Annotated in this window: 48 protein-coding genes (1 of these 48 only partly in view); 23 read left to right on the forward strand and 25 right to left on the reverse strand. The window is 70.7% G+C overall.

Annotated elements, in window-relative coordinates:
• The coding region (locus tag ACFO0C_RS31570) for a putative bifunctional diguanylate cyclase/phosphodiesterase (RefSeq protein WP_378070365.1) at positions 1-925 on the forward strand (925 nt) is incomplete at its 5' end.
• On the opposite strand, the gene ACFO0C_RS31575 is transcribed toward ACFO0C_RS31570, so the two are convergent.
• The 5 genes from ACFO0C_RS31575 to ACFO0C_RS31595 form a co-directional block, all read right to left on the reverse strand.
• Positions 879-1,691: a hypothetical protein gene (locus tag ACFO0C_RS31575; RefSeq protein WP_378070366.1), complete on the reverse strand. Its 813-nt coding sequence runs from the start codon at positions 1,689-1,691 to the stop codon at positions 879-881. The genes ACFO0C_RS31570 and ACFO0C_RS31575 overlap by 47 nt on opposite strands.
• A gap of 112 nt (positions 1,692-1,803) precedes the next feature.
• Positions 1,804-2,049, reverse strand: a complete 246-nt coding sequence (locus ACFO0C_RS31580; protein WP_378070367.1) for a hypothetical protein — start codon at positions 2,047-2,049, stop codon at positions 1,804-1,806.
• A gap of 27 nt (positions 2,050-2,076) precedes the next feature.
• A complete protein-coding gene (locus ACFO0C_RS31585; protein ID WP_378070368.1) occupies positions 2,077-7,914 on the reverse strand; it encodes a toxin glutamine deamidase domain-containing protein in 5,838 nt (1,945 codons plus the stop codon).
• On the reverse strand, positions 7,911-8,240 hold the full coding sequence (locus ACFO0C_RS31590; RefSeq protein WP_378070369.1) for a hypothetical protein: 330 nt from the start codon (positions 8,238-8,240) through the stop codon (positions 7,911-7,913). Before ACFO0C_RS31590 ends, ACFO0C_RS31585 begins: the two co-directional genes overlap by 4 nt.
• Positions 8,230-8,658, reverse strand: a complete 429-nt coding sequence (locus tag ACFO0C_RS31595) for a YbaB/EbfC family nucleoid-associated protein (RefSeq protein ID WP_378070370.1) — start codon at positions 8,656-8,658, stop codon at positions 8,230-8,232. Before ACFO0C_RS31595 ends, ACFO0C_RS31590 begins: the two co-directional genes overlap by 11 nt.
• Before the next feature lie 132 nt (positions 8,659-8,790).
• On the opposite strand from ACFO0C_RS31595, the gene ACFO0C_RS31600 reads away from it, so the two are divergent.
• The 3 genes from ACFO0C_RS31600 to ACFO0C_RS31610 all read left to right on the forward strand — a co-directional run bounded on the left by ACFO0C_RS31600 (position 8,791) and on the right by ACFO0C_RS31610 (position 11,896).
• Positions 8,791-10,032 (forward strand): SUKH-3 domain-containing protein, encoded by a 1,242-nt coding sequence (locus ACFO0C_RS31600; protein ID WP_378070371.1) that lies wholly within the window; start codon positions 8,791-8,793, stop codon positions 10,030-10,032.
• A gap of 10 nt (positions 10,033-10,042) precedes the next feature.
• Positions 10,043-11,290 (forward strand): SUKH-3 domain-containing protein, encoded by a 1,248-nt coding sequence (locus tag ACFO0C_RS31605; protein WP_378070372.1) that lies wholly within the window; start codon positions 10,043-10,045, stop codon positions 11,288-11,290.
• Between the two features lie 93 nt (positions 11,291-11,383).
• Positions 11,384-11,896: a hypothetical protein gene (locus ACFO0C_RS31610; RefSeq protein WP_378070373.1), complete on the forward strand. Its 513-nt coding sequence runs from the start codon at positions 11,384-11,386 to the stop codon at positions 11,894-11,896.
• A gap of 53 nt (positions 11,897-11,949) precedes the next feature.
• Here ACFO0C_RS31610 and ACFO0C_RS31615 read toward each other — a convergent pair whose 3' ends face one another.
• Entirely contained in the window at positions 11,950-13,173 is a 1,224-nt protein-coding gene (locus ACFO0C_RS31615) for an MFS transporter (RefSeq protein WP_378070374.1), read from the reverse strand.
• On the reverse strand, positions 13,170-14,231 hold the full coding sequence (locus ACFO0C_RS31620) for an acyl-CoA dehydrogenase family protein (protein ID WP_378070375.1): 1,062 nt from the start codon (positions 14,229-14,231) through the stop codon (positions 13,170-13,172). Before ACFO0C_RS31620 ends, ACFO0C_RS31615 begins: the two co-directional genes overlap by 4 nt.
• 95 nt (positions 14,232-14,326) lie before the next feature.
• Here ACFO0C_RS31620 and ACFO0C_RS31625 point away from each other — a divergent pair, with 95 nt between their 5' ends.
• From ACFO0C_RS31625 to ACFO0C_RS31645, 5 genes are read left to right on the forward strand one after another with little or no spacing between them, the layout of a single operon-like run.
• Positions 14,327-15,967, forward strand: a complete 1,641-nt coding sequence (locus tag ACFO0C_RS31625; protein WP_378070376.1) for an ABC transporter substrate-binding protein — start codon at positions 14,327-14,329, stop codon at positions 15,965-15,967.
• A 2-nt stretch (positions 15,968-15,969) separates the two neighbouring features.
• Positions 15,970-16,908, forward strand: a complete 939-nt coding sequence (locus ACFO0C_RS31630) for an ABC transporter permease (protein ID WP_378070377.1) — start codon at positions 15,970-15,972, stop codon at positions 16,906-16,908.
• A complete protein-coding gene (locus tag ACFO0C_RS31635; protein ID WP_378070378.1) occupies positions 16,905-17,744 on the forward strand; it encodes an ABC transporter permease in 840 nt (279 codons plus the stop codon). Before ACFO0C_RS31630 ends, ACFO0C_RS31635 begins: the two co-directional genes overlap by 4 nt.
• Positions 17,741-19,339, forward strand: a complete 1,599-nt coding sequence (locus tag ACFO0C_RS31640) for a dipeptide ABC transporter ATP-binding protein (RefSeq protein ID WP_378070379.1) — start codon at positions 17,741-17,743, stop codon at positions 19,337-19,339. The genes ACFO0C_RS31635 and ACFO0C_RS31640 overlap by 4 nt, the downstream gene beginning before the upstream one ends.
• Positions 19,336-20,502 (forward strand): acyl-CoA dehydrogenase family protein, encoded by a 1,167-nt coding sequence (locus ACFO0C_RS31645; protein ID WP_378070380.1) that lies wholly within the window; start codon positions 19,336-19,338, stop codon positions 20,500-20,502. Before ACFO0C_RS31640 ends, ACFO0C_RS31645 begins: the two co-directional genes overlap by 4 nt.
• Here ACFO0C_RS31645 and ACFO0C_RS31650 read toward each other — a convergent pair.
• A complete protein-coding gene (locus ACFO0C_RS31650; RefSeq protein WP_378070381.1) occupies positions 20,472-21,521 on the reverse strand; it encodes an LLM class flavin-dependent oxidoreductase in 1,050 nt (349 codons plus the stop codon). The two genes, ACFO0C_RS31645 and ACFO0C_RS31650, sit on opposite strands and share 31 nt — an antisense overlap.
• 119 nt (positions 21,522-21,640) lie before the next feature.
• On the opposite strand from ACFO0C_RS31650, the gene ACFO0C_RS31655 reads away from it, so the two are divergent.
• From ACFO0C_RS31655 to ACFO0C_RS31705, 11 genes are read left to right on the forward strand one after another with little or no spacing between them, the layout of a single operon-like run.
• Positions 21,641-23,356: an ABC transporter substrate-binding protein gene (locus ACFO0C_RS31655; protein WP_378070382.1), complete on the forward strand. Its 1,716-nt coding sequence runs from the start codon at positions 21,641-21,643 to the stop codon at positions 23,354-23,356.
• Between the two features lie 6 nt (positions 23,357-23,362).
• The gene (locus ACFO0C_RS31660; protein ID WP_378070383.1) at positions 23,363-24,328 is read left to right on the forward strand and encodes an ABC transporter permease; all 966 of its coding nucleotides are present in this window, start codon (positions 23,363-23,365) and stop codon (positions 24,326-24,328) included.
• Entirely contained in the window at positions 24,325-25,137 is an 813-nt protein-coding gene (locus ACFO0C_RS31665; protein WP_378070384.1) for an ABC transporter permease, read from the forward strand. The genes ACFO0C_RS31660 and ACFO0C_RS31665 overlap by 4 nt, the downstream gene beginning before the upstream one ends.
• The gene (locus tag ACFO0C_RS31670) at positions 25,134-26,762 is read left to right on the forward strand and encodes a dipeptide ABC transporter ATP-binding protein (protein ID WP_378070385.1); all 1,629 of its coding nucleotides are present in this window, start codon (positions 25,134-25,136) and stop codon (positions 26,760-26,762) included. The genes ACFO0C_RS31665 and ACFO0C_RS31670 overlap by 4 nt, the downstream gene beginning before the upstream one ends.
• Positions 26,759-28,009: an LLM class flavin-dependent oxidoreductase gene (locus ACFO0C_RS31675; protein ID WP_378070386.1), complete on the forward strand. Its 1,251-nt coding sequence runs from the start codon at positions 26,759-26,761 to the stop codon at positions 28,007-28,009. The genes ACFO0C_RS31670 and ACFO0C_RS31675 overlap by 4 nt, the downstream gene beginning before the upstream one ends.
• The gene (locus tag ACFO0C_RS31680; protein ID WP_378070387.1) at positions 28,006-28,869 is read left to right on the forward strand and encodes an LLM class flavin-dependent oxidoreductase; all 864 of its coding nucleotides are present in this window, start codon (positions 28,006-28,008) and stop codon (positions 28,867-28,869) included. The genes ACFO0C_RS31675 and ACFO0C_RS31680 overlap by 4 nt, the downstream gene beginning before the upstream one ends.
• On the forward strand, positions 28,866-30,065 hold the full coding sequence (locus ACFO0C_RS31685) for an acyl-CoA dehydrogenase family protein (protein ID WP_378070388.1): 1,200 nt from the start codon (positions 28,866-28,868) through the stop codon (positions 30,063-30,065). Before ACFO0C_RS31680 ends, ACFO0C_RS31685 begins: the two co-directional genes overlap by 4 nt.
• A gap of 9 nt (positions 30,066-30,074) precedes the next feature.
• Positions 30,075-31,103, forward strand: a complete 1,029-nt coding sequence (locus tag ACFO0C_RS31690; protein WP_378070389.1) for an aldo/keto reductase — start codon at positions 30,075-30,077, stop codon at positions 31,101-31,103.
• Between the two features lie 11 nt (positions 31,104-31,114).
• Positions 31,115-32,149 (forward strand): aldo/keto reductase, encoded by a 1,035-nt coding sequence (locus ACFO0C_RS31695; RefSeq protein WP_378070390.1) that lies wholly within the window; start codon positions 31,115-31,117, stop codon positions 32,147-32,149.
• Positions 32,146-33,150, forward strand: a complete 1,005-nt coding sequence (locus ACFO0C_RS31700) for an LLM class flavin-dependent oxidoreductase (protein WP_378070391.1) — start codon at positions 32,146-32,148, stop codon at positions 33,148-33,150. Before ACFO0C_RS31695 ends, ACFO0C_RS31700 begins: the two co-directional genes overlap by 4 nt.
• Positions 33,147-34,478: an NtaA/DmoA family FMN-dependent monooxygenase gene (locus ACFO0C_RS31705; RefSeq protein ID WP_378070392.1), complete on the forward strand. Its 1,332-nt coding sequence runs from the start codon at positions 33,147-33,149 to the stop codon at positions 34,476-34,478. Before ACFO0C_RS31700 ends, ACFO0C_RS31705 begins: the two co-directional genes overlap by 4 nt.
• A gap of 16 nt (positions 34,479-34,494) precedes the next feature.
• On the opposite strand, the gene ACFO0C_RS31710 is transcribed toward ACFO0C_RS31705, so the two are convergent.
• The 16 genes from ACFO0C_RS31710 to ACFO0C_RS31785 form a co-directional block, all read right to left on the reverse strand.
• A complete protein-coding gene (locus ACFO0C_RS31710) occupies positions 34,495-35,454 on the reverse strand; it encodes an ABC transporter substrate-binding protein (protein ID WP_378070393.1) in 960 nt (319 codons plus the stop codon).
• Positions 35,448-36,047, reverse strand: a complete 600-nt coding sequence (locus ACFO0C_RS31715) for a GTP-binding protein (RefSeq protein WP_378070394.1) — start codon at positions 36,045-36,047, stop codon at positions 35,448-35,450. Before ACFO0C_RS31715 ends, ACFO0C_RS31710 begins: the two co-directional genes overlap by 7 nt.
• On the reverse strand, positions 36,031-36,447 hold the full coding sequence (locus tag ACFO0C_RS31720) for a DUF742 domain-containing protein (protein WP_378070395.1): 417 nt from the start codon (positions 36,445-36,447) through the stop codon (positions 36,031-36,033). The genes ACFO0C_RS31715 and ACFO0C_RS31720 overlap by 17 nt, the downstream gene beginning before the upstream one ends.
• Positions 36,444-36,869: a roadblock/LC7 domain-containing protein gene (locus ACFO0C_RS31725; RefSeq protein ID WP_109599425.1), complete on the reverse strand. Its 426-nt coding sequence runs from the start codon at positions 36,867-36,869 to the stop codon at positions 36,444-36,446. Before ACFO0C_RS31725 ends, ACFO0C_RS31720 begins: the two co-directional genes overlap by 4 nt.
• A gap of 47 nt (positions 36,870-36,916) precedes the next feature.
• Positions 36,917-39,331, reverse strand: a complete 2,415-nt coding sequence (locus ACFO0C_RS31730; RefSeq protein ID WP_378070396.1) for a sensor histidine kinase — start codon at positions 39,329-39,331, stop codon at positions 36,917-36,919.
• A gap of 269 nt (positions 39,332-39,600) precedes the next feature.
• On the reverse strand, positions 39,601-40,113 hold the full coding sequence (locus ACFO0C_RS31735; protein WP_378070397.1) for a sarcosine oxidase subunit gamma: 513 nt from the start codon (positions 40,111-40,113) through the stop codon (positions 39,601-39,603).
• Positions 40,103-42,859 (reverse strand): 2Fe-2S iron-sulfur cluster-binding protein, encoded by a 2,757-nt coding sequence (locus tag ACFO0C_RS31740; RefSeq protein ID WP_378070398.1) that lies wholly within the window; start codon positions 42,857-42,859, stop codon positions 40,103-40,105. The genes ACFO0C_RS31735 and ACFO0C_RS31740 overlap by 11 nt, the downstream gene beginning before the upstream one ends.
• Positions 42,856-43,098 carry a sarcosine oxidase subunit delta gene (locus ACFO0C_RS31745; RefSeq protein ID WP_360327279.1) on the reverse strand — a complete coding sequence of 81 codons (243 nt, stop codon included), beginning with the start codon at positions 43,096-43,098 and terminating at the stop codon, positions 42,856-42,858. The genes ACFO0C_RS31740 and ACFO0C_RS31745 overlap by 4 nt, the downstream gene beginning before the upstream one ends.
• Positions 43,099-43,114: 16 nt before the next feature.
• Positions 43,115-44,362 carry a sarcosine oxidase subunit beta family protein gene (locus ACFO0C_RS31750; RefSeq protein ID WP_378070399.1) on the reverse strand — a complete coding sequence of 416 codons (1,248 nt, stop codon included), beginning with the start codon at positions 44,360-44,362 and terminating at the stop codon, positions 43,115-43,117.
• Positions 44,347-45,312, reverse strand: coding sequence for an ABC transporter substrate-binding protein (locus ACFO0C_RS31755; protein WP_378070400.1), 966 nt, complete (start codon positions 45,310-45,312; stop codon positions 44,347-44,349). Before ACFO0C_RS31755 ends, ACFO0C_RS31750 begins: the two co-directional genes overlap by 16 nt.
• 2 nt (positions 45,313-45,314) lie before the next feature.
• Entirely contained in the window at positions 45,315-47,261 is a 1,947-nt protein-coding gene (locus ACFO0C_RS31760; protein WP_378070401.1) for an ABC transporter permease subunit, read from the reverse strand.
• Positions 47,261-48,298 carry a quaternary amine ABC transporter ATP-binding protein gene (locus tag ACFO0C_RS31765; RefSeq protein ID WP_378070402.1) on the reverse strand — a complete coding sequence of 346 codons (1,038 nt, stop codon included), beginning with the start codon at positions 48,296-48,298 and terminating at the stop codon, positions 47,261-47,263. The genes ACFO0C_RS31760 and ACFO0C_RS31765 overlap by 1 nt, the downstream gene beginning before the upstream one ends.
• Positions 48,299-48,317: 19 nt before the next feature.
• Entirely contained in the window at positions 48,318-49,745 is a 1,428-nt protein-coding gene (locus tag ACFO0C_RS31770; protein WP_378070403.1) for an aldehyde dehydrogenase family protein, read from the reverse strand.
• Positions 49,742-51,400 carry a choline dehydrogenase gene (betA, locus tag ACFO0C_RS31775; RefSeq protein ID WP_378070404.1) on the reverse strand — a complete coding sequence of 553 codons (1,659 nt, stop codon included), beginning with the start codon at positions 51,398-51,400 and terminating at the stop codon, positions 49,742-49,744. Before betA ends, ACFO0C_RS31770 begins: the two co-directional genes overlap by 4 nt.
• Entirely contained in the window at positions 51,397-51,738 is a 342-nt protein-coding gene (locus ACFO0C_RS31780; RefSeq protein WP_378070405.1) for a bifunctional 3-phenylpropionate/cinnamic acid dioxygenase ferredoxin subunit, read from the reverse strand. The genes betA and ACFO0C_RS31780 overlap by 4 nt, the downstream gene beginning before the upstream one ends.
• Positions 51,738-52,826, reverse strand: a complete 1,089-nt coding sequence (locus ACFO0C_RS31785) for an NAD(P)/FAD-dependent oxidoreductase (protein WP_378070406.1) — start codon at positions 52,824-52,826, stop codon at positions 51,738-51,740. Before ACFO0C_RS31785 ends, ACFO0C_RS31780 begins: the two co-directional genes overlap by 1 nt.
• Positions 52,827-53,014: 188 nt before the next feature.
• Here ACFO0C_RS31785 and ACFO0C_RS31790 point away from each other — a divergent pair, with 188 nt between their 5' ends.
• The 3 genes from ACFO0C_RS31790 to ACFO0C_RS31800 all read left to right on the forward strand — a co-directional run bounded on the left by ACFO0C_RS31790 (position 53,015) and on the right by ACFO0C_RS31800 (position 57,417).
• Positions 53,015-53,797, forward strand: a complete 783-nt coding sequence (locus ACFO0C_RS31790) for an IclR family transcriptional regulator (RefSeq protein WP_378070407.1) — start codon at positions 53,015-53,017, stop codon at positions 53,795-53,797.
• A 104-nt stretch (positions 53,798-53,901) separates the two neighbouring features.
• The gene (locus ACFO0C_RS31795) at positions 53,902-56,301 is read left to right on the forward strand and encodes a GcvT family protein (RefSeq protein WP_378070408.1); all 2,400 of its coding nucleotides are present in this window, start codon (positions 53,902-53,904) and stop codon (positions 56,299-56,301) included.
• A gap of 9 nt (positions 56,302-56,310) precedes the next feature.
• Positions 56,311-57,417: an aromatic ring-hydroxylating oxygenase subunit alpha gene (locus tag ACFO0C_RS31800; protein WP_378070409.1), complete on the forward strand. Its 1,107-nt coding sequence runs from the start codon at positions 56,311-56,313 to the stop codon at positions 57,415-57,417.
• Between the two features lie 110 nt (positions 57,418-57,527).
• On the opposite strand, the gene ACFO0C_RS31805 is transcribed toward ACFO0C_RS31800, so the two are convergent.
• A protein-coding gene (locus ACFO0C_RS31805) for a multicopper oxidase family protein (RefSeq protein ID WP_378070410.1) crosses the window boundary here: on the reverse strand, positions 57,528-57,671 show its 3' portion. Its footprint extends 1,377 nt past the window's final position; 144 of the gene's 1,521 nt are visible here — the last part of the coding sequence; its start codon lies off the right edge, out of view — the gene reads right to left on this strand; its stop codon occupies positions 57,528-57,530.

Below are 57,671 nucleotides of genomic sequence, written 5' to 3' on the forward strand. Positions count from 1 at the left end.
AACGCCGGCCGGCGGTCTCGACGGCCGCGCCTGCGCGGCCGAACTGATCCGCCGGGCCGACACCGCCCGCTACGCGGCCAAGGCCGCCGGAGGCCGGCTCGTCGAGTACACGCCGGAGCTGGACGAACGCGCCGAAGCCGCCGAACAGCTCGGCGCCGATCTGCGGCACAGCCTCGACGACGGCCACTTCCAGGTCTTCTACCAGCCGATCATCGACCTGCGCGACGAACGCACGGTCGCGGTCGAGGCACTGGTGCGGTGGACCCATCCGGTACGCGGCCCGGTCAGCCCCACCACGTTCATCCCCGTCGCCGAGGACAACGGCCTCATCGTCGAACTCGGCGAATGGATCATGCGAACCGCGTGCCGGCAGCTCGCCACCTGGCGTTCCACGCTCGGCGCCGACGCGCCGCTCTACATCAGCGTCAACGTGTCGCCGCGCCAGCTGAGCGAACCAGGCTTCCCCGCCGTGCTACTGGCGATCCTGGCCGAGACCGGCCTCGAACCGGCCGCCCTGCTGGTGGAGGTCACCGAGACCGCGATCTTCGGCGGCGGCACCGCCATCGAGGCCGTCGAGACCCTGCACCGGGCGGGCATCCGCATCGCCCTCGACGACTTCGGCACCGGCCACTCGTCACTCGGCCTGCTGCGTACCGTCCCGGTCGACGTTCTCAAGGTCGACAAGTCGTTCGTCGACGAGATCATCGAACCCGGGCGGCGGGCGGTCATCGTCGACGCCCTGATCCATGTCTGTACGGGTCTGGACCTGCGGGCGGTCGCGGAGGGTGTGGAAACCGCTGAACAGGCCGACTACCTGCGGAAACTCGGCTACCACTATGCGCAGGGCTACCATTTCGGGCGCCCGGCCCCGGACCCGATCACCCCGGCCCTCCCGGCATCCGCCGCCAGGGGAGCGGGTCGGTGACACGCCGCCACCACCATCGATCCGGCACGGGCCCGGTGGCCTGAGCGAGCGCCGCACCGCCGTCGTTGACCGTCGCGTCGATGAAACGGCGGTCGATCATCTCCAGCGCCGATGTGAATTCGGTGCCGGCCAGGTCGTCCCGCAGTTCCAGGGCCTCCCGGTAGGAGCCGGGCGGATACCACCCGTCCGGACACCAGCCCGCGGTGAGCCGGGCGACCAGCGCCTCCCAGGCCGCGAGCCGGTCCGGGCGCGGGCCCGTGCCGGTCAGGGCGTCGCTCAGTGGGGTCGGCATCCGATACTCGTGGATCACCTCCGGGATGGCCGTCACCGGAACCGTCGGAAGTAGACCCACCGGTGCCTCCACAGCGGTGATCCAGGTGACCGTCCGCTCCTGCTCGTCGAAGTCGCCGCCGCTGTCGAGGCGGGCACGGGTCCGATGTCCGTCCGGGCCGACCAGCCAGTATGCGCTCGGCCTCGACGTCACCGACTGATACGCGATCAGAGTGCCCAGCCGGGCGGCGAGCCAGGCAGCGGCCTCCTCCTCCGGCGGCGACACGGTGCCCGCGGCGAACCACATGTCCAGATGCAGGCGAAGATCCCCGGTCATCGGGGTGACGGTGCAGCTGATCGACCGGCCCCAGTCACGGTCCACCTGATCGATATCACCGACGTCAACAGCGGTCACCGGCAGCGACAACAGCTCGGCCAGGGCCGCCGCCAGCACCGAGCGGGCCACATCGTGGTGGACGAGAAAGAGGTATCCCATCGGACGTCCCTAATAGGCGTGTGCCGTCACCGGGACGGCGCCACCGCGCCGGTAGGCCTGCATGACTGGTCGGCCTCCCTTCTCCTGGGTCGGCGGGAGCCGAGACTCCGAGTCATTTCGGATAACGCGTGACTCGTGCTGCCTGGTCAGGTGTGGGCTGGCGGGGGTTCCTGACCCATGTCTCCCGGTCGCAGGCCGTGCAGTAGAGGTGGGCCTCGACGAACGTTCCGTCAACTTCGAGATAAGAGGCTTCGATGAGGCCTCCATCCTCATTGGGGCAGCTCACGATGGCATCCGGGTCGGTCAGCTTTGCGGAACTGACCATCAGCCATGCCACGAATTCCTTATTTGCGCTCATCGTCAATCCAAAATGACATGTTGTTGCTTACCCGATCTTCCTGTGCGCCCGGTTGGCGAAGTCGAACGCCAATTGGGTCTCCATCGATCCAGCCTCGGCGTGATAGCCATCCTCCCCGAGAAGGTCGACGCGAACTCTATACATCTCGTGGAATACCGTCTTGCATACCTCGTCCTCGCTGATGAATGCTTCCGGACCCATGCAGAAGCCGAACGGCCTGTTGCTGAATCCGGCTGCCGGCAGGTTCGGGATGTAGTCGATAGCCACGCCGTTGATCGTTACAGTCGTCTGCCTTCCCGCAGCGAACGCGTCCCGGATCTCGTTGAACTCCGGCGCGTTCAAGATTTCTCGGCACTCCAGTGCGATTTCCATTTCCGGCGCGGTGAGATTGCTGCCGTCGTCGAGATCAGGTTCGGATTCTGCAGCATCCGGCCGATCATGTCCGTCGGCTCCGGCAGGGTCGGAGCCTATGAACGGGCCGGCGTTTTCGGTCAGCGGGCTGACTTCGGCGTTGCCGTTCACTACCAGGGCGTCCATGCGGACCACGTCGCAGGCCACGTCCAGGCCGGAATGGGTCTGCATGGGGGACATCGCCACCCGGCGGGTCTGGGGGTCCAGGTAGAGGATGGTGCCGTTCTGGTTGACGGCTGCGAACGCGTGTGTCCGGCCCGCCTGGTCCTGGGTTTCGATGAATGCGAACGCGCCGTGACCCAGCGATGTCAGGTGGCTGCGGAGGCTGATCTCGGCCATCTTCACCTTGACGCGTGCGTCGTCGTTGTCGAGGCCGCTCGCGTCGGTCAAACCCTCGAAACGGCCGCCGACCGTGTTCTCGATGCGGGCGGTGACGCCGTTTTCGGCGCCGATCGGGCGGGACGGGTCGCCGTCGGAATAGCCGTCGAACGTCCGGGGTGCGGAGACCCTCGGACGGGCGTGCATGTACGTCTCGTACAACGACAGCACGTTGTCGCCGCAGTTGTTCGAGCGGGTCGGGTCGGCCTCGGGGCCGCCGTCGTTCTGCAGGCCGAACCATTCGCCGTCGCGCGGGTCGGCGTGCTGGACGATGTCGCCGTTCCCGTCGCGGGGCATCGCCCGTTCCAAGTCGGTCTGGTGCACCCTCAGCGGAGGCCGCAGACCGCCGCGCCGGTTGTACGGCCGTGTCCGGTCGGCTGACGGCGGATGATCATTTCCGGTCAGCGCTGATTTGTCGCCGGTCTCGACCGGGCCCGGCGCGAGGTCGCTGGCGCTGTCGTTGACCAGTTCCCAGTCGTTGCCGGTGAGTTCGACGACACCTGCCGGGCCATCCTTGTCGATGCTGCGCGCCCGGTCGCGAAGCGCGTCGGCCTCGTTCTGGAGACGGTTGGCGTCGATCTCGTTCGCGACCATGTCGATGAGATCGCCACGGCTGCTGACACTCCGCCGGAAGTCCGCCTCATCGGCCTTGTCTGCGGCCCGTTCGCGCAGGTCACGCACGGCCTCCTGCCGGTGGGCGTCGGCGAGACCCTGCCGCCGCTGCCGGTTCTCGTGGTGGTAGTCCTCCCGGGCCCGCGCGTCCGCCGTCTCCCGGCTCTCCACGACCGGCGCCGGCGCGGTCTCCGCCAGCTTGGCGTCGTTGCTCGGGTCGAGGACCGACAGCGGATCCTTGCTCGGCCCGTTCATGGAGACCGGATCAAGGACCGAGAGAGGATCAAAATCAGACAATGCCGGGGTACGGACGAAGTCGTCCACAGCCGGAGCCGGCGTCGGCGGCACCGCATCCGTGCGAACGGTCAACGCCTCCGGCCGGACATCGTTGAAGTCCGGCTCCACGGCGATCGACGGCTCCGGTGCAGGCGCCGGCTCCGTGGAAGGGTCCGGAGACAGTGTCGACTCCGGAAGTGGGGCAGGAGTGGGCGCCGGCTCTGGACGAGGTGTCGGCTCCGGGGAAGGTGCCGGGGCGGGAGTGGGCGCCGGCTCCGGAGAAGGGGCCGGGCCCGGAACGGGCGGGGGAGCGGGGGCCTGGTTGGGTGTCGGCTCCGGAGCCGGACTGGGCGCCGGTGCCGGCGGCGGAGCGGGCGCCGGACTCGGCGACGGCGATGGCGAGGGCGACGGCGATGGCGACGGCGATGGCGACGGCGACGGCGATGGCGATGGCGAGGGAGTCGGAGTAGGGGCCGGGGCAGGAGCCGGGGCTGGGCCCGGTGCCGGAGCAGGCGGTAGGGGCGGCGGCGGCAACGTTGCCTGCTGGATCGCCTGCTGTTGCTGCTGATAGGCGATGGGCGGCGGCGGAGGTGTCGACCTCCCGCTGTAGAACGGCGCCGGAGGCGTGTGGGGAACCGCCATCGGATTGCCCTCACCGTCGAGCATGAGGGCGTTCAGCGCGACGACATTGCCGTCGTTCCGGGTGCCGTCGTGGCCGTAGAGAGTCCGGTGCTGGGCGAGCGAGAAGTTCGACGAATCCGCGTACCGGCCGCTCTGCGGGTCGATGAACAGCACCGTCCCGTTGTGGTTGACGGCGTTCCAGGCGTGGGCGCTGCCGTCGCCCCACACGTTGATGACGATCGCCGTGGAACCGTGACCACCCAGCGCCAGCGTGTCGATGATCTGCTGGAACCCGTGATCGACAGTGGCCTTGACGACGGCGTCCGGCCGCTGGTCCTTGGTGTTGTCGCCGTAGTAGGGCGCCAGCTGGGTGAAGCCGCTCCCGGTGGCCTTCTCCGCCCGCAGGTGCCCCTCGAACTCACCGACGTGCTTGTCGATCTCACCGATGCCGTACGTGTCGACGGTCCTCGGCGCGGAAACCGTCGGACGGCCGTGCAGATAGGTTTCGAGGAACGACAGCGAGCAGTCGAGACAGTTGACCCCGCGGGTGGCGTCAGCGGCCGGCCCACCGTCGTTGACCAGCCGCAACCAGGGCTGACGTGGATCCGGGTTGCGTTCCGGCCGGAAGTTCGCGTCGCGGGGGATCGCTCGCTCCAGATCAGCCTGATGGATCTTGAGCGGTTCGCGGAGACCACCCTCCATCTTGTACGGCCGTGACGTCCGCGAGTTCACCCGGGTGCCACCCTGCCCCGGGATCGCCGACTGGTCGTTGCTCCAGATCGGCGCGCCGGACAGGACACCTTTGTCATAGTTCGACGGCAGGAAGTCACCGGTGTACTCGATGCTCCGCTGCCCGGCCAGGTATCGCTCCGGGTCGGCGACCAGCGCCGCCCGGTTCTGGAGAGCGACCTGCTGGGCGAGCCGATGCCCGTCCGCCTCCAGCCGGAAGGCGTCCCGCCGCCCGAAGTTCAGCATGAGCGCGGCCTTCGTCGCATTGCGCCGGGCGAGCGCCTCGGCCCGCTGGGCCTGGGCGACCGACGCGTCCAGGTCCCGCAGCTCACGGTGGTAGACCTTGTTGAGGTACGCCCACTTGTTCCGCCCCTGCTGAGCGAAATAGTCCTGCTCAGCGGCGTAGTCCTGACCCGTCCGCGGCGGCGGCGTGAACGAGAGCGGCGCGGTCCCGGCAAGCGCCGGTTCAGGCCGCCCGCCATCAGGCCGCCCGCCATCAGGCCGCCCGCCATCAGGCCGCCCGCCATCAGGCCGCCCGCCATCAGGCCGCCCGGCATCAGGCCGGTCTCCCCGCGGGTCGCCGCCGCCCGGCTGAACTGTGGGCCCGCCCCGTGCACCCGGTTGCGAGACGCCGGAGTCGGTCCGCCCGGGAGAACCGGGCGAGGTGCTTCCGGCACCAGGCGAGGCGCCGGTCGGTGAGGAGGTGCTGGTCGCCGGGCTGGTGCCGGCAGGAGAGGAGGTGCTGGTGCTGGTAGGGGAAGTGGTGCTGGTAGGGGAAGTGGTGCTGGTAGGGGAAGTGGTGCTGGTAGGGGAAGTGGTGCTGGTCGCCGGAGTGGTGGAGGCCGCCGGCCCGTTGCCGCGGTTGCCTCCGGTGTCGAGGGCCTGCGGCGAGGCCGGCGACGGCGTGCCGTTCGTGAGGTTGGGTGCCGGGCTCGGCGGACTGGCCGTCGTGGGACCTCCGCCGGCAAGCGACACGTTGGGGTTGGGCGAGTTGGCGGTCCCGAAAGAGGTGGAGGGCGACGGCCCAGACGAGCTGAACGGCCCGGACGAAGAAGGCGGTCCGGAAGAGGTAAGCGGTCCGGACGGAGAAAGTGGTCCAGACGTGGTTAGCGGTCCCGACGAGGTGAGTGGTCCGGACGAGGTGAGTGGTCCGGACGTGGTGAGTGGTCCGGACGTGGTGAGTGGTCCGGACGTGGTGAGTGGTCCGGACGTGGTGACGGGTCCGGCGGCGGCGACTGTGGGCGACCCGGCCGGCCCGTTCCCGGAGGGCGCGAAGGCCACCGGCGCGTTGGACTGCGCTGCCGGCGAAGCTCCGACGGGCGTGTTGACAGGCGCCGAGGAGGAGACACCAGTGCCGGCAGGCGCTTCGGCCGGCGGCGCGACCGACGACAGTGTCACATCACCGGCCGATGAGCTGGTGTGGTGGCCGGACCCCGCCGCAACCGCCGGCGTGGTGTCAGCACCCGCCGACGCCGCCGCACTCACCGAAGCATCGGACGACCCGGAGAAGCCGGAAGAGGCGACCGAGCCGGAGAAGCCGGAAGGCTCGGGGGAGCCGGACGAGGCGACAGAGCCGGAGAAGCCGGAAGGCGCAGGGGAGGCGGACGAGGCGACCGAGCCGGAGAAGCCTGATGAAGCGGTCGATCCAGAGAAGCCGGATGGATCAACCGAACCGGAGGACCCCGACGAGAAGGATGCAGCCGCGGACGACCCGCCGGAACCGGACCCTCCGTTCCCCACGGAACCCCCACCGGAGAGGCCCGGGAAGGCGGAGCTCCCACCCGTACCGGATGAGGAGGAAACCGCGCCCACCGACGAACCCGCCGCCGATCCGTCGATCTTGAGATTGTCGAGGCCCGCGCCGAAGTCGTTGAAGGCCTCGCGGGTGCCCCCGACCGCCGAGCCGGCGGCACCGGAGGTGCCGGCCTTGGCGAGATCCTCGAAGCTGGGGAGCTTGCCCCCGGCCGCGCTGCCGCCGAGCTCACCGAAGACCTCGCCGGCGGCGCCGCGGAACAGCCCACCCTTGCCGCCCCCGCCGATCATCGCGCCGTGCGCCGAGGCCCCACCGGCCGCGCCGGCGACCGTGGAGTTGCGCAGATCCTCCAGATCGAAGCCGTCGGAATGCCCGGCTCCGACCTGATATGCCTGGATGCCGAGGTTGGTGAGGAACTCCTCGCGGGCCTCCTCCTTGCCCTCCTTGAAGGCCTTCTTGCCGAGGTTCTGCAGGCCCTTCCTGGTGAGCAGGTCCTTGCCGGCGCGCTGCGCGGTCTCGGTGAGCGCCTTCTTGATCGCCTTACGGGACAGCTGCGCGATGAGCTTCTTGAAGATCTGCTGGATCGCCATCCGGGTGGCGGCGATGATGCCGCCGGCCGCGGGCGACGCCGCACCCAGCGTGAGCACGACGGTGATCCCCAGGCCGATCAGCTCACCGACGAAGATGCCCAGCTCGATCCACGCCTCGAGCTTCGCGGCCTCGATGTCCTGGCCGCACTCGGCGACGACCTTGCCCATCTCACCGGCGAACGCGGCGAGCGCGTTGAGGGGCGCCTCGTCACCCTCGGCGACGGCCTTCCATGCGGCGATGAAGGATTCGATCGTGGTGCCGCTGCCGCCGTACGCCGCGATGAACTGCCCGGCGGCGAGAGCGGCGTCCTCGCGGGGCGCCGCCAGGGACTGGTACAGCTCGTACCACTGGTCGGCGAGGTCCCAGGTGAGCTTCTCGTTGCCTTCCGGCCAGTCGAAGCCGACCACCCACTCCAGGGCGGAGTAGGCCCAGTCGGGCAGATCCCAGGGGGAGAAGTCGAGCGGATGCGGAATCGGGCTCGGCAGGATCGTCATGAGGCGTGGTAGGACCTGGTCACCGTGGCGGAGGCGCGGCTGTCGGCGGCCGTGTTGTCGTCGACGGACAGCACCGCGGCCTCGCCGAGACCCTCCACATAGGGGGCGACCGTGCCGAACGCCTCGACGAATTTCGCCACCAGCGGGCCGTAGTCCTTCTGGAACGCGGCACCGATCTCGTCGCGCCCCCACGGCTGATCCGCGCTGGCGGCGGCGATCTCGGCGACCGGGCCGTTCGTCATGCCCACCAGCTGCCCGCCGACCGAGGAGAGGTCACGGCCGGCCGCGGCGGCACGCGGCGCGTCCAGGTAGAGCTCACCGGTCACGGTCCTCACCCGCCTCGCGCATGATCCGGTCCTGGCGGGCCAGCAGGTTGCCGAAGTCGCCGTCACGCATGAACCCGGCGGCCGCCGAATCGGCCGGAAGATACTGCCCGACCATCGCCTGCACCTGCTCGCCGGTCTCCGCGGCGGCCTTCTCGACGGTACGCAGAATCGTGCGCGCCAGCTCGTCCGGGTCGGCCCGGCGATAGGCCTCACGGCTCAGTCGCAGGTCGATGAGCTGGCCCCGGGCGCCCACGGTGGCCCGGACCGTGCCGTCGGCCGACTCGGCGGTGACGGCCATCGTGGACAGACGTTCCTGGATGTCGTCCAGGCCCAAGCGCAGGCGCTGGTACTGCGACATGACGTCGTCGAACCGCGCGCGCAGAGCGTGGTTCACATCCCGATCGGCCTGTCTGCTCACGGCTGTCTCCCCGAGGACTCGCGAATTGACTGCAAGAACCTACCAGCCGGGGCCGGTTCCGGGGCCGCCGCCGAGTGACGGTTCCCGATGGCTCTAAGCTCGCAGTCCGGGGACCGGAGGGGGCGGGCCAGGATGATCACGCGGACCGAGGCGGAGCACATCGCCGTCGGCTGGGCCCATCGGCAGTCGATCCGGCGCGGCTATCCGTGCCGGCCGTCCGTCGACGAGCTGGCCCTCGGCTGGGCGGTCACGATGCTCCTGCCGGCGGAGGTGCGGACCGAGCCGGGCGCCGACGTGATCACCGTCATCGACCGGGAGACCGGCCGCCTCTCGCACTGGCCACCGGCGCCCGTCGCCGACCTGGACCGGCTCTACAACGAGCGGCGGGACACCGCCGTCGGCTCGTACCGGACGTCCGATCCGGTCGCCGAGTTGCGGCGTGAGGCGTACCGCCGGGTCAGCCCCGCTGTCGCCGCGCACCTCACCCTGGGAGGCCGGCTCTTCCGGGCCCGGGGGGCGAAGGGTGACCAGGAGCTGCGCCACCACCCGCTCGTCGCCGCCCGGCTCGCCGCGATCCCGCCGGGGCACACCGTCCGCGGAGCCGAGCGGCACGCCGAGCTGCTCCTGGTGTCGGACGTGCTGCAGGAGGCCGACCGGACCCGGGCGGCGGCCGGTCTCGTCCCGCTCACCGACGACGAGGCCCGCGTGCTGCTCGGCCAGGGCCGGTTCGAGACGTTCCACATCCGGGAGAGCGGCGACCGGCTCGGCGGTGAGCCCGCCACCCTCTGCGTGACCTGCGCCGACGTGCTCCTCGACCTGACCGTGGTCACCGACGCCGGCCGGGCCCGGCCGCGGGCCGGCAGTCTGACGTCCGGGACCGATCCGCAGCCCGGCCGCTTCCCCGAGGACGTGGCGTGGGAGCTGGCCGCCGGTGACTGGGGCCGCGAGCCGGAGTTGCGCGACCAGCGTGGCGCCCGGCTCGTCGAGCGGATCGAGGAGTCCCACGGGCGGGAGCACGCACTGTCCCGGTTCCCCGTCGCCGAGGCGGCGCTGCGCGAGTTCTTCGATGTCGCGCCCGGCCGCAACGGCCCCGGCGTGGCGCACCGGGTCCGCGGGTTCCACCTGGGCGGCGACGGGCTGGCCCACCTGGCCGACCCGCTGCACGAGCTGGGTGTGCTGGTCGGCGCCCGGATGTTCCCGATCGGCCGGGAGGGCTTCGACGAGGCGATCCTCGCGATCGACGAGCGGGGCCGGGTGTTCTCGCTGGACCAGGGCGGTGAGTGGTTCGTCGCCGGCAGCCTCGACGAGGCGATCGTCGCGCTGACCACGGGTCTGCCGGCTGCCCGGGTCCGCGACGACGGCACCTGGGAGTGAGGAGCTCACCATGATCACCCGTGCGGATGCGGAGGCCGTCGCGGCGGCGTGGGCCCGGTCGGAGTCCCTGACCAGGAAACGGGAGTACCAGCCGGTCGTCGACGAGTTCGACGAGGGATTCGCGGTGAAGACGGTCGCGGTCGGCCGGCTGTTCTCGCCGTCGGAGGTCGGCACCGGTGTGCGGGTGATCGACCGGGCCACCGGCCGGGTCTCCACCTGGCCGAACTGGCCGTCCGAGACGCTGCGGGAGGTCTACCGGGAGCAGCGGCCGGCGATCGTCGACCCACCCCGGACCGCCGACCCCGAGATCCCGTTGCGCCGCGAGATCCACCGGCGGACCGCCCCGGGCGTCGCCGCCCACGCCACCGTGCAGGGCCGGGTCTACACGGCCCACGGTGCGAAAGGTGATCAGAAACTGGAGCACCACCCGCTGGTGCTGGAGCGGCTGGCCGGCCAGGCCCCGCGGGAGACGGTCCGCGGCTGCGAACGGCACGCCGAGCTGATCGTCTGTTCGGACGCGCTGCACGACGTGGACCGGCGCCGCGCCCTCGACGGTCTCGCCCCGCTCACCCTCGACGAGGCACGTCAGGTCCTCGGCGAGTCGCTTTTCGAGACGTTCCAGATCCAGCCGCCCGGCGACGAGCTGGCCGGCCGGCCGAACGAGCCGTGCGAGAGCTGTGTCCACGTCCTCACCGAGCTGGCGCTGCTGCCGTGGGAGAGCACCGGCGCGCTGCATCCGGTCGTCGCGCCCGGGCGGCCGAGCCCCGACCCGTCCCGGTTCTCCGACGTGACGGCCTCGGAGTTGCTGCGTGCGGGCTGGCGGCCGGGGGCGGAGCCCGACATCCAGGCCGAGATGGCCGAGACCATGGCCGAGGACATCGTCGAGGTCAGTGGCCAGGAGTTCCGTCACGAGGCGTTCCCCGCGGTCTACCAGGCCTACGCCCACACCGGCATGCTGGTGATCACCCGCCGCGCGCCCGGCACCGACCAGCGGACCCAGGCGTTCGAGATCTGCCCCGACCGCGGCCGTCACTACGCCGACGTGCTCCACGAGTTCGGCCGGGTCATCGGTGCGCGACTGTTCCCCCTCGGCCGGCTCAACTACGAGTCGCTGCTCGCGATCGACGAGCACGGCCGCGTCTTCCACCTCGACCAGGCCGGCGAGTGGTTCGTCGCCGGCACCTATGTCGATGCGCTGGAGACCCTCATCCAGGGCCGGCGCACCTACCGGGTCCGCGACGACGGCACCTGGGGCTAGCCCACCGGCCTTCCCTCCGTCGCGCCCCGCGGCATGCACCTTAGGGCCGCGTGGACGATGGCCGTGGTGTCGGTGGCCGTCGATACTCTGCGAGTGGATCAGCCTGCCGGGACAGCGGCGAACCGCCGGATCGCCGTGACCCTCTTCGTTGCCGTGAACGCGCTGCTGGTGCTGCCCTGTCTGGTGGTCGTGCGCCCGTGGCAGCGGTTCGGTGTGCCGGTCACCGCAGCGGCCCTGATCGCCGGTGTCGGTCTGATCGGGTTGTTCTGTGCCCTGCTCTACCGCAGCGCCGAGAACCGGCCGGACTGGAACCACGCCCGGATCTCGACGACGCTGGCCGGCGAGGACACCGTCGTGGTGACGGTGACCTGTACCGATCTGATCCCGAGGGGCACGTTCCTGTCGTTCGCGCATGATGTCGGTGCCGCACTGGAACAGCCGGGCCGCGACGGGATCACGCTGCGGGCGGAACCCTTGGAGGGGCTGCTCGGCCGGGAGCACGTGCTGCACCTGGAGACGTCCTCGACCGCCCTGGAGGAGACGATGCGGATTCTGGTGGACGCTTTCCAGCGCAACGGCATCGCCCGCGTGGGCCCGGCCCGCTGACCCCGACCCGCCGCCTCTGCGGCCGGCCGGACGATGTCCACGGCCGCGACGGGTCAGGGTCCGCGCCCTTCTGGTGGTTGCCGGGCGGGGCGCCCGGTCGTCCACAGGGGGATCAGGGCCGCGGCGGCGAACAGTGTTCCGCCGCCGAGCAGGACCAGGAAACGCCAGTCGGCCAGCCAGACCGCGAGCAGCGGTACCCCGGCGCGGGCCAGGGCGATCGGCACCGTGGTCACCGCGATGATGCTGGCGAACCGGGCCACCCCGAAAGCGTCGGCGACGATCGACGGCCTGGCCACGACGCCGATGCCGTAACCGGCTCCGAACGCGGCGACGCACAGGAGCGCTGGCATGACGGCGGCGCCGGTCAGCGGCAGGGCGAGCAGTCCGAGCGCCTGGACGGCGAAGGCCACCGTCGTCACCTCGGCCATGCCGTACCGGCGGGCGAGCGGGGCCAGGGCCAGCCGGGACACCAGTTGCAGGGTGCCGACGGCGAGTGGCATCGACGCGGCGAGGGTGGGGGAGTAGCCGACGTCGCGGAAGTAGCTGACCATGATCAGCAGGAATGCGGTGACCGCGCCGGTCTGGACCACGAAGGCGAACGAGAGCAGCCAGAACCGTGCGCTGCGCAGGGCGTCGCCGACCGGCACACCGGCGTTGCGGGCGGTGTGGCCGGCATGTGCCCGCCGGTCCGGGACGGCCAGCAGGTGGATGGGTACGGCGATCACGGCGAGGCTGACCGCCAGTGCGGCCAGGGTGGCCCGCCAGCCGATCTGGGTCTCCAGCCAGCCGACCATCGGGTAGTAGAAGCTGGTCGCCAGGCCGGTGGCCATGGTCACGGCGACGATCGCGCCGTCGCGGTGCCGCGGTTCGGTGGCGAAGACCAGCACGGCGAAGGCCGCCTCATAGGTGGACAGGGCGAGTGCGACGCCGATGACGGCGAACCACAGATAAAGCTCGGCGAGGGTACGGGCCTGGGACCACCCGGCCACAGCTGAGGCTCCGAGGACCGAACCGCTCGTCATCAGGAGCCGGCCGCCCTGACGGTCGAGGATCCGGCCGATCGGGACGGCGGCGAGCGCTCCGGCGACGGTCGAGACGGTGGCGGCGCCGGTGATGGTGGTACGGGAGTGGCCCAGCTCCAGTGACATGGGGATGAGCAGAACGGTGAACGCCTGGATCATCGCCCCGTAGCCGACGGTCTGGGTGATCGCGAGGAGGACGACGAGCCGTCGCCGGCCGGCCGCAACGGACTGCTGGGTGGTGGCGGGCGCGGTCACGCGGTAGGAGCGGCGGAAGGAAGAGCGGCGAGGTGGGTCAGCTGCGCACGGCGTACATCCGTGCTCTGGCCCTGGACCAGGATGAACAGTGCCGATCGCGCATGCAGCTGCGCGGTGTCGTCGCCGGCCAGGCCGCGCCCCGCGCGGGCGACGACGAGTGCCCGGGTGAGGGTGGACAGGGCCTCGCCGCTGGCGACCTTGGTGGCGAGCCGTTCCTCCAGGCGGTGGGTGCCGCCGCCGGTCGCGGCCGCCTCGTCGGCCAGGGCGTAGGCGGTCTCCCGGATCCGGGCGACGCGCGGCCGCCAGGCGGTGGCGACGGCCCGCGCGAGCGGGTCGGGGTGTTCGCCGAGCTCCCGCAGGACCGTCTCGGCGAGCCCGAAGTGGTGGCCGCGCGCGTCGCTGGCGACGGCGAGGTCGTCGAACCGGGTCTGTTCGAGTGTGCGGCGGGAGATGACGAGTTCGTCGGGGACGAAGACGTCGTCGAGCTGGACGCGCTCGGTGCGGCTGCCGTCGAGGACGGCCAGGTGGAGCGGCGCGGCGGCGCGGGTGCGTTCGCCGATCTCGACGAGCGCGGTCACGACGGTCTCGGTGTCCTTCTCGACGCCGGCGACGGTCAGCACCTGGCTGAGGCCCCAGCCGCTGACCCAGGAGATCGTCCCGCTGAGGGTCCAGCCGCCGTCGGCGCGGGTGGCGGCGATGTAGCGGCGCGGATAGCCGCGGACGTCGCTGATCCCGGCGCCGAGCAGGATCTCGCCGGTCAGCACCTTGCGGGCGAGGGCGGGCAGCGGGGTGCCGGCGCGGTCGGCGAGCCGCCCGGTGAGCGGTGCGTGCTGGGCCCAGACGAGCCAGGTGTTGAAGCAGGCGCCGGCGATGATCTCGTGGATCCGGCGGTCGTCGTCGCGGCCCAGGCCCTGCCCGCCGAACTCGGCCGGGGCCAGGTGGTTGAGCAGGCCGAGCTCGCGGAGCTCGCCGATCCGCGCCGGGCCGACCCCCTCGCGCTCGGTCCGCAGGGCGTCCGGTCGCAGCACCTGCTCGGCGTAGTCCTCAACCCGGCTCACGAAGGTTGTCATGCGTAACCGCCCACTTCCGACCGTCCAATCAAAACCCACATCGGCTATTAATTCTATAGGCTGAGTATGATTTACTCCAGGGCATGAGCCCGACAAGACTTCGCACGCTGCTGGCCGTGGGCCTGACAGCGACCCTGTTGACGGCCGGTTGCGGCAACTCCGGCGGCACCCCGGCGGCGGCCTCCGGCGAGCCGGTCCACGGCGGCACCCTCACTTTCTACGACCCGATCCAGTACGCCGCATGGGTGCCCACCGCGTCGATCTGGTCCAACAGCAACGTCGCCGGCAACGTGGCCGAGCGCCTGATCTGGCAGGACCCGGCGACCGGCGACTTCAAGCCCTGGCTCGCGCAGTCCTGGGAGGTCAGCGACGACAAGCTCAGCTACACCTTCAAGCTGCGGTCCGGTGTCACCTTCAGCAACGGCGACCCGCTCGACGCCGAGACCGTGAAGCTCAACTTCGACCAGCACGGCCTGGGCGACGAGAAGCTGGGCATCCCGAAGGACTCGTTCTGGACCGACTACGCCGGCACCGAGGTCGTCGACGCGCAGACCGTCACGGTGAAGATCGCCAAGCCGAACGCCGCGTTCCTGCAGATCCTCTCCAACTACCGGGCCAGCTCGATCCTCGGCAAGCCGTTCCTGGCGCTCGACCTGGCCGGCCAGGGGCAGCTCACCAACTGGGTCGGCACCGGGCCGTTCACGGTGGAGAAGGTCGACGGCACCACCGGCGTCACACTCAAGCGGCGCGACGACTACAACTGGGCGCCCGAGGGCTCCGCGCACACCGGCAAGGCGTACCTGGAGCGGATCGTCTACAAGTCCGTTCCGGAAGCCGGCACCCGGGTCGGCGCGCTGCAGTCCGGCGAGGCGCAGATCTCCCGCAACATCGCCCCCTACGACGAGCAGACCATCGTCGACGGCGGCGGCAAGGTCGTCGGCATCTCGGTGCAGGGCGAGACCAACTCCCTGAAGATCCAGCAGGATACCAGCGGGCCGACGCAGGACCAGCAGGTGCGGCTGGCGCTCCAGGCCGCCACCGACCGGGCCGAGATCAACAGGACCGTGCTGTCGCCCAGTTACCCGATCCCGAGCAGCGCGCTGGTCAAGGGCACTCCGTTCCGTGGCGACGCGTCGGCGTACCTCACCTATGACCTGGCCAAGGCCACCTCGCTGCTGGAGGCGGCCGGATGGAAGGCCGGCGCCGACGGCGTCCGGGTGAAGGACGGCAAGCGGCTCGAGTTCGAGATCTGGGTCGCGCCCTACTACCAGGTCGCCCAGGCGGTGCTGGAGCTGCTGCAGGCGCAGTGGAAGAAGGCCGGCGTCGACCTCAGGATCCGTTCCGCGTCGCAGGCCGAGTACACCGCGAAGGAGGCGGCCGCGGCCAAGGGCACCGACGACGACTGGGCCTTCGAGCAGGGCCAGACCTCGACCGCCGAGGCCAACGTGCTGCGGGTCTCGCTCGGCGCCGCCCGCTACAACGCGCTGCGCTTCCTCAGCCCGGACCCGACGCTGGAGTCGCTGCTCGACGCGCAGGCGGTCTCCTTCGACCCGGCCGAGCGCAAGGCCGCCATCCAGAAGGTCGAGGACCGGATCTTCGAGCAGGCCTACCTCATCCCGCTGTACGACGAGACCCAGGTGTTCGGCCTGGCCCCGAGCGTGCACGGGTTCGCCACCGAGTCGACCGGCCGCACCTGGCTCTACGACACCTGGCTGGACGAGTAGTCGTGCGCCCCTACCTGATCAGGCGGCTGGGCCAGGCGCTGCTCGTTCTCCTGGCCGCCTACAGCCTCTCGTTCGTCCTGCTCAGCGCCCTGCCGGGGGATGCGATCAGCAACCGGATCGCGTCCCCCGACTCGGGGCTGACCGCCGAGTCGGGCGCGGTCCTGCTCCGTTACTACGGGCTGGACCAGCCACTGTGGGAGCAGTATCTGCGCGGCATTGCCCGGGCGGTCCAGGGTGACCTGGGCCTGTCGCTGCACACCGCTCAACCGGTCCAGGACCTGCTCGCCGACACCCTGCCGAGCACCCTGGAGCTGACCGGCCTGGCCCTGGTCGTCGGGGTGCTGCTGGCCGCGGCGATCGCGCTGCTGATCAACTACGGGCCGTCGGCGCGGCTGCGCGGCCTGTTCTCCGGTGTGCCGTCACTGTTCGCCTCGGTGCCCACCTTCGTGGTGGGCATCCTGGCCCTGCAGTACCTGTCGTTCAAGGCCGGACTGATCCCGTCGGTCGACGACGGCTCGCTGACGGCCCTGCTCGCGCCGGCGGTCACGCTCGGACTGGTGATCGCGGCGCCGCTGGCCCAGGTCTTCGCCGCCTCGATCCGCACCGTCCGGGCCCAGCCGTTCGTGCACGTGCTGCACGCCAAGGGCGCGGGGGAGGGCTTCATCTTCCGCAGGGACGTGTTCCGCAACTCGTCGCTGCCGGTGCTCACCCTGCTCGGCCTGGCGTTCGGGGAGCTGATCGCCGGCTCGGTGGTCACCGAGTCGGTGTTCGCCCGCGACGGCGTCGGCAACCTGGTCGTCGGCGCGGTCAACACCCAGGACCTGCCGGTGGTGCAGGGCGTGGTGCTGCTGTCCACCGCGACGTACGTGATCGTCAATCTGGCCGTCGACGTCGCCTACCCGTTCATCGACCCGCGAGTCCTGATGGGAGCGACCACATGACGCTGTTGGCGGATGCGGAAGTCAAGACGGCGCATGTGCGGCGGCCGAAACCGACCGTCGTCCTGGCGGTGACGGTGGTCGTGGTGGCCCTGCTCTGGGCGCTCGTCCCGGGCCTGTTCACCAGCCACGACCCGCTGGCCGTGCAGCCGGCGCTGCGGTTCCGGCCGCCGTCGGCCGATCACTGGTTCGGCACCGATCAGCTGGGCCGCGATCTCTACACCCGGGTGGTGTACGGCGCGCGCGCCTCCCTGACCGGAGCGGGAGTGGCCGTCGCGCTCGCGGTGCTGGTCGGCGCGGTGCTGGGCACGATCGCCGGCTGGTTCGGTGGCGTCACCGACAGCCTGATCGGCCGCTCGATCGACGTGGTGCTCTCCATCCCGGGTTTCCTGTTCGCGATCACCATCGTGGTCCTGCTGGGCTTCGGGATCCTCCAGGCCGCGGTCGCGGTCGGCCTCACGTCGTCGGCGACGTTCGCCCGGCTGATCCGTTCCGAGGTGCTCAAGGCCCGGTCCAGCAACTATGTCGAGGCGGCGATCACCAGCGGGGCGGGCACGTTCGCGATCCTGCGCCGGCACGTGCTGCCGAACTCGTTCACGGCCACGCTCGCCCTGATCACCGTTCAGTTCGGGATCGCCATCATCTGGATCGCGTCGCTGAGTTTCCTCGGCCTGGGCGCGCAACCGCCGCAGCCGGAGTGGGGCCTGCTGGTTTCCGACGGGCGCAACTACATCGCCAGCCGCGGCTGGCTCACCCTCTGGCCGGGCCTCACCGTCGTCGCCGTCGTGCTGGCCACCAACCACATCTCCCACCACCTGGGCCGAAGGAGAGCGGAATGACGCTGCTGGCCGTCGACGACCTGACCGTCGGGTACCGCGGGCCGCGCGGTCTCACCCCGGTCGTGCACCACGTGTCCGTCCAGGTCGAGCCGGGGCAGGTGCTCGCGCTCGTCGGCGAGTCCGGTTCCGGCAAGACCACCACCGGCCACGCGATCCTCGGACTGCTCCCGGCCAGCGGGGAGGTGATCGGCGGCCGGATCCGGTTCCGTGACCAGGAGCTGACCGAGCTGTCCGCCAAGGGCTGGCGGGACCTGCGCGGGCGGGCGGTCAGCCTGATCCCGCAGGACCCGGGCGTCTCCCTCGACCCGGTACGCCAGGTCGGCGCCCAGGTCGAGGACGTGCTGCTGCTGCACACCGATCTGGACGCCACGGCCCGCCGCAACCGGGTGCACGAGCTGTTCGAGCAGGTCGGGTTCACCGACGTGGAGCGGCGCTACCGGCAGTACCCGCACGAGCTGTCGGGCGGCATGCGTCAGCGGGTGCTGATCGCCGCGGCCATCGCCGCCGAACCGGACCTGATCATCGCGGACGAGCCGACCTCGGGGCTCGACGCGACCGTGCAGAAGCAGGTCCTCGACCTGATCGACGACCTGCGGGCGCGCACCGGCACGGCGGTGGTGCTGGTCACCCACGACCTGGGGGTGGCCGCCGACCGCTCGGACGTGATCGGGGTGATGCAGGACGGCCGTCTCGTCGAGGTCGGCCCCACCGCTGAGGTCATCGGGACGCCGCAGCATCCCTACACCAGGCAGCTGGTGGAGAGCGTGCCCTCCCGTGCCGCACTACCGAGAACCAACCGTGCGACCGGCGAGAAGGTGATCGAGGTGCGCGATCTGCGCAAGGTGTACGGCGGCCACGCCGCGGTGGAAGGCACCTCCTTCGAGGTACGTCAGGGCGAGACCTTCGCGATCGTCGGTGAGTCCGGCAGTGGCAAGTCGACGACGGCGCGGATCCTGACCGGCCTGACCCGCGCGACCTCGGGCAGTGTCGAGGTGCTCGGGACCGATGTGACCGGGCTGAGCCGCCGCGGTTTCCGGCCGTTGCGCCGGGACGTGCAGATCGTCTACCAGAACCCGTACTCGTCGTTCGACCCCCGTTTCGACGTCTTCGACGTGGTCGAGGAGCCGTTGCGGTCGTTCGCGCGGGAAAGGCTGCCGTGGAAGCGGCGGGCCGCCCACGAGGAGCGGGTGATCGCCGCGCTGGAGGCGGCCGCGTTGCCGGCCGACTTCGCGAAACGGCATCCCCGGGAGCTGTCCGGCGGCCAGCGGCAGCGGGTCGCCATCGCGAGGGCGCTGGTCCTGGAGCCGAAGGTGGTGATCCTGGACGAGCCGATCTCGGCGCTGGACGTCTCGGTCGCCGCGCAGATCCTGGCCCTCCTGAAACGCCTGCAGCAGGAGCGGGGCCTGACCTACGTGTTCATCTCGCACGACCTGGCGGTGGTGCGGGCCATCTCGGACCGGGTGGCGGTCATGAGCAACGGGCGCATCGTCGAACAGGGGCCGGTGGAGGACGTGTTCAGTGATCCGCAGGATGAGTACACGGTGCAGCTGCTCGACGCCATCGCCGGCCGTGACCTGCTGGTGGCCGCCCGATGAGCGCCGACCTGGCCGGGGTCCGGGCCGTCCTGGCCGAGCTGGCCGAGGGCGCGGGGGAGCGGGACCGCACCGGCGAGCACCCGTACGCGCTGATCCAGAAGCTGGCCGACGCCGGGTTCGGCCGGTTGCGGGTGCCGCGGGAGTTCGGCGGTTTCGACGTGACCCTGCCGGAGCTGTTCGAGCTGCTGGCCGAGGCCGGGCAGGCCGACTCGAACGTCCCGCAGATCTGGCGCGGCCACTTCACCACCACCGAGATCCTCCGGAAGGAGCACGATCAGGGGGTACGGGAGAAGTGGTTCCGGGCGATCGGCGAGGGCGCGGTCTTCGGCAACGCCCAGTCGGAGCCGTCGGCGCTGGCGGCGGAGGGCGCGGTCACCCGGGTCCGGACCGGTGCCGACGGCCGGCGGCTGGTCGACGGCACCAAGTTCTACTCGACCGGGGCGCGGTTCGCCGACTGGATCCGGGCCGCGGTCACCGACGACGACGGCAACCGCGGGTTCGTGGTGATCCCGGCCCGGCATCCCGGTGTCACGCACGTCGACGACTGGGACGGCATCGGCCAGCGGCAGACCGGCAGCGGCACGACGATCTTCACCGGTGTCCCGGTCGAGGAGCTCGGTGACGTCGGCCGCTACCGGGAGGCGCTGGCCGGGCTCGACTCGTTCGTCCAGATCGTGCACCTGGCCAACCTGGCCGGGATCGCCCGCAACCTGGTCGCCGAGACCGTGACCCTGGTCCGCGGCCGGACCCGGACCAGCCTGCACGGGCTGACCGGCAGCGCCGCCGAGGACCCGGAGGTGCTGGGTGTGATCGGCACGCTCCAGGCCCGGCGGCTGGTCGCGGACACCCTGCTGCGGCACGCGGCCGAACGCCTGGAGGCCGCGCACCACGACGGCGACTTCACCCGCGCCTACCAGGAGACCTCGGCCGCGCAGATCGCGTCGATCGAGGCGGTCCTGGACGCGGCGGCGATCGCCTTCGACGCCCTCGGGTCGTCGGCCGCCCGCAACACGGTGCACCTGGACCGGCACTGGCGCAACGCGCGCACGCTGGCCTCGCACAATCCGGTGATCTACAAGCCGCGGGTGGTCGGCGACTACCTGGTCAACGGCCGGGCGCCGGAGCCCGGATACTACCGGGGCCGGAGCAGTGGCAGCAGCTGATCGCCCTGCCGGCGGATCTCCGGCAGGTACGGGGTGTCCGACAGCACGAAGTGGGTGACGCCGAGACTCTGGTATCGCAGCAGTGACCGGGCGACGTCCTCGGCCGACCCGACGAGCCAGGTGGTGGCAGCGCCGCCACCACCGAATTTTCCGGGCGTGGTGTAGAGGTTCTCGTCCAGCACCTCGCCGCGGGCGGCCAGGTCGAGGAGCCGCTGCTGGCCGACCGCCTCCCGGCGCTGGAGGTCACGCGGCGAGCCCTGGGCCCGGGCCATCCCGGCGACCTTGGCCTCGGCGTCGGCCCACGCCTGCTCGGTGGTGTCGCGGACCAGCGTGGTGATCCGCAGCCCGAACTCCAGCGGCGCGTGCTCGCGGCCCAGCTCCTCGCTGAGCTTCCGCAGGCGCTCGATGCGCTCCTGCACGCCGTCCAGCGGCTCGCCCCAGAACAACTGCACGTCGGCCTCGGTGGCGGCGACCCGCTCGGCCGCCTCGGACGCCCCTCCGAAGTAGAGCCGTGGCGGCTTCGTGACCCGTGGCGTGACCGTCGAGCCGGTCACCTGGAAGTGCTCGCCGGTGAACGTGACGTCCTCCTCGGTCCACAGCCGCCGGACCAGCCGCAGGAACTCCCGCGTGCGCCCGTACCGGTCGGCCTGGTCCTTCTCGCTGTCGCCGTAGGCGCCCAGGTTGTCCTTGCCGGACACGATGTTGACCAGCACCCGGCCGCCGGAGAGATGTTGGAGGGTGGCGGCCGCGGACGCGAAGTTGGCCGGCCGCCAGTAGCCCGGCCGGATCGCGATGAGCGGCTGGAACGTGGTGGTCCGGGCGGCCAGCGCGGTGGCCACGGTGAACGTGTCGGGCCGCCCCCAGCCGGTGCCGAGCAGGGCGCCGCCCCAGCCGTGGTCCTCCAGCGCGCGGGCCTGCTCGGTCAGGGTGTCGAGGCTGTTGTGACCCTCGACGACATCGTCGCCGCGGTGTCCCGGTGTGACCTGATTGGGGATGTACCAGAGGTATTCGCTGCTCACGTACGGCCTCCCGGACCACTCATTGACGAACGGCTGTGCCTTGAGTCACCCTACATATCCTATAGGGCCTATAGGTATGTTGTAGATAGGTGCCGCGCTTCACACAAGGAGAGGCCCGCATGTCCGACCTCCGTACCGTCATCGAGAACGCCTCCCCCGCCCGCCGCCGGTGGCCCTGGATCGCCGGCGCCGCATCGGCCGCCGTCCTGCTCGCCGTCGGCGTCGGTTTCGCCGTCACCCGTGACAGCGATGGAAACGGCGCCGCCGCCGGCGACACCCCGGTGCGCGGCGGCACGCTCGAATTCGCGCTCATCGACTACCAGCGCAGCCCCGACCCGCAGTGGGGAACCAACTACGCCGAGTCGCTCATCGGCAACAACATCACCGACAAGCTGACCTGGCAGGACCCGCAGACCGGCGAGATCACCCCGTGGCTGGCCGAGTCGTGGACCTACAACACCGAGCTCACCGAGTTCACCTTCAAACTGCGTAAGGACGTGACGTTCAGCGACGGCGCGCCCTTCGACTCGGCCGCGGTCAAGGCCAACTTCGACCAGTACGTGCGGGGCGACGAGAAACTCGGCATCAACCCGAACGGGGCGACCCTGCTGTCCGGTTACATCGAGACGGCCACCCCGGACCCGTACACCGCGGTCGTCAGATTCGCCAAGCCGCTGGCCAGTTTCCTGCAGGCGTCGTCGTTCACGGCCAACGCGCAGCCCGGCTTCCTGTCGCCGGCGACACTGAAGCTGAGCGCCGAGGAGCGGTCCGACCCGAAGAAGATCATCGGGACCGGGCCGTTCGTCTACGAGTCGTGGCAGGAGCAGGTCAAGACAGTCCTGGTCAAGCGGCCCGGATACCACTGGTCGCCGCCGGCGCTGAAGCACGACGGCGAGGCCTATCTCGACAAGGTCGTCTTCAACACCATCCCGGAAGCCAGCGTACGGACCGGGTCGCTCGCCTCCGGCACCATCGACGCCACCCTCGACGTCGGCACCACCGACGAGGCACCGCTCAAGGCGCAGGGCTTCGAGATCATCAGCCGGGGCGTCTCCGGGACCGCGATCCTGTTCAACTTCAACACGTCTCTGTTCCCGACGAACGACATCGCGGTGCGCAAGGCGATCCAGCGGGGCTGGGACCGGTCGGCCGTCGAGAAGACGGTGCTGACCGACTCGTACTCGATCGCCACCTCGGTGCTGCACAGGTCGGTGTCCGGCTACGTCGACCACAGCGGCTCGGCTCTCCGGTTCGACCCGGACGGAGCGAAGAAGCTGCTCGACGACGCGGGCTGGGCGCCCGGCGCGGACGGCATCCGGGTCAAGGACGGCAAGCGTCTCGAGGTCAAGCTGCTCGGCATCAGCAACCTGGTGGTCAACAAGCCGGCCTACGAGTCGGTGCAGCAGGACCTCAAGAAGATCGGCGTCGACCTGCGACTGACCGTGGTGCCGATCCCGGACTACGCGGCCGCGATCGCCAAGGCCACGACCGACTGGAACGTCACCGCCAGCAACCGGTCCCGCAACGACCCGGCGGTGCTGAACCTCCAGTACAGCCCGAAGGTCGGCAACGTCACCTACCTGGCCGAGGCGTCCACCGGGATCGACGTGGCCGAGGTGACCGACACGCTCGGGAAGCTGGAGAGCACCCTCGACCCGGCCCGGCGCAAGGAGTACGCCAAGGCCGCCCAGGACCTGCTGATCGAGAAGTACGCGCTGGTCAACCCGATCTACAACCCGTCGCAGGTGATCGCGCACGCCCCGTACGTGCACGGGATCATCTTCGACGCGCAGTCCCGCAACCACTTCGTCGACGCCTGGAAGAACAAGGGGTAGCCGGTCGTGCTGCGCTACGCCTCGCTCAAGGTCGGCCGGGCCCTGTTCGTGGTCTGGGCCGCGTTCACGGTCACGTTCGTCCTGCTCTTCGTGCTGCCGGCCAACCCGGTGGACCTGCTGTTCGATCCGGCCGAGATCAACAGCATCCCCCAGGAGGTACGGGACCAGGTCGCCGCCAACTACGGATTCAACCAGCCGGTGATCCTCCAGTACCTGAACCGGCTCGGCCACGCCGCGGCCGGCGACTTCGGGAGCTCGGTGCAGTCCGGCCGGCCGGTGATCGAGGCGATCCTGGACGTGCTGCCCAGCACCCTGATCCTGGCGGCCGGGGCGCTCGCGCTGGCGCTGCTGCTCGCGTTCGTCATCGCCCTGGTGGCGACCTCGACCCGGCACGAGTGGCTGCGCAACCTGGTCGAGGCGCTGCCGGCCGGCGCTGTCTCGGTGCCGGTGTTCCTCTCCGGCATCCTGATCCTGCAGGTGTTCTCGTTCCAGCTGGGCTGGTTCCCCGCGTTCGGCGACGCGGGACCGTCCAGCCTGGTCCTACCGCTGATCACACTGGCCATCCCGGTCGCCGGGCCGATCGCGCAGCTGCTCGTGCGCAGTTTCGCCGGCGAGTTCCGGTCCGGTTACGTGACGACCAGCTGGGCCAAGGGCGCCACCCGCGGCGCGATCATCGTGGGTGACGTCTTCCGCAACGCCAGCCTGCCGGCGCTGACCATCGCCGGGATCACCTTCGGCAACCTGATCGCCGGGTCGGTGATCACCGAGACGGTCTTCGCCCGGCAGGGCATCGGCCGGATGACCCAGACCGCCATCAACACCCTCGACGTGCCGCTGGTGCAGGGCATCGTGGTGCTGGTCGCGGGCAGCTTCGCGCTGATCAACCTGGTCGTCGACCTGATCTACCCGCTGCTGGATCCGCGGCTGCGGGCCACCCTCGCCGCGCCGGTCCCGGTGGCGGTGGCGACATGAGGGGCCTGGAGGTCCTGCGCCGCCCGACCCTGGTGATCTCCTGGCTGATCGTCCTCACCGTGATCGGCTGGGCGGTCGTGCCCGACCTGTTCAGCTCCTACAGCCCGTACGACGGCGACAGCTCGGCCAGTTTCGCGCCGCCCAGTCCCGACCACTGGTTCGGCACCGATCGGCTGGGCCGTGACCTGTTCGCCCGCAGCGTCCACGGCGCCCGCACCACCCTGATCGCGACGCTGCTGGCGGTGCTCCTCGCGTTCGGCGCCGGCACCGTGATCGGCCTGGTCGCCGGGTTCTCCGGCGGCATCGTCGACACCGCGATCATGCGGGTCGTCGACGTGTTCCTGGCCATCCCGAGCCTGCTGCTGGCCATGGTGGTGGTGTCGGTCCTCGGCTACTCGACGAACAACATCGCCCTGGCCGTCGGAGTCTCCACGATCGCGTCGTTCGCCCGGGTGATGCGGTCGGAGGTGCTCGCCGTCGTCGGGCAGGACTACGTGCGGGCCGCCTACGGCGTCGGCGTCGGCCGGATCGCGGTGATGCTGCGCCACGTCGTGCCGAACTCGCTCAGCTCGGTGATCGCGCTGGCCGCCCTGGAGATCGGCTCGGCCGTGCTGGCGGTGGCGTCACTCGGCTTCCTCGGTTACGGCGCGCCACCGCCGGAGCCGGAGTGGGGACTGCTCGTCGCCGAGGGACGCGACTTCGTGGCCGTACACCCGTGGGCCTCGATCCTGCCCGGCCTCGCCCTGGCCGCCGTGGTGATCGCCGCCCACCGGATCAGCACCTCGTTCCGGAAGGAGCACGGCCGATGACCGATCCCCTTCTCCATATCACCGGCCTGACCGTCGACTACCGCACCGGCCGGCACTGGACACCGGCCGTCCGCGGCGCCGGGCTGCACGTCGAACCGGGCGAGTTCGTCTCGCTGGTGGGGGAGTCCGGCTCCGGCAAGACCACCCTCATCCAGGGGGCGCTCGGCCTGCTCCCGGCGGCGGCCCGGATCAGCGGCGGCTCGATCGAGTACTCCGGCGTCGACGTGACCGGCTGGAACGACCGGCGGATGGCGCTGGTCCGTGGCAACTACGTCGGTTTCATCCCGCAGGACCCGAACACCTCGCTCAACCCGGTCAAGCGGATCGGCCGCCAGGTCATCGAGGCGATCCGCTTCAACCGGCGGCCGGAGAAGCCCGACTTCCGCGAAGCGGCGCTGGACGCTCTGCGCACCGCCGGCCTGACGAACGCCGGACGGGTCTTCGAGCAGTACCCGCACGAGCTCAGCGGCGGCATGAAACAACGGGCCCTGATCGCGATCGCCCTGGCCGGCCAGCCGAAGATCATCGTCGCCGACGAGCCGACCAGCGCCCTCGACGTCACCGTGCAGAAGGTCATCCTCGACCACCTGGTGTCGCTGCGGGAGACCCTCGGCATCGGCATCCTGCTGGTCACCCACGACCTCGGCGTCGCCCTCGAACGCTCCGACCGGATCCTGGTCATGCAGGACGGCGTCATCGTCGAACACGGACCGGTCGCCCAGGTCCTGGAGAAACCCGAGGCGGCATACACCAGGCGGTTGCTCGATGCGGCGCCCTCCCGGCATGCCGGTCGTCTCAAACCCACCGCGGAGGTACGGCTACCCGCCCCCGAAGACGGCGAACCCGTCCTGGTCGCCGACAATCTCACGAAGACGTACCGGCTGCGGGGCCGCGGATCGTTGCGCGCCCTGGACGCGGCCGGGCTGACCGTCCGCCGGGGCACCACGCACGCCATCGTCGGCGAGTCCGGCGCCGGCAAGTCCACACTGGCCGCCATCCTCGCCGGGTTCACCGCCGCCGACGCCGGGACCGTGCACGCCGGCGACCGTGAGCTCACCGGCCTGAACCGCGCCCAGCTCCGTGAGCTGCGCCGCGACCTGCAGTTCGTCTTCCAGAACCCGTTCACCTCGCTGGACCCGAGGTTCACCGTCGAACGGATCGTCGCCGAACCGCTGCGGGCCTTCGGGCTGGCGCCGGGCCGGGCCGCCCGCACCGCCCGGGTGATCGAGCTGCTGCGGGCCGTCGCCCTGGACGACTCCTACCTGCACCGGCTGCCCGGCCAGCTCTCCGGCGGGCAGCGGCAGCGGGTCGCGATCGCCCGGGCGCTGGCCCTCACCCCGAAGATCCTGGTCCTCGACGAGGCGGTCAGCGCCCTCGACGTCTCGGTGCAGGCGCAGATCCTGCAACTGCTCGTCGACCTGCAGGCCGAGTACGGCCTCAGCTACGTCTTCGTGACCCACGACCTCGGGGTCGTCCGCCTGATCGCCGACGACGTGACGGTGATGAAGGACGGCGTCGTCGTCGAGACCGGCCCGGCCGACCGGGTCCTCCGCGCCCCGGAGCACGACTACACCCGGCAGCTGCTGGCCGCAGTCCCGGGTATCGACATCAGGAGCCTGTCATGACCCGTCAGCTGCACATCAACGTCAACATCCTCAACGCGGGCGTCTTCGGCGGCTCGTGGCGGTTCCCCGGCACCGACGGGATCGCCAGCTACACCATCGACCACTACACGTCGATCGCCCGCAAGGCCGAGCAGGCCAAGCTCGACGCGGTGTTCCTCGCCGACGGGCCGTCGCTCGACCCGACCGTCCGGCACCGGCCCGGCAACAACCTCGAACCGACCACGGTGCTGGCCCGGATCGCGGCGCAGACCCAGCACATCGGGCTGATCGGGACGCTGTCGTCGTCGTACAACGACCCGGTCGAGGTGGCCCGCCGCCTCGGTGACCTCGACTTCGTCAGCGGCGGCCGGTTCGGCTGGAACGTGGTCACCACGGCCGGCCCGATCGCCGCCCGCAACTTCGGCCGCAGCACCGAGCCCGAGCACGGGCAGCGCTACCTGCGGGCGGCCGAGTTCACCGAGGCGGTCGTCGCCGCGTGGGCCGCCCGCACCGTGCACACCTCCCCGCAGGGCCGGCCGGTCGTCGTGCAGGCCGGCGGCTCCAGCGACGGGCGGCGGCTCGCCTCCCGGATCGGCGAGGTGATCTTCTCGGCCGACCAGGACGTCGAGCACGCCCGCGCGTTCCGGGCCGGGATCCGGGCCGGCGCCGCGGAGTTCGGCCGTGACCCGGAGGGCGTGGTCGTGCTGCCCGGCCTGTCGACCGTCGTCGGCAGCACCGAGGCCGAGGCGAAGGCCCGGCGCGAGCTGCTCGACGAGGTGCTGCCGATCGCGTACGCCCGCAACCGGCTCGCCGGCCAGCTCGGCTTCTCCCTCGACGGTCTCGCCGACGACGAGCCGATCCCCGACGAACTGCTCGTCGACCCGGACGAGGCCGGCGGCTCGCAGACGTTCTACCGGGTCGTCAAGGCGATCATCGACCGGGACCGGCCCACCCTCGGCCAGCTGCTGAAGAAGCTGTCCGGCGGCGGCGGGCACCGGATCGTCACCGGCACCCCGGAGCAGATCGCCGACGACATCGAGCACTGGTTCACCACCGGCGCCGCCGACGGCTTCAACGTGATGCCCGACGTGCTGCCGTCCGGCTTCGACGACTTCGCCGACCACGTCATCCCCGAGCTGCAGCGGCGCGGACTGTTCCGCACCGAGTACGACGGCACGACCCTGCGCGGCCACCTCGGCCTGGGCCTGCCCGCGGCGCCGGCCGTCTCCCGGCGACCCGTCCCGCAACTGGAGGTGATCGGCGCATGAGCCTCGCCGTCACTGTCACGATCGCCGTCGGCGACGATCCCGCCGTTCCGTCGCTGGCCGAGGCCGGTGTCATCGCCGACCTGGCCGCCCGGCTCGGGGTGGCCGCGCTGCGGCTGACCGACGCCGCGCTGGACCCGACCGTGGTCGCGGCCTATCTGGCCGGTCGCCACCCCGGCATCGGCTACCTGCCGGAGGTCCCCACCACCCATCAGGCGCCCTACAACGTGGCCCGCCGGATCCTGTCGCTCGACCGGGCCACCGCCGGGCGGATCGGCGTCGCCCTGCTGCCCGGTGACGGCGACGAGGTCAGCGACCAGAACCGCCCCACCGACGCGACCGACCCGGCGCGGCGCTGGGCCGAGTATGCCCACGTGCTGACCCGGCTGTGGGAGTCGTTCCCGCGGGAGGCGCTGATCGGCGACCAGGAGAACGCGATCGTCGCCGACGACACCCTGATCCGCCGGATCGACCACGAGGGCACCTTCTACCGGGTCGCCGGGCCGCTGGACGGTCCGTCGTCGGTGCAGGGCCGCCCGGTGATCGTCGCCGACCTGGGCACCCTCGACCTCGCGTCGGTCGCGACCTCCGCCGACGTGATCGTCACCGGCCGTCCCGGCGGCGTGGACCGGGGTGGTGCCGCCCTCTTCGGCCGGATCGCCGTCGGCGCGACGACCGACCCGGCGGCCCTGCGCGACTGGGCCGCCGATCACTCGCTCGACGGCATCGAACTGGTGCCCGACGGTGACGTGACAGCCGTGCTGCGCGCGATCGTGCCGCATCTGATCTCTCCGGCGGCCACGCCGCCACCGACGCTACGGGCCGCCCTGGGCCTGTCCGAGCCGCTGGCGGTGCTCGCATGACCGACCTCATCGCCCCCGCCACCTGGACCGTCGCCGGGATCAGGGCCGCCGCCCAGCCCATCCTGGAACGGCTCGCCGCCTCCGCCCGTACCCGCGAAGAAGATCGTGATTTCGCCTTCGGTGACGTCCGCGCCCTCGCCGAGCAGCGGATCACGCTGGTCGGGATCGCCGTCGAGGACGGCGGTGCCGGCGGCACGGTCCGCGACGTCGCCGACCTGATCGTGGCGATCGCCCGCGCCGACTCCAACGTCGCGCAGGCGCTGCGGTCCAGTTTCCTCACCGCCAACCGGGTTGCCGGGCGCCCGGACCTGCCGCAGCGCGAGCTGCTGCTGGAACGACTGCGGGCCGGTGACCTGTTCGCCGGCACCGCCAACGAGCGCACCGGCGGCGCGGGCGGCGCCGTCAACACCACGATCGAGCCGGACGGCGACGGTTTCGTCATCAACGGCGAGAAGTACTACTCGACCGGCGGGCTCTACGCGTCCTGGTTCTCGGCCAGTGCCAGGCACGCCGACGGGACGATCGTGCAGTTCACCGTGCCCGTCGACCGGGCCGGTGTGGAACGGCTCGACGACTTCGACGCGGTCGGGCAACGGCTCACCCAGAGCGGCACCACCCGCCTGGTGAACGTGCGGGTCACCGCCGACGAGGTGAGCCCGCGCGACAACGCCTCGCTCGACGTGCCCTGGCAGGGCGGGTTCGCGCAGCTCTACCTGGCCGCGGTGCAGGCCGGCGTGGCGGCCGCCGCCCTCGACGACGCGGTCCGGTTCGTCCGGGAGAAGGCGCGGCCGATCAAGCACAGTTCGGCGTCGAGGAGCACCGAGGACCCGTACGTCCGCCAGACCGTCGGGGAGATCGCCGCCCGGGCGCAGGCGGCCCGTGCGGCCGTGCTGTTCGCCGCGGAGGCCCTGCAGGAGGTCCGCGGCCTCACCGGAGCGGCGGCCCGGGCCGCCGGCGCGGCCGCCTCGGTGACCGTCGCGCAGACCGGCGTGATCGCCATCGAGAACGCGCTGCGTGCCGCCGAGCTGCTCTTCGACGTGGGCGGCGCCTCGATCACCGACCGGAGCCTCGGCTTCGACCGGCACTGGCGCAACGCCCGTACCGCCGCCAACCACAACCCGCGGCAGTGGAAGGCGGCCGTCGCCGGCGCCTACCACCTGACCGGCGAGGACCCGCCCACCACCGGACTGTTCTAGGAGCTCGTGATGACCATTCCCACCGACCGCGTCCTCGGCCGTACCGGGGTCCGCATCGGGCCCCTCACGCTCGGCACCATGAACTTCGGCCGCTGGCAGGAGGAGGACGAGAGCATCCGGATCATCCACGCGGCCCTCGACGCCGGGATCACCGCCGTCGACACCGCCGACGTGTACGCCCACGGCGTCTCCGAGGAGATCGTCGGCAAGGCCATCCGCGACCGCCGTGACGACGTCTTCCTGGCCACCAAGTTCCACGGCCAGGTCGGGGACAACCCGCAGCACGCCGGCAACTCGCGCCGCTGGATCGTCCAGGCCGTGGAGAACAGCCTGCGCCGCCTCGGCACCGACCACCTCGACCTCTACCAGGCGCACCGGCCGGACCCGCACACCGACCTGCTGGAGACCCTGCTGACCCTGAACGACCTGATCCGGCAGGGCAAGATCCGCTACTACGGCACGTCGGTGTTCCCGGCGCACCAGCTGGTCGAGGCGCACTGGCTGGCCGAGAAGCATCACCTGATCGCCCCGCACACCGAGCAGCTGCCGTACTCGCTGCTGGTCCGCGGCGTGGAGCGGGAGGTCCTCCCGGTGGTCCGCAAATACGGTGTCGGCGTGATCAGTTACGGACCGCTCGCCGCCGGCTGGCTGTCCGGGAAGTACCGGATCGGCGCCGGGCAGCCCGAGTCGGCCCGTGCCGACCTGATCCCCGGCCGCTTCGACGTCACCGCCGAGCGCAACCAGCGCAAACTCGCCGCCGCCGACGCCCTGGCCCGGCTGGCCGAGGAGAACGGGCTGACCCTGGTCGAACTGGCCGTCGGGTTCGCCCTCAACCACCCGGCGATCAGCAGCGTCATCATCGGCCCGCGCACCGCCGCGCACCTGGAGGCCTACCTGAAGGCCGCCACCGTCCACCTCGACAGCACCGTCCTCGACCGGATCGACGAGATCGTCGACCCGGGCACACAGTTCCTGGAACGCGACACCGGCCGGGACACCCCGTCCCTGCAGCCCGCCCAGCTCCGCCGTAACCACTGAGAGGCACCAGCATGTCCTACGGAACCTTCGAGACGACGTACGCCGCGGCACCCGGCCGTTACGACCGGATCCCGTACCGGCGCACCGGGAGCTCGGGACTCGACCTGTCGGCGTTCTCGTTCGGGCTGTGGCAGAAGTTCGGGAAGGACTACCCGTACGAGACCCAGCGCGAGATCATCCTGCACGCCTTCGATCTGGGCATCACCAGCTTCGACAACGCCGACCGGTACGGCCCCCCGCACCGCGCCGCGCAGAAGGTCTTCGGCCAGGTGCTGAAGAACGACCTCGCCCCCTACCGCGACGAGCTGATCCTGTCGACCAAGGCCGGCAACCCGATCGGCCCCAGCCCCTATCTCAAGGGCGGCTCCCGCAAGTCGCTGCTCGGCTCGCTCGACCACAGCCTGCGTGACCTGGGCACCGACTACGTCGACATCTTCTACCACCACCGCCCGGACGAGACCACACCGATCGACGAGACCGTCGGCGCCCTGGTCAGTGCGGTCCAGCAGGGCAAGGCGCTGTACGTCGGCATCTCCAACTACCCGACCGATCGGGCGCACGAGATCGCCGGGCTGCTGCGACAGGCCGGGGTCCCGCTGCTGATCCACCAGCCGCGCTACTCGATCTTCGACCGCCGCCCCGAGCAGAGTGGCCTGATCGACACGGCCGCGGCCGACGGGTTCGGGCTGATCGTCTACTCGCCGCTCGCGCAGGGCCTGCTCACCGACAAGTACCTGGACGGTGACGTGCCCGCCGGGGCGCGCGCCCAGAACAGCGCGTTCCTCAAGCCGGACGTCATCGACGAGGTGTACCGGCAGCGGGCCGCCGCCCTGAACAAGGTCGCCGCCGACCGCGGCCAGTCGCTGGCCCAGCTGGCTCTCCAGTGGGTGCTGCGCCGTCCCGAGGTCACCTCGGCCCTGATCGGCGCCAGCTCCACGGCGCAGCTCGACCACAACGTCAAGGCTCTGGACTTCCCGCCGCTGACCGACGAGGAGCTGGCGCTCATCGACGAGCACGGCGTACACGGGACCGGTCTGAAGCTGTGACCCGGCGCCTCGGCTTCCTGCTGCACCTCGACGGCGACGAGTCACCGGCCGAGGCCTACGCGGCGGCGATCGACCTGTTCGCCGCCGCCGAGGACCTGGGCTACGACTCCGGCTGGGTGATCCAGCGGCACTTCCGGCAGGGCAACGAGCACATCTCGTCCCCGCTCGTGGTGCTCGCCGCCATCGCCCAGCGCACGCACCGGATCCGGCTCGGCACCGGTGTGCTGGTGCTGCCGCTCGAGGACCCGCTCAGGGTGGCCGAGGACGCCGCGACCCTGGACGCGCTGGCCGGTGGCCGTCTGGAACTGGGTGTCGGCTCGGGACCCTTCCCGGGCGCCTGGGAGGCGTTCGGGAAGGACCTGGCCGACCGGCACGACCAGTGGGACGCCTCGGTGGCACGCCTGCACGAGGTGCTCGACGGCACCGCGCTCAACAGCCTGGGCGAGGTGCTGCACCCGCCCGGCCGTGAGCTGCGGCGCCGGCTCTGGCAGGCGACCAGCGGCGATCCGGCGCGGGCCACGGCGGCGGTCGTCGCCGCGGCCCGCGCCGGGGACGGGCTGCAACTGTCCCGCGCGACCGGCTGGCGTGGCGGCACCGTCGAGGAGGCCCAGCGGCAGCAGGCCGGCTGGATCGACACCTACCTGAAGGCGTGGGACCGCCCGGAACCACCGCGAGTGCAGGTGTCCCGGGCCCTCTACCCGCATCCCGACCGGGCCGAGGCGGTACGGCTCGTCACCCCGGGCGTCCGCCGCTGGCAGAGCTGGATGTCCGCCTCGAACGCCGCCTCGCTCAGCGTCGACGGGTTCCTGGCCGCCGACCGTGCCCTGCTCGGCCCGCCGGAGGACATCGCCACGGCACTGTCCGCCGACCCGGCGCTGGAACACGCCACCGACCTGCTGGTGAGCTTCGTGCCGGGCGTGCCCGATCACGCCGAGCACCTGCGGCTGCTCACCTCCGCCGCGCGTGACGTGGCGCCCCTGATCCGGAAGGAACCACGATGACCGGCTTCCACCTCAACCTGTCGCTCATGACGCCCGGCCACTTCCGGCACGCGTGGCGGCTCCCGCACGCCGACCCGTGGGCATACCTCGACATCAGTCACTTCCAGCGGCTCGCCCGGGTCGCCGAGAAGGCCCGCATCGACGCGGTGTTCCTCGGCGACGGCCCGGCGCTGCGCGGCGAGATCGAGGAGGCGCCCGGCACCGGACTCGACCCGCTCGTGCTGCTCGGCGCGCTGGCCGCGATCACCACCGACCTGGGCGTGGTGATCACCAGCTCGACCACGTACAACTCGCCGTACAACCTGGCCCGGCGTTTCCAGGCCCTGGACCACGTCACCCGGGGCCGGGCCGCCGTCAACATCGTCACCACCGGCACCCCGGCCGCCGCCGCGAACTTCGGGCTGGCCGAGCACCCGGACAAGGAGACCCGATACCGGCGGGCGCACGAGTTCCTCGACGTGGTCACCCGGCTGTGGGACGGCTGGGAGCCCGGCGCGATCGTCGCCGACAAGGCCACCGGACGGTACGCCGACCTGGACCGCATCCACCGGATCGACCACGAGGGCGAGTTCTTCTCGGTCGCCGGGCCGCTGCCGGTGCCGGCCGGACCGCAGGGCCGCCCGGTGCTGGTGCAGGCCGGCGGCTCGGCCGGTGGGCTGGCCCTGGCCGGTGACTTCGCCGACGTCGTCTTCACGGTCGCGCAGACCAGGGGCAAGGCGGTGGCGTTCCGCGACGACATCCGGGCGCGTGCGGCTGCGGCCGGCCGGAACCCGGACCACGTGAAGATCTCCCTCGGTGTGGTGGTGCTGGTCGCCGCGACCGAGGCCGAGGCCCGCCGCCGCGAGCGGGAGCTGTACGACACCCTCCCGATCGAGCGGCTCACCGTGGCGCTGACCCGCAACCTGGGCCTGCCGGACGGGCTGTTCGGCCCGGACGATCCGATCAGCCCGGCCGACCTGCCGGAGGGGATCCCGGACGGGGCGTTCTCGGCGGGGTTCAGCGTGTCCACCCGGGAGCTGATCGCCGAGGGCCCGCGCACCCCGCGCGAGGTGATCCAGCGGGGCGCGGGCGGTTCCGGCCACCGGCTGCTCGTGGGTTCGGCCGAGCAGGTCGCCGACGACCTCCAGGCCTGGTTCGAGGCCGGCACCGCCGACGGGTTCACGATCATGCCGGCTGACACGTCGGTGGACTTCGAGAACTTCGCCCGCCTGGTCGTCCCGATCCTCCAGGAGCGGGGACTGTTCCAGCGCGACTACGCCGACCCGACGCTGCGCGGCCGCTACGAACTGCCGTGGCCGGCCCGGACATCCGAGCCGGCCACGGTCTGACCACTGGTGCCGCCGGTCAGGGCAGCCACTTCTCCCAGACGGTGCGGTTGGCGTCGGCCCACTTCTTGGCCGCGTCGGCGGCGGACAGCCCGTTCTGGGTCATGTCCTTGGCCACCTCGTTCTGGTCGGCGTTGGTCCACTGCCAGTTCTTGATGAAGGTGGCCGCCGGGTTCCCCGAGTCGACGAAGGCCTTGCGCCCGATCTTGTCGAGGTCGTACGGCTGGTAGTCGCAGGCCACCTTCTCGACGTCGGAGTCGCAGCCGGGCGTGTAGTTGGGCAGCGGAATGTGCACCAGCTTCACGTCCGACAGCAGCCACTGCGGCTCGTAGAAGTAGCCGATCAGCGGCGTCTTGTTGGCCTGCGCCTTCTTGAACGCCGCGATCAGCTTGTCCTCGCTGCCCGCGTACACCAGCGTGTAGTCGAGCTTGAGGTTCTCGATGAGCGCGGCGTCGTTGGTGACGAACGACGGGTCGCCGGCGAGGAACTGTCCCTTGTCACCGGACTTCGACGTCTTGAAGAGGTCGGCGTACTCGTTGAGGTTCTTCCAGTCGGTGATGTCGGGGTAGGTCTTGGCCATCCACGGCGGCACGTACCAGCCGATGACGCCCTTGTTGCCGGTGAGACCCAGCTCGACGGCGACCTTCTGCCGGTCGATGTACTTCTTCTTCAGGTCGTCGTGGCCCCAGTTCTCCAGGATCACGTCGATCGTGCCGTCGTTCAGGCCGGCCCACGAGGCGGTCTCGCTCAGCTCGGCGCTGTTCACCTTGCAGCCCAGCTCCGATTCGAGCAGGTAGCTGACCACGGCGACGTTGGCGGCGTACCCGGACCAGGGGTTGACCGCGATGTTCACCGTCCCGCAGCGGGTGGTGTCCGGCAGGCCGGGCGGCGGGCTGATCGCGGCCTCGGTGCCGGCGCAGCCCGCCAGCGCCGCGATACTGATCGCGGCGAGCACCCTGGGCAGGAGACGGGTCACCACGCCGACGCCCGTTCCCGGGCGGCCCGCTTGAGCAGGACCTGTTCGGTGAGTGCCACGAGGACGCTCTTCACCGATTCCCGGTCGCGGGCGTCGCACTCCACCAGCGGCAGGTCGGCGCTGACACCGAGGGCGTCGCGGACCTCCTCGAGGTGGAAGCGCTGCCCGCCGCTGAAGCGGTTGATGCCGATGATGAACGGGATCTCGTGTTCCTCGAAGTAGTCGATCGCGGGGAACGAGTCCTCGATCCGCCGGGTGTCGACGAGCACGATGGCGCCCAGGGCACCGTCGACCAGGTCGTCCCAGAGGAACGCGAAGCGGTCCTGTCCGGGAGTGCCGAACAGGTAGAGCAGCAGCGCGTCGTCGAGGGTGATCCGGCCGAAGTCGAGGGCGACGGTCGTGGTGGTCTTGCCGGACACCGCGGAGGTGTCGTCGATGCCGATCGACTTCTCGGTCATCTCGGCTTCGGTGACCAGCGGTTCGATCTCGGAGATGGCGCCCACGAACGTGGTCTTGCCGACGCCGAAACCACCGCTGATAACGATCTTGACAGCGACGGGGTGCGCTGCCGAAGGCTCCCTAGAGCGCCCGGACACGGTCCCTGATCCTTTCGATCAAACTGGTGGAGAGCTCGCCGACCGATTCCTGCACGGTCAGATAGCCCTGCGTGATCAGGTCGGCCACGATCACCCGGACCACGCCGAGCGGCGCGCGCAGCGCCACCGACAGGTCCGCGACCGACATGGGCGACTGCGCGAGCTCGACGATGCGCCGGGATTCGAAGCGCAGCGGCGCCGACAGAGCGGCCGGGGCCGCGTACAACAGCGTCTCGATCCGCAGCCCGTCCTGCAGAGGCTGGGTCCGCCCGTTCGTGAGCATGAACGGGCGGATCACCGGGTCCTCGTCCGGGTCGGTGGAGTGCAGCCCGGAGGACGGCCGGTGGGAGCCGGCGTACGGGATCATCTCGGGCTCGGAGCCCCACGAAGGGCCGGTCATCGCGGTAGGTGTTGCCGGGACTCTGCGATCAGGGCCGGGGTGAGCAGGTCGCCGAACCGGTCGGCGAGCAGTGAGATCTCGTAGCCGACCAGGCCCAGATCGCACTCGCTGCCGGACACCACGCCGAGGACGCTGCCGCCGCGGATGACCGACACCAGCAGGAAGCCCCGGTGCATCTCGATCATGATGAGCTTGAGGCCGTCGAAGTCGTACCGCCGGGAGGCGCTGCGCGCGAGGCTGGCCAGGCTGGAGACGATGGCGGCCAGCTGGTCCGCCTCGGCCCGGTTCAGCCCGTCCGAGCTCGCGATCAGCAGGCCGTCGGAGGACACCGCCACGGCATCACGCACGCCGTCCGTCTGGTGCACGAAGTTGCCGAGCAGCCAATTGAATTGGTGCCGATCCGCCGACGTGTCTACGCTCATCATTCTTCTTTCCAGGTTGCTGCCAAGGGGCCATTTCGGAATAGCAGTCACGACAACCCCGCTGTTTCGGCATTACCACGCTGGATGCCGCCACGCAGCGCGTTGAGCCGATCACGCACCGACTCGGGCGAGTCGTTGATCAGGCTCGACTTCTCGATGGTCGGAGCGGCCTCGGCCGTACGTGGCTGGCCACGCTGCGCGCGGGGGGTGCGCTTGCGCAGGCCGTTCGCCGTCCGGGGCGCGCTGTCGTCGGAGAGTCCGAAGCTCTCCAGGGTGTCCAGGGGTGCGGGCGACGAGGGTACGGTCACCGGCGGGGACGACGGCGCAGGGGTCGCCTGTCCGTTCTCGTTCACCACGACGTACTCGATCGCCGTCGACTGGAGCGGCCGGATCGGTGCCGGCTCCATGGTCGGCAGCGGCGCCGGCATGACCACCGTCGGCGCCTCGATGGTCGCGGTGATCTGGCGGGCCTGCTGCGGTGCCGGCCGCGGCCCGGCGCCGACCGGCGGGGCGGTCGCCAGGATCTCGGCGGGCAGCGTGATCCGGGCCGTCACACCGGTCACCGGGGACGGCGTCAGCTGCACCTCGATGCCCATCTGCTGGGCCAGGCGGCCGACCACGTAGTGGCCGAGGAACCGGGCCGGCGCGGTGATGAAGTCACCCTCGCCGTGCAGTCGCTCGTTGGCCCGCGCCATGTCCGCGGCGGTCATGCCGATGCCCTGGTCGCTGACGGCGATCAGGTAGCTGTCACCGATCCGGCGGCCGTGGATCTCCACGTCGACGTCCGGCGGGGAGAACTGCAGACCGTTCTCGATCAGCTCGGCCAGCATGTGCGCGATGCCGCTGACGGTGGAACCGGTGACCAGCGTGTCGTCCACCCGGCGCAGGGTGACCCGGCGGTACTCCTCGACCTCGGAGACCGCGGCCCGGATCACGTCGGACACGTTCAGCGGCTCGGACAGCTGCCGCGGACTGGACGCACCGACGAGGATCAGCAGGCTCTCCGCGTTCCGCCGCATGCGGGTGGCGAGGTGGTCGAGCTCGAAGAGGTTGGCCAGGCCGGTCGGGTTCGACTCCTCCCGCTCCAGCTTGGTGATGAAGCCGAGCTGGCGGCGCAGCAGGTTCTGGTTGCGGCGGCCGAGGTTGGCCAGCGACTCGGCGGTGGTCCGCCGCAGCACCGCCTGCTCGGTCGCCAGTTCGTACGCCGTGGCCTGCACCCGGTCGAACGCGTCGGCGACGAGCCGGACCTCGATACTCGCGCCGCGGGGCACGAGCACCGGCAGCGGCGGTGTGGTGCCGTCACCGGTGGCGGCCCGCTGGACGGCCTCCGGCAGCTGCTGGACGGCGAGCCGGTTGGCCTCGCCGGCGAGCACGGTCAGCGGCCGGGCGACCGACTGGGACGCGACGGTGGCGAGCCAGATCGAGCCGGCCAGGCAGAGCAGCACGGCGCCGAGCAGCACACCCATCCGGACCGAGGCCTCGTCCTCCAGCGTCGAGGCGCGGGCCGAGATCACCGATCCGACGTGCCGTTCGAGCTGGAGCATGTCGTCGAGCAGGGTGGTGTGCGCGGACCACCACGACTGCGGGTTGACCTGCAGGTAGCGGCCGTCGCCGGAGAGGAGGGCGACCTGCTCGAAGTAGGCGGCGGTCCGGGCCGGGCCGGTGTCGAACATGTACTGCCGGGCGGTCCGCTCGGTGTCGTTGGCGAACCGGTCGAAGGCGGCGAGCGCGGCGTCCTTGGTGGAGCGCTGGGTGACGAACTGGAGGAATTCGCCCTGCTTGAAGCCGCCGGCCGAGAAGACGCCGTTGAGGAAGGCGCGCTCCTGGGCGGTGGCCTCCTTGATGTCGCTGAGCGCCTCCAGCACGGCCGCGCCCCGGCGCAGTTCCTCGTCGCCGGTGCTGTCCAGGTCGAAGTCCAGGTTGCCCAGGTCGGAGATGCGTGCGGTGTAGAACGAGAAGGTCGCGGCGCGGACGCCGGAGCCGGTGTCGGTGCCGGCGCGGACCCCGGCCAGACCGTCGAGCTGCTGGACCGCGGCGGCCACCCGGTCCTCGACGTCGCCACCGTCGGAGATCAGGTTCTCCAGCTGGTCGCGGCTGAGGTCGACGGCGTCCCGGGCGGGCAGCAGCTCGTCCTGGAAGCCCTCGTTGCCGCCGAGGTAACCGGCGGTCAGGCCACGCTCGGTCTGCAGGTCCTGGACCAGGTCCTGCACGGCGACGTTGATGGTGACGGCCCGTGCGGTGGCGGAGGCGTCGCGGTAGTTGGCGACCTCGCCGACCGCCACGATGGTCAGCAGCACCAGGGTGGTCGCGACCGGCAGGGCCAGCGTGCGGATCACCCGCCGGCGGATCGTCCCGCCGGTCCGATGGCTCAGGACCTGCTTGTCACCTGCGTGGGCGCCGGGGGCCGGTGTGGTGACACCGGCCGGCTCGGACAGCTCGGCGCCCTCGACATGGACGGACAAGCGATCAGCTCCTCTGTCGGCGGCCGGCGTGGCCCCGTCCCGGCCGGCACGCGATGCGATTCACGGCAATGAATCGTTAAAGTTTGTTAAGCAATGTGGATCCACAGCAGCGCTAGATGGCGGTCACGGAGTCGGATATCCGATCTTCCGTGATCGCCGGACAAGAATCTTCTTTTCCTTCTTGATGGTCAACACCGCGGACCGAAATTTACGATGGTGCAACCTCTTTACGCATTGCACCCATTACGCCCCGTAGTATGGGAGCGCTCTCAGTGACCGGGGGTGAGGTCGGGGCTCGCGTCGAGGATCCACGTGGCGAGATGAGCGGCGAAGGACGCGCGCACCAGAACGCGGAATCCGGTCTCCCGGCGCTGTAACACCACGGGCGTGTGCGCCAGAACGGTCTGGACGCAGTCGCCGATCGCGAAAACGCGTGGGTGCAGATCGATCGAGCAACCGAACGCCAGCAACTCCCGGACCGCCGGACCGCTCAGATCGAGCGCGGTCCGCTGTGCCGAGACGTCCACAACGGACGCTTCGTCGCCACCGAACTCCGCGAGCAGCCGCTCCTCGGAGCCGGGCGGGCCCACGACGAGGAACTCGTCCGGCCCGAGGGGTAGCACGTCGACGTCGTCGGGCCGCGGTGACGAGAGCGCGGCCGTCCGCACGTTGACCTGAGCCAGGAACGGCACCTCCGTGACGGCGACCGGGCCGCTCAGGGTGGCCAGGCGGTCACGGAGATCGTGCAGGGGAGACTTCCGGAAGTTCCGGTCAGCCGTCACGGCGGGTTCCCTCCGGGTCGAAGAGCACGGAACCGGTGACCGTCACCGGTGCGAGGCCGTCGTCCAGGGTGGCCCAGACCGTCTGTCCGATCAGGTCACGACCACCCCGGAGCAGGGCGAGAGCGAACGTACGGCCCAGCGCCGCGCTGTGGTACGACGAGGTGACGTGCCCGAGCACCGACCGGCCCTCGTCGGTCACCAGGTGGGCGCCCTCGGGCAGCAGCCCTCCGCCGTCCGGGAGCAGCCCGACGAGCTGTTTCCGGTCGGCGCGCGCGGTGTCCGTACGCGTGAAGGATCGTTTGCCGAGGAAGTCGGCCTTCTTCCTGGACACCGCCCAGCCCAGCCCGAGATCGTGCGGGGTGACCGTGCCGTCGGTGTCCTGGCCGATGATCGGATAGCCCTTCTCGGCCCGCAGCACGTGCATGGTCTCCGTGCCGTAGGGCGTGATGTCGTGCGCGGCGCCCGCCACGAGCAGCGCCTCCCACAGCGCGAGCGCGTCCCACCAGCTGACGTTGATCTCGTAGGCCAGCTCGCCGGAGAAGCTGATCCGGCAGACCCGGGCGCTCAGGCCGGCGACCTCGGCGTCGCGCCAGGTCATGAACCCGAAACCGTCGCGGCTGACGTCCAGGCGGGGCGCGAGCGACGCGAGGACCTCCCGCGACTTCGGCCCGACCAGCGCGACTGTCGCCCACTGCTCGGTGACCGAGGTGCAGCGCACCCGCAGCTCCGGCCACTCGGTCTGCAGCCACTCCTCCATCCAGTCGAGGACGGCGGCCGCGTTGCCGGTGGTCGTGGTGACCAGGAACCGCTCCTCGGTGAGCCGGATGACGGTGCCGTCGTCGAAGACCATCCCGTCCGGCCGGCACATCACGCCGTAGCGGATCGCGCCGGGCTTCAGCGTGCTGATCATGTTGGTGTACAGCCGGTCCAGGAACTCGCCGGCGTCCGCGCCCTGCACGTCGATCTTGCCGAGCGTGGAGGCGTCCATCATGGCCACGCCGTCCCGGGCCGCGTAGCACTCGCGGAGCACGGCGCTGAACATGTCCTCGCCGTCCCGCGGGTAGTACCACGGCCGCTTCCACTGGCCGACGTTCTCGAACAGCGCGCCCCGCGACTCGTGCCAGCCGTGCAGGGCGGTCACCCGGACCGGGTCGAAGAGCATGCCCCGGTCCCGGCCGGCCAGCGCGGCGAAACTCACCGGCGCGTACGGCGGCCGGAACGTCGTGGTGCCCAGCGCGCCGACCTCGACCCCGAGCAGTTCGGCGACGACACCGCTGGTCAGCGTGCCACCGGTCTTGCCCTGGTCGTGCGCGGTACCCGCGGTGGTGTACCGCTTCACGTGCTCGGCCGAACGCATCCCGGTACCGGTCGCGCGGGCCAGATCGGCGACCGTCACGTCCCGCTGCAGATCCACCAGCTGGGCCGCCGGGTCACCGCCGGGCAGCGTCCAGACGGCGGCCGGCGGCGTCGCGGCCGGACCCGGCGCCTCCGGCAGGGCGATCGCGCGAGCGGCGAATCCGGCGGCGTCCGCGGCGCGCCCACCCGCCGCGGCGCCTTCGGCGAGACAGACCCCGATGTCGTACGAGCCACCCGCGGCCCCGGCCACCATGAGGTTCTGACGGCAGCCCCCGGTGGGACGGAACGCCCCCAGCTCGGGGTCGTAGGCGAGACGCCCCCCGGCCTGGCTGAACAGCGCACCCACCGGGTTCCACCCGCCGGACACCAGCAGCAGGTCGGCGTCCACCTCGCGCTCGGCACCGTCCGGCGACCGCAGCGTCACCGCGGACACCCGCTCCTCGCCGTGCACCCGGGCGACCGCCCCGCTGTTCTCCGATCCGGGCCGCAGGTCGGCGATCGCCGCGATCTCCACCCCGGCCGCGGCCAGGTCCCGGGCCGCCGCGTAGGCGCTGTCGTTGGTGGTCAGCACGACGGCACGACGGCCGGGCAGCACGCCGTACCGGTTCACGTAGGTCCGCGCCGCACCGGCCAGCATCACGCCCGGCCGGTCGTTGTCGGCGAACGCCAGCGACCGCTCGTGCGCACCCGTCGCCAGCACCACGTGCTTGGCCCGGATCCGCCAGATCCGCTCCCGGGACAGGTGCCGCGGGGCGAGCACGCCGAGGTGATTGGTCCGCCGCTGCACGGCGATGACGTGGTTGTCGTCGTAGTAGCCGAACGCCGTGGTCCGGGTCAGCACCCGGGTCTCCTCCGCGCCCGCCAGCCCGGTGGCCACCGAGTCCACCCAGCCCAGGTGTTCCCCGCTGCCGAGCAGGCTCCCGCCCAGGCGCGGCTGGTCGTCGACCAGGATCACCCGGGCCCCCGACGACGCGGCGGTCGCGGCGGCGGCGAGACCGGCCGGACCGGCCCCGATCACCAGCACGTCACAGTGCGCGTGCGTGGAGTCGTACCGGGCCGGGTCGGGGTCACCGGCGAGCCGCCCGTGCCCGCGCAGCGACCGCGCCACCAGACCGCCGTAGAGCTCGACCGTGGTGGCCGTCAGCATCGGCTCGGGGAACGGCTCCTCGATCTGCACGATCGCGTTGGGCTCCTCGATCCCGGCCGAGAAGATCCCGCGCGGCCGGCTGAGCCGGATGCTGTCGGCGACCCGCAGCACCCCGTTGGCCAGCAGCGCCGACGCCAGGGTGTCACCCCTGAACCCCTGATACTCCCGGCCGTCGAACCGGAAGCTCAGCGGCTCCTCCCGGTCGACGAGCCCACCCCGGTCGAGACGGAACGGCTGGGTCATGAGAGCACCTCGTTCGTGACCGTGTCGCGGACCAGGTTGAACCAGCGACGGCACCCGGCACTGTGGCTCCACCGCTCCCGGAACGGGCCCTTGGGGTTGTCCCGGAAGAACAGGTACTTCGCCCACTCCTCGTCGGAGAGCGCGGCCGGGTCGGCCGGATAGGCGACACCGGCCTGCCCGCCGTAGTGGAACTCGGACTCGTCGCGGGGCCCGCACCAGGGGCAGGGGATGAGCATCATGGGTATTCCTCGTGTATCAGTGGGCGACCGCGGCGGCGCCGTGCTCGTCGACGAGAGCGCCGGTGACGAAGCGCTCGAGGCTGAACGGGGCGTTCAGCGGATGGGGCTCGCCGTGCGCCACGGTGTGCGCGTAGCACCAGCCCACGCCGGGTGTCGCCTTGAACCCGCCGGTGCCCCAGCCACAGTTCAGGTAGAGGTTCTCCACCGGCGCGAGACCGACGATCGGGGAGGCGTCCGGGGTGACGTCGACGATGCCGCCCCAGGTCCGCAGCACGTGCGCCCGGGCGAACACCGGGAACAGTTCCAGCGCCGCCGACATCTGCCGTTCGATGATGTGGAAGGCGCCGCGCTGGCCGTACCCGTTCCACGTGTCGATGCCGGCGCCCATCACCAGTTCGCCCTTGTGGGCCTGGCTGACGTAGACGTGCACGGCGTTCGACATGACGACCGTCGGGTGGACCGGCTCCAGCAGCTCGGAGACGAGCGCCTGCAACGGGTGGCTCTGCAACGGCAGGTCGATGCCGGCGGTCGCGGCGACCACCGACGTGTGACCGGCCGCGCTCAGCGCCACCTTCCCGGCCCCGATGGTGCCCAGGTTGGTGTGCACCCCGGTGACCCGCCCGTTGCTGATCCGGAGTCCCTGCACCTCGCAGTGCTGGATCAGATCCACCCCGAGCGCGTCCGCCGCGCGGGCGTAACCCCAGGCCACGTAGTCGTGCTTGGCGATGCCAGCACGAGGCTGGTAGGTCGCCCCGTGCACCGGGTAGCGCACGTCGGGCGAGATGTTGACGATCGGGCAGACCTCGCGCACCTGATCAGGGGTGAGCCACTCGGCGTCGACCCCGTTGAGCCGGTTGGCGTGCACCCGCCGCACGCTGTCGCGTACGTCCTGCAGGCTGTGCGCCAGGTTGAGCACACCCCGCTGGCTGAACAGGATCGGGTACTCCAGCTCCTGCTCCAGGCTCTCCCACAGCTTCAGGGAGTGCTCGTAGATGCCGGCGCTCTCGTCCCACAGGTAGTTGGACCGGATGATCGTCGTGTTCCGGGCCATGTTGCCGCCGGCCAGCCAGCCGCGCTCCAGCACCGCCACGTTGGTGATGCCGTGGTTCTTCGCCAGGTAGTAGGCGGTGGCGAGGCCGTGCCCGCCGCCTCCTACGACGATGACGTCGTAGGAGGCTTTGGGCTCCGGGTTGCGCCACAGCCGGTCGGGGTGCTCCGGCAGGTCGCCGCCCGGGGCAGGGCGGGTCCCTACTGGGCCAGCCACGCCTTCACCTTGTCCGGGTTGGCCTCGACCCACTTCTTGGCGGCGTCGTCGGCGGACAGCTTGTCCTCGGAGATGTACTTGGCGACCAGGTTCTGGTCGTCGTTGGTCCAGGTGAACTTCTTGACCAGCTGGTAGGCGGGGCCGTTGGCGTCGGCGAACTTCTTGCTGACGATCTTGTCGAGCACGTACTCCGGGTAGTCGCAGGCGACCTTCGCGGCGTCGGCGTCACAGCCCGTCTCGTACTTCGGCAGGTTGATCTTGACCAGCTTCAGCTCGGACAGGAACCACTGCGGCTCGTAGAAGTAGCCGATCAGCGGCGTCTTCTTCGCCTCGGACTGCCGGAACGCGGTGATCAGGGCCGCCTCACTACCGGCGTACACCACCTTGTAGTTCAGCTTCAGGTTCTTGACCAGCGCCTCGTCGTTGGTGACGAACGACGGGTCGCCGTCGAGGAGCTGGCCCTTGTCGCCGGACTCGGAGGTCTTGAACTGCTCGGCGTACTTGTTCAGGTTGTTCCAGTCGGTGATGTCCGGGTACTGGGCGGCCATCCACGGCGCCACGTACCAGCCGATCACACCCTTGTTGCCGGTCTCACCGGCGGCGACGGCGGTCTTCTGCTCGTCGATGTACTTCTTCTTGAGGTCGTCGTGGCCCCAGTTCTCCACGATCGCGTCCACCTCGCCGGTGCCGAAGCCCTGCCAGGCGATCTCCTCCTTGAGGTCCTTCTTGGTGACCGTGCAGCCCAGGTTCTTCTCGGCGACGTACGCGATGACGGCGGCGTTCGCCTCGTACCCGACCCACGGGTTGACCGCCAGGTTGAAGGTGCCGCACGCCGCCGCTCCGGACGAGGCGCCGCCGGGTGCCGGGGTATCACCGATCTTGTCGCCACCGCAGGCGGTGAGCGCCAGCGCCGTGAGCGTCGCGGTCGCCGTGAGGCGCAAAAGCTTCATTTTCAGTTACTACCTTTCGAGGGGGAAGAGGCGCGGGCCATGCGGTCGAGCATGATCCCGAGCACCACGATGGCGGCGCCGGCCGCGAGGCCCTTGCCGTAGAGCTGTCCCTGGGAGAAACCGGCGACCACGTCGTACCCGAGCGCACCGGCTCCGACCAGGCCGCCGACCACGACCATGGACAGGACATAGATGAGGCCCTGGTTCGCCGCGAGGGTGAGCGACGGCCGGGCCATGGGGAGCTGAACCTTGGTGATCATCTGCCAGGTGCTGGACCCGGCGGCGGTCGCGGCCTCGGCGGTGGCGGCCGGGATGCCGCGCACGCCGTCCGCGACGATCTTGATGGCGACCGGGGCGGCGAACACCACCGCCGCCACGATCGCGGTGAACCGGGTGGCCGAGAAGAGCGCCAGGAACGGCACCAGGTAGACGAACGCCGGCATGGTCTGGCCGGCGTCCAGGACCGGGCGGATGACCCGGTCGGCGAGGCGGTTGCGGCCCATCCACACGCCGAACAGGATTCCGAGGAGCATCACCATGACCGTCGCGACGATCGTCATGGCCAGCGTCGTCATGCTGTCCTGCCACAGCCCGGTGCCGATCAGCAGGCCCACGCAGACGGCCGTGGTGAGCGCCGCCCGCACCCCGCCGAGCAGCACCGCGAGCAGCACCGCGACCGCGCCGACCAGCCACCACGGGGACTCGACGAGCAGCGATTCGAGCGGGTTGAGCAGGGCGTAGGTGACCGCGTTCTTCAGCGCCTCGGTGGCTGTCGACAGGTCCTCCTGCGCCCACTGCGCCACCGCGTCGGCGCCCTTCGACAGGTTGCTGCCGATGGCGACGTCGTCGGGGAACTCGGCGGCCCAGAAGTAGGTGTGCGACAGGTAGGCGCAGACCGCCGCGACGATGCCGAACAGGGCCAGCAGCGGCTTGCGCAGGCGCGCGGTCCGGCCGGTCTGCCGCACCCGGTTGCCGGCCGCGGTGGTGACCCGGTCCAGCACGACGGCCATCACGACGATCGCCAGGCCGGCGTTGAACGCGGTGCCGACGTCGAGCGTCTGCAACGCCTTGATCACCGTCTTGCCCAGGCCGGGCGCGTCGATCAGGGCGGCGATGGTGACCATCGACAGCGCCGCCATGATGGTCTGGTTGACGCCGAGGACGATGGTGCGCTTGGAGAGCGGCAGCAGCACCCCGGTCAGCGTCTGCCAGCGCGTCGCGCCGAGCGACTCGGTCGCCTCGACGGCCGAGCGCGGCACCGAACGGATGCCGTGCGCGGTGAGCCGGATCGCCGGCGGCATCGCGTAGATCAGCGTCGCGATCGTCGCCGACGCCGGGCCGATCAGGAACAGCAGGGTGAGCGGGGCCAGGTAGACGAAGGTCGGCATCGTCTGCATGAAGTCGAGCACCGGCGTGACCAGCTTGTGGAAGCGGTCCGACAGGCCGGCCCAGATGCCCAGCGGGATGCCGAGGAGCAGCGAGATCGCCACGGCGCCCAGGGTGAGGGCGAGTGTGTCCATGCTCTCCTCCCACAGGCCCTGCAACCCGAAGAAGACGAAACCGGCGGCGGCGAGCACGGCCGGCTTCCATCCGGCGAAGACCCAGGAGAGGTACGCGACGACGGCCACCACACCCAGCCAGCCGAGCACCGGCACCGGACGTCCGTACGACGGCTGGGCGATCAGGTCCTGCAGGAACGTCACCAGGCTGTCGATGGCGGCCCGGATCTCGTTGAAGAAGTAGAGGAAGAGCGGGCTGCTGTCACGGTTCGCGCCGACCGTGTCGTTGACGTCGTTGAGCCAGTGGTGCAGCGGGGTGAGGTCGGCGGGGGAGAGGCCGAGGGTGTGCAGCCCCCGCGTCGGTATCCAGATCGCCACCCACGCGACCAGCACCGCAGCCACCAGCACCGGTCTGTTCACCCGGCGCCGGCTCTTGAGAGGGGAGGACATCAGGCGGCGGCTTCCTCATCGGTGACGATCGAGAGGATCTCCTCGGCGGTGACGACGCCGAGCAGCGTCCCGTCCTGGACCACCTTGACCGGCCGGTCGGCGGCGAGCACCGCGCGGACCGCGTCCCGGACCACCACGCCGGGTCCCAGCTCCGGGCCGTCCAGCACGTCGTCCGGGCGGGGCTGCCGCATGATCCAGCGCAGGGTCAGCACCGAGGCCCGCGGCACGTCCCGGACGAAGTCGCGCACGTAGTCGTCGGCCGGCGCGCCGACCAGTTCGTCACCGGTGCCGCACTGGACCTGCCGGCCGTCCCGCATGATCAGGATCCGGTCGCCGAGCCGCAGTGCCTCGGACAGGTCGTGGGTGATGAACACCATCGTCTTGCCGACCTCGCGGTGCAGGCGGATGACCTCGTTCTGCATGTCGCGGCGGATCAGCGGGTCGAGGGCGGAGAACGGCTCGTCGAAGTAGAGGACGTCCGGGTCGACGGCCAGGGCGCGGGCCAGGCCGACACGCTGCTGCATGCCGCCGGACAGCTGGTCGGGGTAGCTGTGCTCGTATCCCTCCAGGCCGACCAGCTCGATCACCTCACGGGCCCGGCGCAGCCGCTGGGTCTTCGTCGCGCCGCGGATCTCCAGGCCGTACGCCACGTTGTCGACGACCTGCCGGTAGGGGAGCAGACCGAAGTTCTGGAACACCATGGAGAACTTGTGGCGGCGCAGCTCCCGCAGCCGCCGTTTCCCGGCGCCGAGGATGTCCTCGCCCTCGAAGACGACCTGCCCGGCGGTCGGCTCGACCAGCCGGGTCAGGCAGCGGACCAGTGTGGACTTGCCCGACCCGGACAGGCCCATCACCACGAAGACCTCGCCCGGTGCGACGTCGAACGTCACCTCGCGGACGGCGGCCGTGCAACCGGTCTTCTCGATCAGCTCGCGCCGGGACAGGGCCTTCAGCTCTTCCGAGCGTGGCACCAGGTCCGCCTTGTGCCCGAACACCTTCCACAGGTCCCGGACCGAGATCACGGCCTCGGTGGTCATCGTGACGACTCCAAGTCTTCTAGGGACGGAACCAGTGCTGGGGGCGGGGATCGATGTTCTGCCAGACGTGCTTGGTCTCGCGGTACTCGTCGAGCCCGCTGGGACCCAGCTCGCGGCCGATGCCGGACTGCTTGAAGCCGCCCCACTCGGCCTGCGGCACGTACGGGTGGTAGTCGTTGATCCAGACGGTGCCGTGCCGCAGGCGCTGCGCGACCCGCTGGGCTTTCCCGGCGTCGTTCGTCCACACCGCCCCGGCCAGGCCGTAGTCGGTGTCGTTGGCTATCCGCACCGCCTCGTCCTCGCCGGTGAACGTCTCCACGGTCAGCACCGGTCCGAACGACTCGTCGCGGACCACCGTCATCCCGGACCGGCATCCGTCCAGGACCGTCGGCAGGTAGTAGTAGCCGTTCGCCAGTGCCGGGTCGTCCGGCCGCCGCCCGCCGCAGCGCAGCACCGCACCCTCGGCGAGACCGGCGGCGACGTACTCCTCGACCTTGGCCAGATGCTGCGCGGAGATCAGCGGCCCGGTCTCGGCGTCCGGGTCGAACGGCCCGCCCAGCCGGATCCGCTGTGCCCGCTCGACGACCGCGTCCACGAACCGGTCGTGGATCGACTCCTCGACCACCAGGCGCGCGCCGGCCGAGCAGACCTGCCCGGAGTGCAGGAACACCGCGGTCAGGGCGAAGTCGACGGCGGTGTCGAAGTCGGCGTCGGCGAAGATCACGTTCGGGTTCTTGCCCCCGAGCTCCAGGGCCACCCGCTTGACCGTGGCGGCGGCCGCGGCCATCAGCGCCCGCCCGGTCCGCAGGCTGCCGGTGAACGACACCAGGTCGACGTCCGGGTGCTCGGCCAGCGGCGCGCCCGCCTCCGGGCCGGCTCCCAGCACCAGGTTCGCCACCCCGTCCGGCAGCCCGGCCTCGGCCAGCAGCCGCATCAGGATGATCGCCGTCGACGGGGTCAGCTCGCTCGGCTTGAGGACGAACGTGTTGCCCGCGGCCAGCGCCGGTGCGACCTTCCACGACGTCTGGAGCAGCGGGTAGTTCCACGGGGTGATCAGGCCGCACACACCGACCGGCTCGTGCGTGATCCGGCTGATCGCGTCGGTGCGGCCGGTCTCGATGACCCGGCCGGCGTCGGTGGCGGCGATGCCCGCGTAGTAGCGGAACGCCTTCGCCACGTCCTGCATGTCGTACTCGGCCTCGACCAGGCGCTTACCGGTGTCCAGGGCCTCGGCCCGGGCCAGGTCGGCGGCGTCCCGGTCGATCAGGTCGGCGACCCGGAACAGCAGCGCGCCCCGCTCGACGGCCGGAGTCGTGGGCCACGGGCCCTCGTCGAACGCCTTGCGGGCGGTCGCGATCGCGGCGATCGTGTCGTCGCGGGACCCGTCGGTCACCGTGGCGACCAGGCTACCGTCGGCCGGGCAGCGGATCTCCCGTTTCGTGCTCACCGGTCGCTGCCCTGACGGAAGAACGGCACCTCGACCGGGGCCAGGGGAGTGTTGCCGAGGATCAGGTCGGCGGCCTTCTCGGCGACCATCATCACCGGGGCGTAGATGTTGCCGTTCGTCACGTACGGCATCACCGACGCGTCGACGGCACGGAGCCCCTCGACACCGTGCACCCGCATGCTCCCCGGATCGACCACCGACATGTCGTCGACCCCCATCCTGGCCGTGCAGGACGGGTGCAGAGCGGTCTCACCCTCGCGCCTCACCCAGTCGAGGATCTCCTCGTCGGTCTGCACCGACTCGCCGGGTGAGGTCTCGCCGCCGTTGAACTCGTCGAGTGCGGCCTGATTGAGGATGTTGCGGGCGACCCGGACCGCCTCCACCCACTCGCGGCGGTCCTGATCGGTGGAGAGGTAGTTGAAGCGCAGCGCCGGGTGTTCCCGCGGATCCCGGCTCTTGATCTTGACGCTGCCGCGGGCGTCGGAGTACATCGGGCCGACGTGCACCTGGTAGCCGTGCCCGCCGGCCGGGGACGAGCCGTCGTAGCGGACCGCGATCGGCAGGAAGTGGAACATCAGGTTCGGGTACGCGACGTCGTCGTTGCTGCGGACGAAACCGCCCGCCTCGAAGTGGTTGGTGGCCGCCGGGCCGCTGCGCAGGAACAGCCACTGCGCGCCGATCCACGGCCGGTGCCGCCACTTCAGGTACGGCTGCATCGACACCGGCCGGGTCGACGCGTACTGGATGTACACCTCCAGGTGGTCCTGCAGGTTCTCGCCGACACCGGGCAGGTGGTGCACCGGGTCGATGCCCAGGGCGGACAGTTCCGCGCTGTTCCCGATACCGGACAGCTGGAGGAGCTGCGGGGTGTTGATGGCGCCGCCGCAGAGGATCACCTCGCCCGCGTACACGCGGTGGGGTGCGCCGCCCCGCTTCGTCGTGTACTCGACGCCGGTCGCCCGGTTCCCGTCGAAGAGCACCCTGGACACGTGTGCTCTGGTCCGCACCGTCAGATTGGGCCTTCTCATCGCCGGGTGCAGGTAGGCGCCCGCCGCGGAGAGACGCCGGCCCCGCTGGATGTTGCGGTCGAAGAGGGCGAAGCCCTCCTGGCGCTCGCCGTTGACGTCGCTGGTCGGCGGGTAACCGGCCTGCTCGCTCGCGGCCAGCATGGCCTGGAAGAGCGGATTGGTGCCCGGCCCGCGTTCCAGTACGAGCGGCCCGTCGTGCCCCCGGTAGGGGTCGTCCGGGTCGGCGGCCAGGCAGTTCTCCATCCGGTTGAAGTAGGGCAGGCAGTGCGCGTAGTCCCAGCTCGCCATGCCCGGATCGGCGGCCCAGCGCTCATAGTCGAGCGGGTTGCCGCGCTGGAAGATCATCCCGTTGATGCTGCTGGAGCCGCCGAGAACCTTGCCGCGGGCGTGGTAGATGCGCCGCCCGTTCATGTGCGGCTCGGGCTCGGACTCGTACTTCCAGTCGTAGAAGCGGCTGCCGATCGGGAAGGTCAGCGCCGCCGGCATGTGGATGAACACGTCCCACGGGTAGTCGGGACGGCCCGCCTCCAGCACCAGCACCTTGTTGAGCGGGTCGGCCGAGAGCCGGGCGGCGAGCGCGGAACCGGCCGAGCCGCCGCCGACGATCACGAAGTCGTACTTGGTCATGGCTTGGCTCCGGGTGGCAGGTTCGGCGGTTCTTTCGAGAGTTCGACGTGGACGACGCCGTCGGTCACCTCGACCCGGTGGGTACGCACCGGGAGTTTCGCCGGTGGTGCGTCGACCCGGCCGGTACGCAGGTCGAACTTCGAGGCGTGCAGCGGGCACTCCACCTCGCAGCCCTCCAGCCAGCCGTCGGCGAGCGAGGCGTCCTGGTGGGTGCAGGTGTCGTCGACGGCGAAGACCTCGCCGTCCTCGGTGTGGAAGATCGCCACCGGCGGGTCGGTCTCCCACCGGTACGCCTCGCCCGGCGGTATGTCGCCGAGGGGGCAGACACGCTGCAACATCAGGCCTCCTGAGGAACGGAGCGCAGCTGACGGCGCCACCGGGTGAACAATTTCGGCTGGTCGAGGCCCAGTACGGCGGACGGCTGACCGTCCCGTTCGTAGACGGCCAGGAAACTGCGCTGCTCCGGGTCGCCCTCGACGATCCGGACCGTGTCGCCCGGCGCGCGGTGCCCGGCGAACTGGATCATCACGCCGTACTGGTCGGACCAGAAGTAGGGGGCCCTGGCGGCGGGCGGTTCGGTGCCGAGCAGGGTCGCCACCACGGCCGCCGGGTTCTCCAGGGCGAAGGTCCAGTGCTGCGAGCCGGTGACGTCACCGGTCGCCACCACACCGGGAACGCTGGTCGCGGCGGCCAGCCCGCCGGCCGACTCCAGCCACTCCACATTGGGGATCGCGCCGATCCCGGCCACCACCAGGTCGGCCGGCAGGCGGGTGCCGTCGGCGAGCTCGACCGCCTCGACCTGATCGGTTCCGGTCAGTCCGCTCACCGGGAGGCCGGTGAGCAGGCGGACGCCGTGGTCGCCGTGCAGCCGGGAGACGACCTCGCCCATCTCGGTGCCGAGCTGCCCGGCCAGGGGGGTGGGCAGGGACTCGACGACCGTGACGTCCCAGCCGAGCTTCCGTGCGCTGGACGCCACCTCGGCGCCGATGAAGCCGGCCCCGATCACGACCAGGCGTCCGGTCTGCCGGAGCGCGTCGCGCAGGGCGGTCGCATCGTCCAGAGTGCGTAGCGTGTGGACTCCGATGTGCTCGATCGGCCGTGCCCGGGCGCCGGTCGCGATGATCACCGCGTCGGCCCGGATCTCCTCGCCGGTGTCCAGCCGGACGCCGCGGGTGTGCGGATCGAAACCGGTCGCGGTGACGCCGAGCCGCCACTCCGCGCCGAGGTTCTCGCCGTCGTGGGTGAGTGCCAGGTCCGCGGCCGTGACCGTGCCGGTCAGGAAGTCCTTGGAGAGGGGCGGGCGGTCGTAGGGCTGATGGAACTCCCCGCCGATGACGACGATCTCGCCGGCGAAGGACTGTCGGCGCAGGGCACGGACGGCTGCGAGACCGGCCAGGGACGCTCCGACAATCGCGACTTTCTCCACGCAAACGACCGCCTGTCGTTGTGCAAAACGAAACAGCTCGTGAGATCCGCAACAGACTGCCCGGGACCTTGATCGATAGTCAAGAGTGCGACACCGAGCCGTCACGTCTTGCAACTTCCCGGAAACTGCCGACGATTCTGTTGCGCCATGAGCAACGAACGCGACTCGTCGTACCTTATTGTTGCGCTATGAGCAACGAACGCGAGTCTGGTCCGGCGCTCGTCCAGTCCGTCGATCGGGCATTGAGCATCCTCGAAATCTTGGCACGACGCCGCGCGGCGGGTGTCACCGAGATCGGCAAAGAGCTCGGCGTGCACAAATCCACCGCGTTCCGGCTGCTCGCGGCCCTGGAGGCGCGCGGCTTCGTGGAGCAGGCGCAGGAGCGCGGCACCTACCGTCTCGGCCTCGGCGTGGTCCGGCTGGCCGGCGCGGTCACCGCGCAGCTCGATCTGAGCCGGCAGGGCCACGAGGCCTGCGACCGTCTCGCCGCGGACCTCGGCGAGACGGTCAACATCGCGATCCTGGACAGCAACCGGGCCGTCAACATCACCCAGAGCCGGGGCGCCGCCTCGGTCACCAGCCACAACTGGGTCGGCCGGCAGACACCGCTGCACGCCACCTCCAGTGGGAAGATCCTGCTCGCCCACGCGCCGGCCGGGGTGCGGGCCGCGGTCCTGGCCGAGCCGCTGGAGCGGTTCACCGACGCGACCGTCACCGGCGAGGCCGAGCTGGCCGCCGAGCTCGATCAGGCCCGGGCCGCGGGCTGGGCCTTCACCGCCGAGGAGTACGAGGTGGGCCTCAACGCCGTGGCCGCGCCGATCCGTGGCGCCGACGGTTCGGTGGTGGCCGCGCTCAGCGTCTCCGGTCCGGCATACCGGCTGGATCCCGGCGCCTTCCCGATGATCGCGAAGCGGGTGATCGCCGCAGCCGACGAGGTGAGCGGCCGGATGGGCTGGGTTTCCCAGCTTTAACAATCGATGCCTTGACGCCGGTCCCGCCGTTCGTCAAAGCTGTTGCGTATTCCAAGCGGTGTTGCGCTCTGTGAAACGCAGGCTTTGTGAACACTAGGACTGCCATGAACCCTCGTGTTGTCATCATCGGCGCCGGTGTCGTCGGCAGCGCCCTCGCCGACGAGCTCACCGAACGCGGCTGGACCGACGTCACCGTCGTCGACCGCGGCCCGCTCTTCACCCCCGGCGGCTCCAGCTCGCACGCTCCCGGACTGGTCTTCCAGACGAACCCGTCGAAGACCATGACCGAGCTGGCGCGGTACACCGTCGAGAAGCTCAGCGCCCTCACCCTGGACGGCCAGTGGTGTTTCCGGCAGGTCGGCGGACTGGAGGTGGCCACCACCGAGGCCCGCTGGCACGACCTCAAACGCAAACACGGCCTGGCCACGTCCTGGGGGGTCGAGGGTGCGCTGCTCAGCCCTGCCGAGTGCGCGGCCCTGCACCCCCTCATCGACCCGTCGAAGATCCTCGGCGGCTTCCATGTGCCCACCGACGGGCTGGCCAAGGCGGTCCGCGCGGTCGAGGCCCAGGCCCGGCGGTCGATGGAACGCGGCGCCCGCTTCCTCGGTGAGCACACCGTCACCGGTGTCGGCCGCGAGGACGGCCGGGTGACCGGCGTCGAGACCGACCGGGGCTTCATCCCGGCCGAGGTGGTGGTCTGCGCGGCGGGATTCTGGGGCCCGAGGATCGGCGAGATGGTCGGTCTCACCATCCCGCTGCTGCCGCTCGCTCATCAGTACGCCAGGACCGGCCCCGTCCCCGCGATGGCCGGCGTGAACGACCTGGTCCTGGAGGCGAGCAGGCCCATCCTCCGCCACCAGGACCAGGATCTCTACTTCCGGGAACACGGCGACCGGATCGGCATCGGCTACTACGGGCACCGCCCCATGCCGGCCTTCACCTTCGGTGACGACCCGATGCCGAGCGTTCTCGACTTCACCCCCGGGGACTTCGAGCCGGCCTGGCGGGAGAGCGTCGACCTCCTGCCCGGCCTGGCCGGCACCGCGGTCGAGGAGGGGATCAACGGCATCTTCTCGTTCACCGCCGACGGGTTCCCGCTCATCGGCGAGCACCGTGAGCTCGCCGGATTCTGGGTGGCCGAGGCCGTCTGGGTCACCCACTCGGCCGGTGTCGCCCGGTCCCTCGCCGAATGGCTCGTCGACGGTCAGCCGCGGATCGACCTGCACGAGGCCGACCTGCACCGGTTCGAGCAGGTGCAGCTCGCGCCGGACTACGTCGAGGAGCGGGCGAAGCAGAACTTCATCGAGGTGTACGACATCGTGCACCCGCTGCAGCCGATGGAACGCCCGCGTCCGCTGCGTACCAGCCCGTTCCATCCGCGGCAGGTCGAGCTGGGCGCCGTGTTCCTCGAAGGTGGCGGGTGGGAGCGGCCCTACTGGTACACGGCCAACTCCGCCTCCGAAGTGCCGGCCCGCGACGACTGGTCGGCCCGGTACTGGTCGCCGATCGCCGCCACCGAGGCACGGATCACCCGGGAACGCGTGGCGATGTTCGACATGACGCCCCTCAAGCGGCTCGAAGTCTCCGGGCCCGGTGCGCTCGGCTTCCTCCAGTACCTGACGACCAACAACCTGGATAAATCGGTCGGCTCCGTCACGTACACCCTGATGCTCGGTTTTGACGGCGGGATCCGCAGCGACCTGACCGTGGCGCGTCTGGGGCCGCAGGTCTTCCAGGTCGGCGCCAACGGGCCGCTCGACGAGGACTGGATGCGGCAGCACGCGCCGGCCGGCGTGCAGATCCGCGACATCACCGGCGGGACCTGCTGCATCGGGCTGTGGGGGCCGCTCGCCCGGCACGTCCTCCAGCCGCTGACCCGCACCGACTTCTCGCACGACGCTCTCAGATACTTCCGGGCGCAGCAGGCCTTCCTCGGCGAGGTACCGGTCACCGCGATGCGGCTGTCCTACGTCGGCGAACTCGGCTGGGAGATCTACACCAGCGCTGAGCTCGGACTACGGCTCTGGGACACGCTGTGGGAGGCCGGGCGGGCGCACGGGATCGCCGCCGCGGGGCGCAGCGCCTTCAACAGCCTGCGCCTGGAGAAGGGCTACCGGTCGTGGGGCACCGACATGACGACCGAACACGACCCGGTCTCGGCCGGTCTCGACTTCGCCGTCCGGATGGACAAGGGCGACTTCATCGGGCGTGCCGCTCTCGGCTCTCGTCCGGCCGATCGGCGCCTCACCTGTCTGACGCTGGACGACCCGGCCTCCGTCGTCCTCGGTAAGGAACCCGTTTTCGCAGGTGACAGCCCGGTCGGGTACGTCACCAGCGCGTCCTTCGGATACACCATCGGACGCACCGTCGCGTACGCATGGCTCCCCGTCGGTTTGTCAGTGCCGGGCACCCCGGTCGCCGTCGAGTACTTCGGCGAGCGGCTCCCGGCGACCGTGGCGGCCGAGCCGCTGTTCGACCCGAAGATGGAACGCATCCGCCGATAGAGGTGTCACGTGACCGCCAGTCTCATCCCCACTCTCCCCGGCCACTACTACACCGACCCGACGATCTTCTCGCTCGAACAGTCGCGGATCTTCGAGACCATGTGGTTCTGCGCGGCCCGCGCCGCCGACCTGCCCAATCCGGGCAGTTTCCAGTCGGTGGAGATCGGCCGGGAGAGCGTCATCATCGTCCGCGGGCGGGACGGCTCGCTGCGCGCGTTCCTCAACATCTGCCGGCACCGGGGCGCGAAACTGTGCACCGAGGAGAGCGGCGAGGTGAAGCGGGCATTCCAGTGCCCCTACCACGCATGGACCTACGGGCTCGACGGGAAACTCATCGCGGCACCCAACCTGACCAAGATGCCGGACATCGACCGCGTCGAGTACGGGCTGGTCAACGTCCACCTGCGGGAGTGGATCGGGTACGTCTGGGTGTGCCTGGCCGACGAGCCGCCGTCGTTCGAGGACGACGTGATGGGCGCGGTCACCGAGCGGCTCGGAACCCTGTCGGCGATCGACTCGTACGAGATCGACACGCTCCAGGTGGGCCGGCGCATCACCTATGACGTGAAGGCCAACTGGAAGCTGATCGTCGAGAACTTCATGGAGTGCTACCACTGCGCCACCATCCACCCCGAGCTGGTGGAGGTGCTGCCGGAGTTCGCCGACGGGTACGCCGCCCAGTACTACGTGGGGCACGGCGCCGAGTTCGGCAGCGGCATCCAGGGCTTCACCGTCGACGGGTCGGAGGGCTTCGAAAAACTCCCCGGAGTGAGCGAGGACCAGGACCGGCGCTACTACGCCATCACCATCAAGCCGCAGGTGTTCGTCAACCTGGTCCCCGACCACATCATCCTGCACCGGATGTACCCGGTGGCCGCCGACCGCACCATCGTCGAGTGCGACTGGCTGTACTCGAACGAGGTCGTCGCCTCCGGCCGTGACGTGTCCCGATCGGTGGAGCTGTTCCACCGCGTGAACGTCCAGGACTTCGACGCGTGCGAGCGCTGCCAGCCGGCGATGAGCTCCCGGGCCTACGCCCGGGGCGGAGTCCTGGTCCCCTCCGAACACCACATCGGAGCCTTCCACGACTGGGTCACCACCCGCCTCGGCGTCTAGGGCCTCGGCGCCTTCGGGCGGGGACGGCAGGGATGCCCGCAACCGGGTCCGGGTGCTCCCACCGCCCCCTGGCGGGCGGCGGGAGCACCCGGACCGGTGCCGGGTGGGTGCTATGACATCACCATCAGGGCCAGCATCATGCCGTCGTCCTCGTGGATGACGTTGTGGCAGTGCAGCATGTACATGTATTCGTTGTCGGCGTAGTCGGTGAACCGCATCTTGATCACCACGCTGGTTCCGGGGGCCACCTCGAT

The organism is Actinoplanes subglobosus (assembly GCF_042650585.1).
GTDB classification, from domain to species: Bacteria; Actinomycetota; Actinomycetes; order Mycobacteriales; family Micromonosporaceae; genus Actinoplanes; species Actinoplanes subglobosus.

Coding starts and splice junctions, on each gene's coding strand:
- ACFO0C_RS31575 (WP_378070366.1), bottom strand. CDS start 1,691: ATGGGATACCTCTTTCTCGTCCACCACGATGTGGCCCGCTCGGTGCTG.
- ACFO0C_RS31790 (WP_378070407.1), top strand. CDS start 53,015: ATGAGCAACGAACGCGAGTCTGGTCCGGCGCTCGTCCAGTCCGTCGAT.
- ACFO0C_RS31720 (WP_378070395.1), bottom strand. CDS start 36,447: ATGACCGGCCCTTCGTGGGGCTCCGAGCCCGAGATGATCCCGTACGCC.
- ACFO0C_RS31580 (WP_378070367.1), bottom strand. CDS start 2,049: ATGAGCGCAAATAAGGAATTCGTGGCATGGCTGATGGTCAGTTCCGCA.
- ACFO0C_RS31765 (WP_378070402.1), bottom strand. CDS start 48,298: ATGACCACCGAGGCCGTGATCTCGGTCCGGGACCTGTGGAAGGTGTTC.
- ACFO0C_RS31670 (WP_378070385.1), top strand. CDS start 25,134: ATGACCGATCCCCTTCTCCATATCACCGGCCTGACCGTCGACTACCGC.
- ACFO0C_RS31625 (WP_378070376.1), top strand. CDS start 14,327: ATGAGCCCGACAAGACTTCGCACGCTGCTGGCCGTGGGCCTGACAGCG.
- betA (WP_378070404.1), bottom strand. CDS start 51,400: ATGACCAAGTACGACTTCGTGATCGTCGGCGGCGGCTCGGCCGGTTCC.
- ACFO0C_RS31635 (WP_378070378.1), top strand. CDS start 16,905: ATGACGCTGTTGGCGGATGCGGAAGTCAAGACGGCGCATGTGCGGCGG.
- ACFO0C_RS31665 (WP_378070384.1), top strand. CDS start 24,325: ATGAGGGGCCTGGAGGTCCTGCGCCGCCCGACCCTGGTGATCTCCTGG.
- ACFO0C_RS31745 (WP_360327279.1), bottom strand. CDS start 43,098: ATGATGCTCATCCCCTGCCCCTGGTGCGGGCCCCGCGACGAGTCCGAG.
- ACFO0C_RS31705 (WP_378070392.1), top strand. CDS start 33,147: ATGACCGGCTTCCACCTCAACCTGTCGCTCATGACGCCCGGCCACTTC.
- ACFO0C_RS31795 (WP_378070408.1), top strand. CDS start 53,902: ATGAACCCTCGTGTTGTCATCATCGGCGCCGGTGTCGTCGGCAGCGCC.
- ACFO0C_RS31755 (WP_378070400.1), bottom strand. CDS start 45,312: ATGAAGCTTTTGCGCCTCACGGCGACCGCGACGCTCACGGCGCTGGCG.
- ACFO0C_RS31695 (WP_378070390.1), top strand. CDS start 31,115: ATGTCCTACGGAACCTTCGAGACGACGTACGCCGCGGCACCCGGCCGT.
- ACFO0C_RS31645 (WP_378070380.1), top strand. CDS start 19,336: ATGAGCGCCGACCTGGCCGGGGTCCGGGCCGTCCTGGCCGAGCTGGCC.
- ACFO0C_RS31690 (WP_378070389.1), top strand. CDS start 30,075: ATGACCATTCCCACCGACCGCGTCCTCGGCCGTACCGGGGTCCGCATC.
- ACFO0C_RS31640 (WP_378070379.1), top strand. CDS start 17,741: ATGACGCTGCTGGCCGTCGACGACCTGACCGTCGGGTACCGCGGGCCG.
- ACFO0C_RS31655 (WP_378070382.1), top strand. CDS start 21,641: ATGTCCGACCTCCGTACCGTCATCGAGAACGCCTCCCCCGCCCGCCGC.
- ACFO0C_RS31780 (WP_378070405.1), bottom strand. CDS start 51,738: ATGTTGCAGCGTGTCTGCCCCCTCGGCGACATACCGCCGGGCGAGGCG.
- ACFO0C_RS31600 (WP_378070371.1), top strand. CDS start 8,791: ATGATCACGCGGACCGAGGCGGAGCACATCGCCGTCGGCTGGGCCCAT.
- ACFO0C_RS31685 (WP_378070388.1), top strand. CDS start 28,866: ATGACCGACCTCATCGCCCCCGCCACCTGGACCGTCGCCGGGATCAGG.
- ACFO0C_RS31725 (WP_109599425.1), bottom strand. CDS start 36,869: ATGAGCGTAGACACGTCGGCGGATCGGCACCAATTCAATTGGCTGCTC.
- ACFO0C_RS31760 (WP_378070401.1), bottom strand. CDS start 47,261: ATGTCCTCCCCTCTCAAGAGCCGGCGCCGGGTGAACAGACCGGTGCTG.
- ACFO0C_RS31680 (WP_378070387.1), top strand. CDS start 28,006: ATGAGCCTCGCCGTCACTGTCACGATCGCCGTCGGCGACGATCCCGCC.
- ACFO0C_RS31605 (WP_378070372.1), top strand. CDS start 10,043: ATGATCACCCGTGCGGATGCGGAGGCCGTCGCGGCGGCGTGGGCCCGG.
- ACFO0C_RS31740 (WP_378070398.1), bottom strand. CDS start 42,859: ATGACCCAGCCGTTCCGTCTCGACCGGGGTGGGCTCGTCGACCGGGAG.
- ACFO0C_RS31585 (WP_378070368.1), bottom strand. CDS start 7,914: ATGACGATCCTGCCGAGCCCGATTCCGCATCCGCTCGACTTCTCCCCC.
- ACFO0C_RS31675 (WP_378070386.1), top strand. CDS start 26,759: ATGACCCGTCAGCTGCACATCAACGTCAACATCCTCAACGCGGGCGTC.